This is a genomic window from Hungatella sp. L36, from assembly GCF_014288035.1.
In genome coordinates, this window is record NZ_JACOPC010000006.1 from 1 (window position 1) to 57,671 (window position 57,671).

Annotated in this window: 56 protein-coding genes (1 of these 56 running past the window's edge); 1 reads left to right on the top strand and 55 read right to left on the bottom strand. The window is 51.7% G+C overall.

Annotated features, from left to right (window positions below; translation table 11 throughout):
• Positions 1 to 645 precede the first annotated feature (645 nt).
• The 48 genes from H8S80_RS15585 to H8S80_RS15820 all read right to left on the bottom strand — a co-directional run bounded on the left by H8S80_RS15585 (position 646) and on the right by H8S80_RS15820 (position 51,437).
• Positions 646 to 1,065 carry a hypothetical protein gene (locus tag H8S80_RS15585; RefSeq protein ID WP_002604020.1) on the bottom strand — a complete coding sequence of 140 codons (420 nt, stop codon included), beginning with the start codon at positions 1,063 to 1,065 and terminating at the stop codon, positions 646 to 648.
• 89 nt (positions 1,066 to 1,154) lie between these two features.
• Positions 1,155 to 2,105 (bottom strand): D-alanyl-D-alanine carboxypeptidase family protein, encoded by a 951-nt coding sequence (locus H8S80_RS15590; RefSeq protein WP_117633339.1) that lies wholly within the window; start codon positions 2,103 to 2,105, stop codon positions 1,155 to 1,157.
• A gap of 28 nt (positions 2,106 to 2,133) precedes the next feature.
• Positions 2,134 to 2,529, bottom strand: a complete 396-nt coding sequence (gene mgsA / locus H8S80_RS15595; RefSeq protein ID WP_002604018.1) for a methylglyoxal synthase — start codon at positions 2,527 to 2,529, stop codon at positions 2,134 to 2,136.
• Between the two features lie 14 nt (positions 2,530 to 2,543).
• A complete protein-coding gene (locus H8S80_RS15600; protein WP_002604017.1) occupies positions 2,544 to 3,674 on the bottom strand; it encodes an FtsW/RodA/SpoVE family cell cycle protein in 1,131 nt (376 codons plus the stop codon).
• A 2-nt stretch (positions 3,675 to 3,676) separates the two neighbouring features.
• Positions 3,677 to 3,955 carry a cell division topological specificity factor MinE gene (minE, locus tag H8S80_RS15605; RefSeq protein ID WP_002604016.1) on the bottom strand — a complete coding sequence of 93 codons (279 nt, stop codon included), beginning with the start codon at positions 3,953 to 3,955 and terminating at the stop codon, positions 3,677 to 3,679.
• 10 nt (positions 3,956 to 3,965) lie between these two features.
• Entirely contained in the window at positions 3,966 to 4,757 is a 792-nt protein-coding gene (gene minD / locus H8S80_RS15610) for a septum site-determining protein MinD (RefSeq protein ID WP_117633334.1), read from the bottom strand.
• 33 nt (positions 4,758 to 4,790) lie between these two features.
• The gene (locus tag H8S80_RS15615) at positions 4,791 to 5,456 is read right to left on the bottom strand and encodes a septum site-determining protein MinC (RefSeq protein WP_002604014.1); all 666 of its coding nucleotides are present in this window, start codon (positions 5,454 to 5,456) and stop codon (positions 4,791 to 4,793) included.
• Positions 5,457 to 5,487: 31 nt separating this feature from the next.
• Entirely contained in the window at positions 5,488 to 8,352 is a 2,865-nt protein-coding gene (locus H8S80_RS15620; protein ID WP_002604013.1) for a penicillin-binding transpeptidase domain-containing protein, read from the bottom strand.
• Entirely contained in the window at positions 8,345 to 8,863 is a 519-nt protein-coding gene (mreD, locus tag H8S80_RS15625) for a rod shape-determining protein MreD (protein WP_002604012.1), read from the bottom strand. The genes H8S80_RS15620 and mreD overlap by 8 nt, the downstream gene beginning before the upstream one ends.
• A gap of 45 nt (positions 8,864 to 8,908) precedes the next feature.
• Positions 8,909 to 9,856 carry a rod shape-determining protein MreC gene (gene mreC, locus H8S80_RS15630; RefSeq protein WP_117633333.1) on the bottom strand — a complete coding sequence of 316 codons (948 nt, stop codon included), beginning with the start codon at positions 9,854 to 9,856 and terminating at the stop codon, positions 8,909 to 8,911.
• Complete coding sequence (gene radC, locus H8S80_RS15635; protein WP_002604010.1) at positions 9,857 to 10,552, bottom strand: RadC family protein; 696 nt, start codon at positions 10,550 to 10,552, stop codon at positions 9,857 to 9,859.
• Positions 10,553 to 10,600: 48 nt separating this feature from the next.
• Positions 10,601 to 10,852, bottom strand: a complete 252-nt coding sequence (locus H8S80_RS15640; RefSeq protein ID WP_002604009.1) for a DUF4321 domain-containing protein — start codon at positions 10,850 to 10,852, stop codon at positions 10,601 to 10,603.
• Between the two features lie 102 nt (positions 10,853 to 10,954).
• Entirely contained in the window at positions 10,955 to 12,235 is a 1,281-nt protein-coding gene (locus H8S80_RS15645) for a methionine gamma-lyase family protein (RefSeq protein ID WP_117633332.1), read from the bottom strand.
• Positions 12,213 to 13,190: a tRNA (adenosine(37)-N6)-dimethylallyltransferase MiaA gene (gene miaA, locus H8S80_RS15650; protein WP_181988041.1), complete on the bottom strand. Its 978-nt coding sequence runs from the start codon at positions 13,188 to 13,190 to the stop codon at positions 12,213 to 12,215. The genes H8S80_RS15645 and miaA overlap by 23 nt, the downstream gene beginning before the upstream one ends.
• Positions 13,187 to 15,331, bottom strand: coding sequence for a DNA mismatch repair endonuclease MutL (gene mutL, locus H8S80_RS15655; RefSeq protein ID WP_117633330.1), 2,145 nt, complete (start codon positions 15,329 to 15,331; stop codon positions 13,187 to 13,189). The genes miaA and mutL overlap by 4 nt, the downstream gene beginning before the upstream one ends.
• 23 nt (positions 15,332 to 15,354) lie before the next feature.
• Positions 15,355 to 18,000, bottom strand: a complete 2,646-nt coding sequence (gene mutS, locus H8S80_RS15660; protein WP_034533951.1) for a DNA mismatch repair protein MutS — start codon at positions 17,998 to 18,000, stop codon at positions 15,355 to 15,357.
• Between the two features lie 35 nt (positions 18,001 to 18,035).
• Entirely contained in the window at positions 18,036 to 19,481 is a 1,446-nt protein-coding gene (miaB, locus tag H8S80_RS15665; RefSeq protein ID WP_117633338.1) for a tRNA (N6-isopentenyl adenosine(37)-C2)-methylthiotransferase MiaB, read from the bottom strand.
• Between the two features lie 256 nt (positions 19,482 to 19,737).
• Entirely contained in the window at positions 19,738 to 20,991 is a 1,254-nt protein-coding gene (locus tag H8S80_RS15670) for a glutamate-5-semialdehyde dehydrogenase (protein ID WP_117633329.1), read from the bottom strand.
• Between the two features lie 52 nt (positions 20,992 to 21,043).
• Complete coding sequence (locus H8S80_RS15675) at positions 21,044 to 21,586, bottom strand: 5-formyltetrahydrofolate cyclo-ligase (RefSeq protein ID WP_002604002.1); 543 nt, start codon at positions 21,584 to 21,586, stop codon at positions 21,044 to 21,046.
• Complete coding sequence (locus H8S80_RS15680) at positions 21,564 to 21,785, bottom strand: DUF896 domain-containing protein (protein WP_002604001.1); 222 nt, start codon at positions 21,783 to 21,785, stop codon at positions 21,564 to 21,566. Before H8S80_RS15680 ends, H8S80_RS15675 begins: the two co-directional genes overlap by 23 nt.
• A gap of 11 nt (positions 21,786 to 21,796) precedes the next feature.
• Positions 21,797 to 22,660, bottom strand: a complete 864-nt coding sequence (gene proB / locus H8S80_RS15685; protein WP_002604000.1) for a glutamate 5-kinase — start codon at positions 22,658 to 22,660, stop codon at positions 21,797 to 21,799.
• 100 nt (positions 22,661 to 22,760) lie between these two features.
• On the bottom strand, positions 22,761 to 24,356 hold the full coding sequence (locus H8S80_RS15690) for an NAD(P)/FAD-dependent oxidoreductase (protein ID WP_117633328.1): 1,596 nt from the start codon (positions 24,354 to 24,356) through the stop codon (positions 22,761 to 22,763).
• On the bottom strand, positions 24,353 to 25,573 hold the full coding sequence (locus tag H8S80_RS15695) for a BaiN/RdsA family NAD(P)/FAD-dependent oxidoreductase (protein ID WP_117633327.1): 1,221 nt from the start codon (positions 25,571 to 25,573) through the stop codon (positions 24,353 to 24,355). Before H8S80_RS15695 ends, H8S80_RS15690 begins: the two co-directional genes overlap by 4 nt.
• A 131-nt stretch (positions 25,574 to 25,704) precedes the next feature.
• Positions 25,705 to 26,091 carry a hypothetical protein gene (locus H8S80_RS15700; RefSeq protein ID WP_002603997.1) on the bottom strand — a complete coding sequence of 129 codons (387 nt, stop codon included), beginning with the start codon at positions 26,089 to 26,091 and terminating at the stop codon, positions 25,705 to 25,707.
• Positions 26,092 to 26,142: 51 nt separating this feature from the next.
• On the bottom strand, positions 26,143 to 27,828 hold the full coding sequence (locus tag H8S80_RS15705) for a putative polysaccharide biosynthesis protein (protein WP_002603996.1): 1,686 nt from the start codon (positions 27,826 to 27,828) through the stop codon (positions 26,143 to 26,145).
• The gene (locus H8S80_RS15710; protein WP_002603995.1) at positions 27,818 to 28,972 is read right to left on the bottom strand and encodes a DUF3048 domain-containing protein; all 1,155 of its coding nucleotides are present in this window, start codon (positions 28,970 to 28,972) and stop codon (positions 27,818 to 27,820) included. Before H8S80_RS15710 ends, H8S80_RS15705 begins: the two co-directional genes overlap by 11 nt.
• Entirely contained in the window at positions 28,969 to 29,466 is a 498-nt protein-coding gene (gene ybeY, locus H8S80_RS15715; protein ID WP_002603994.1) for an rRNA maturation RNase YbeY, read from the bottom strand. The genes H8S80_RS15710 and ybeY overlap by 4 nt, the downstream gene beginning before the upstream one ends.
• A complete protein-coding gene (locus tag H8S80_RS15720; RefSeq protein ID WP_002603993.1) occupies positions 29,450 to 30,481 on the bottom strand; it encodes a PhoH family protein in 1,032 nt (343 codons plus the stop codon). The genes ybeY and H8S80_RS15720 overlap by 17 nt, the downstream gene beginning before the upstream one ends.
• Positions 30,468 to 31,712: a sporulation protein YqfD gene (yqfD, locus tag H8S80_RS15725; RefSeq protein ID WP_181988044.1), complete on the bottom strand. Its 1,245-nt coding sequence runs from the start codon at positions 31,710 to 31,712 to the stop codon at positions 30,468 to 30,470. The genes H8S80_RS15720 and yqfD overlap by 14 nt, the downstream gene beginning before the upstream one ends.
• A 29-nt stretch (positions 31,713 to 31,741) precedes the next feature.
• Positions 31,742 to 32,008, bottom strand: coding sequence for a YabP/YqfC family sporulation protein (locus H8S80_RS15730; protein ID WP_002603991.1), 267 nt, complete (start codon positions 32,006 to 32,008; stop codon positions 31,742 to 31,744).
• Positions 32,009 to 32,153: 145 nt separating this feature from the next.
• Complete coding sequence (gene rpsU, locus H8S80_RS15735; RefSeq protein ID WP_003504099.1) at positions 32,154 to 32,330, bottom strand: 30S ribosomal protein S21; 177 nt, start codon at positions 32,328 to 32,330, stop codon at positions 32,154 to 32,156.
• A gap of 138 nt (positions 32,331 to 32,468) precedes the next feature.
• The gene (alaS, locus tag H8S80_RS15740; RefSeq protein ID WP_207729845.1) at positions 32,469 to 35,075 is read right to left on the bottom strand and encodes an alanine--tRNA ligase; all 2,607 of its coding nucleotides are present in this window, start codon (positions 35,073 to 35,075) and stop codon (positions 32,469 to 32,471) included.
• A gap of 51 nt (positions 35,076 to 35,126) precedes the next feature.
• Positions 35,127 to 35,276, bottom strand: a complete 150-nt coding sequence (locus H8S80_RS15745; protein WP_002603989.1) for a hypothetical protein — start codon at positions 35,274 to 35,276, stop codon at positions 35,127 to 35,129.
• Positions 35,277 to 35,380: 104 nt separating this feature from the next.
• Positions 35,381 to 36,142, bottom strand: a complete 762-nt coding sequence (locus tag H8S80_RS15750; RefSeq protein WP_117633336.1) for an MBL fold metallo-hydrolase — start codon at positions 36,140 to 36,142, stop codon at positions 35,381 to 35,383.
• A 108-nt stretch (positions 36,143 to 36,250) separates the two neighbouring features.
• Positions 36,251 to 37,147 carry a lysozyme inhibitor LprI family protein gene (locus H8S80_RS15755; RefSeq protein WP_117633325.1) on the bottom strand — a complete coding sequence of 299 codons (897 nt, stop codon included), beginning with the start codon at positions 37,145 to 37,147 and terminating at the stop codon, positions 36,251 to 36,253.
• A gap of 104 nt (positions 37,148 to 37,251) precedes the next feature.
• Positions 37,252 to 37,728, bottom strand: coding sequence for a ribonuclease HI (gene rnhA, locus H8S80_RS15760; RefSeq protein ID WP_002603986.1), 477 nt, complete (start codon positions 37,726 to 37,728; stop codon positions 37,252 to 37,254).
• 18 nt (positions 37,729 to 37,746) lie between these two features.
• The gene (locus H8S80_RS15765; protein WP_117633324.1) at positions 37,747 to 39,348 is read right to left on the bottom strand and encodes an MBL fold metallo-hydrolase RNA specificity domain-containing protein; all 1,602 of its coding nucleotides are present in this window, start codon (positions 39,346 to 39,348) and stop codon (positions 37,747 to 37,749) included.
• Between the two features lie 104 nt (positions 39,349 to 39,452).
• Entirely contained in the window at positions 39,453 to 40,928 is a 1,476-nt protein-coding gene (gene spoIVA / locus H8S80_RS15770) for a stage IV sporulation protein A (RefSeq protein ID WP_002603984.1), read from the bottom strand.
• A 147-nt stretch (positions 40,929 to 41,075) separates the two neighbouring features.
• The gene (locus H8S80_RS15775) at positions 41,076 to 42,056 is read right to left on the bottom strand and encodes a CPBP family intramembrane glutamic endopeptidase (RefSeq protein WP_181988043.1); all 981 of its coding nucleotides are present in this window, start codon (positions 42,054 to 42,056) and stop codon (positions 41,076 to 41,078) included.
• Position 42,057: 1 nt separating this feature from the next.
• Positions 42,058 to 42,768: an ABC transporter ATP-binding protein gene (locus H8S80_RS15780; RefSeq protein ID WP_002603982.1), complete on the bottom strand. Its 711-nt coding sequence runs from the start codon at positions 42,766 to 42,768 to the stop codon at positions 42,058 to 42,060.
• Positions 42,769 to 42,780: 12 nt separating this feature from the next.
• Complete coding sequence (locus H8S80_RS15785) at positions 42,781 to 43,539, bottom strand: ABC transporter ATP-binding protein (protein ID WP_117633323.1); 759 nt, start codon at positions 43,537 to 43,539, stop codon at positions 42,781 to 42,783.
• A gap of 2 nt (positions 43,540 to 43,541) precedes the next feature.
• A complete protein-coding gene (locus H8S80_RS15790; RefSeq protein WP_002603980.1) occupies positions 43,542 to 44,636 on the bottom strand; it encodes a branched-chain amino acid ABC transporter permease in 1,095 nt (364 codons plus the stop codon).
• 9 nt (positions 44,637 to 44,645) lie between these two features.
• The gene (locus H8S80_RS15795; RefSeq protein WP_025529313.1) at positions 44,646 to 45,527 is read right to left on the bottom strand and encodes a branched-chain amino acid ABC transporter permease; all 882 of its coding nucleotides are present in this window, start codon (positions 45,525 to 45,527) and stop codon (positions 44,646 to 44,648) included.
• A 193-nt stretch (positions 45,528 to 45,720) separates the two neighbouring features.
• Complete coding sequence (locus tag H8S80_RS15800; RefSeq protein ID WP_025529312.1) at positions 45,721 to 46,944, bottom strand: ABC transporter substrate-binding protein; 1,224 nt, start codon at positions 46,942 to 46,944, stop codon at positions 45,721 to 45,723.
• A gap of 143 nt (positions 46,945 to 47,087) precedes the next feature.
• Positions 47,088 to 48,092: an NAD(P)H-dependent glycerol-3-phosphate dehydrogenase gene (locus H8S80_RS15805; protein WP_002603977.1), complete on the bottom strand. Its 1,005-nt coding sequence runs from the start codon at positions 48,090 to 48,092 to the stop codon at positions 47,088 to 47,090.
• A gap of 17 nt (positions 48,093 to 48,109) precedes the next feature.
• The gene (plsY, locus tag H8S80_RS15810; RefSeq protein WP_002603976.1) at positions 48,110 to 48,745 is read right to left on the bottom strand and encodes a glycerol-3-phosphate 1-O-acyltransferase PlsY; all 636 of its coding nucleotides are present in this window, start codon (positions 48,743 to 48,745) and stop codon (positions 48,110 to 48,112) included.
• Positions 48,746 to 48,748: 3 nt separating this feature from the next.
• Positions 48,749 to 50,077 (bottom strand): ribosome biogenesis GTPase Der, encoded by a 1,329-nt coding sequence (gene der / locus H8S80_RS15815; RefSeq protein ID WP_002603975.1) that lies wholly within the window; start codon positions 50,075 to 50,077, stop codon positions 48,749 to 48,751.
• Complete coding sequence (locus H8S80_RS15820) at positions 50,070 to 51,437, bottom strand: DUF512 domain-containing protein (RefSeq protein ID WP_002603974.1); 1,368 nt, start codon at positions 51,435 to 51,437, stop codon at positions 50,070 to 50,072. The genes der and H8S80_RS15820 overlap by 8 nt, the downstream gene beginning before the upstream one ends.
• Positions 51,438 to 51,644: 207 nt before the next feature.
• On the opposite strand from H8S80_RS15820, the gene H8S80_RS15825 reads away from it, so the two are divergent.
• Positions 51,645 to 52,853, top strand: a complete 1,209-nt coding sequence (locus H8S80_RS15825) for a ribose-phosphate pyrophosphokinase (protein WP_117633322.1) — start codon at positions 51,645 to 51,647, stop codon at positions 52,851 to 52,853.
• Between the two features lie 175 nt (positions 52,854 to 53,028).
• Here the strand turns inward: H8S80_RS15825 and pgeF are convergent, their stop codons facing one another.
• The 7 genes from pgeF to trmD form a co-directional block, all read right to left on the bottom strand.
• Positions 53,029 to 53,886, bottom strand: a complete 858-nt coding sequence (pgeF, locus tag H8S80_RS15830) for a peptidoglycan editing factor PgeF (protein ID WP_002603972.1) — start codon at positions 53,884 to 53,886, stop codon at positions 53,029 to 53,031.
• 58 nt (positions 53,887 to 53,944) lie between these two features.
• Positions 53,945 to 54,286: a YraN family protein gene (locus H8S80_RS15835; RefSeq protein ID WP_117633321.1), complete on the bottom strand. Its 342-nt coding sequence runs from the start codon at positions 54,284 to 54,286 to the stop codon at positions 53,945 to 53,947.
• Between the two features lie 11 nt (positions 54,287 to 54,297).
• Positions 54,298 to 54,939 carry a ribonuclease HII gene (gene rnhB / locus H8S80_RS15840; RefSeq protein ID WP_002603970.1) on the bottom strand — a complete coding sequence of 214 codons (642 nt, stop codon included), beginning with the start codon at positions 54,937 to 54,939 and terminating at the stop codon, positions 54,298 to 54,300.
• An 80-nt stretch (positions 54,940 to 55,019) separates the two neighbouring features.
• A complete protein-coding gene (gene ylqF / locus H8S80_RS15845; RefSeq protein ID WP_117633320.1) occupies positions 55,020 to 55,868 on the bottom strand; it encodes a ribosome biogenesis GTPase YlqF in 849 nt (282 codons plus the stop codon).
• A 9-nt stretch (positions 55,869 to 55,877) separates the two neighbouring features.
• Entirely contained in the window at positions 55,878 to 56,429 is a 552-nt protein-coding gene (lepB, locus tag H8S80_RS15850) for a signal peptidase I (RefSeq protein WP_002603968.1), read from the bottom strand.
• A gap of 231 nt (positions 56,430 to 56,660) precedes the next feature.
• A complete protein-coding gene (gene rplS / locus H8S80_RS15855) occupies positions 56,661 to 57,008 on the bottom strand; it encodes a 50S ribosomal protein L19 (RefSeq protein WP_002603967.1) in 348 nt (115 codons plus the stop codon).
• A gap of 101 nt (positions 57,009 to 57,109) precedes the next feature.
• Positions 57,110 to 57,671, bottom strand: partial view of a tRNA (guanosine(37)-N1)-methyltransferase TrmD gene (gene trmD, locus H8S80_RS15860; protein ID WP_002603966.1) — the 3' portion only. Its footprint extends 233 nt past the window's final position; only the last 562 of its 795 coding nucleotides appear in the window; its start codon lies off the right edge, out of view — the gene reads right to left on this strand; its stop codon occupies positions 57,110 to 57,112.

Here is a 57,671-nt window from a genome sequence, read left to right on the forward strand (position 1 = left end):
TCTTCCGATCTAGGGAGGGAACCGCTCAGGGATTCCCTCCCTGTCGCCCCCGCTTCCGTTTCCGGCTAGGCTGTGAAAAAGTCCGCTGATTACTGGCTCCACAAGGTGAAAAAAAGTTACCCCAAAATCAGTAAGAACCTGTGTTTTCTCGCAAAAGGTGAGTTAAACGTACAACGTGCAGGAGAAATCTGTTTTTTACAGCCAGTTCCATAATGGGTGTCCAATGATGTCTTTTCACTCCTTGTGGAGCCAGTACACAGCGGACTTTTTCACAGCCTGACCGGAAAAGGGAGAGCGGGCGGCAGGGAGGGAAAGGTGAATGATGGAGAGGTCGGTGGGACTTAGGGCGAACAGCCGCCGGAGCAGGGGCAAAATCACGTTTTCAGGACGCGATTTTGCGGGCACTGAGAGCGAACGCATCAGGCGTTCGGTCGAATTGCCCGGGACCCCTGCGGAGGGGGCTGTTCGCCCTTAGTCCCACCCCCTCGGAATCCCTGAACCTTTCCCTCCCTGCCGCCCGCTCTCCCTTTTCCCCGATCCCCTATGCAAAAGTCCGCATCCCTTCCTCCACAAAAAAGGGACGTACCCGCAAATGCCATTCAGTTCAGCATTTGTCAGATACGCCCACAATTCCTTTATGTATGATTATAATGAAACAATCACATCGGCCTGCGCGTTCTCAGGCAGATTCTCTGCGTCCATGGATACGCTGAGAACGAAGGTCACGTGATACTTTTCACCGATTCTTTCCAAAGTCGTGATGGTGTCTGTAATATCTTCACCTTCTAAACAGGACAGTTTTAAAAAGCTGTCTAAAAACATCATTTCCAAATCGTGATCCTGTGAAATGATTCCACAGATAAAACCAATAAATCCTTCGCTCGATTCAATCGGGTACTCTTTGACATTAATGAGACGAATCTTGTTGCTTAACTCATACATGTGTTTGGAACTCTTGTCTAAATAGACGATGGATCCCTTGGAATCCCTGATGGCGGAATTGGCCCTATCCAACAGATGTTTTGTCTTCCCCTTACCCTTTTTTCCTGCTATTATCTGCACCATAGCGATCTCCTCCTTGAGTTATATGATTTGTATAAAAAGTCTATTAATATTAAAGTAATTATAGTACAAATCCCCATAAAACGCAACGACTAATCTACAATTTTATTCAATATATTTGACATATTATCGTAAAGGCCCGTTCTATCAGGGGCTTTTAAGACAACGGAAATATATTCCATCCCTGAAGAGCCGCTGCTGCCCATGATCAGACAGCTTCCCGCAGCCTTTGTCGTGCCTGTTTTGCCGCCCAGCGCAGTCAGTCCTTCCGGCATATCCCGTTCACCGGTCATATACCAGTTGCTCTGCTTCCAGGTCTTTGTCAGCGTATCTCCCGAGGCCGTCGCGTAGACAGCGTCATAGGATGACGTACCGATCACCTTCCTGAAATCAGGATATTTCATGGCCTCATTGAAAATCAGATACAGATCGTATGCGGTCGTATAGTGGTTTTCATCGTTTAAGCCATGGGGATTGACGAAATGTGTCCCTGTCGCTCCCAGCTTTCTCGCCTCTTCATTCATACGGTCGGCAAACTTCTCAATACTGCCATCCATGTGGACTGCAATCGCAGCGCCGGCGTCATTGCCGGAAGGCAGCATAAGACCGTAGAGCAACTGCTCCATAGTCAGTTTATCGCCCGGTTTGATGCCGCATAAGGTCGCACCGCTCTCCGTAATCACCGCTTCCTCCGGTACCGTTACCTCGTCGGACAGATTCCCGTATTTGATCGCCAGCAGAGCCGTCATCGTCTTGGTGATGCTGGCCGGATACAGCTTTTCAAAGGGATTCTTTCCGAAAATCACCGTTTTATCCGACAGGTCAAAGACCGCCGCCGCTTCCGCGGTAACCGCCTGATCTGTGGATGGAGTGTCCGCCGTGACGACACAGAGATTATGTGCAAAACTCTCTGCCCTGTCCGATAGCGCAGTTCCTTCATATAGAGCCGTCCTTTGCGCGAAGTCATAGGGATTATCCAGTTTTTTTAAGCTGGAGCAGCCCGACAGCATGGTCACGCATAAAAACGCGCAGCCGGCTTTCATCGTAATTTTCTTTTTCACTTACAGACTCCTACTTATACATCTCACGCCACTCTAAGTCACCGCGGTCCAGAGACTTGATTAAGAGTTCTGCGGTCGCCAGGTTTGTTGCCAGCGGGATATTGTGCATGTCGCAGGTTTTCATGATATTAACGAGGTCCGGCTCATGAGCCTTTGATGAGAGCGGGTCTCTCAAAAAGATCACCAGATCGATCTCGTTGTGCTCAATCTGGGCTCCCAGCTGCTGCTCACCGCCTAAATGACCAGCCAGGTACTTGTGGATATTTAAATTCGTGACCTCTTCAATCAGACGGCCAGTGGTCCCTGTCGCGTACAGGGTGTGCTTGCTTAAAATCCCCCGGTAGGCGATGCAGAAGTTCTGCATCAGTTTTTTCTTTGAATCATGTGCAACTAATCCTATATTCATAACGATATACCTCCTTAATAATTACCAATTTTGCGTTGCAATCCAACATTCAGAACAAGGCCCATCCCGATAAAGATGCTGATCAGGGAACTGACTCCCGAGCTGATAAACGGAAGCGGCAGGCCGGTATTGGGGAAAATCTGTGTCGCTACGGCGATGTTGGCAAAAGCCTGAAATCCGATAAGCGCCGCCATGCCGGTGCAGATCAGCCGCCCCGCCATGTCTCTGGATTTGTACGCCAAGCGCAGACATTCAAATACGATGAGACCGAAGAGCACAATGACGGTTACCCCGCCGATAAAGCCCAGCTCCTCTCCGATAATTGCAAAGATGAAATCTGTCTCTCCGGTGGTGCCCAGCCAGTTTCCATCCTTTACGGATGCGATAGTCGTATTAAAAAGTCCCTTCCCCTGAAGCTGTCCGGAACTGATTGCCATGATAGAATTCTTCTGCTGATACATATTCTCCGCGTACTGTTCCGCATGCGGATAGATCCACGCCAGAATACGTCTCGCCTGGTAATCGTGGATAAAGGGGATCAACCCCTGCGTCAGCAGATAGATAAATAATGCGCCTGCAGGTATGGCAACCGCAAGCACGCCGCCGATCCAGCGGTAACTGATGCCAGCTGTATACACCATACAGAGTATGATGACAATGACAACCAGACTGGTGGATAAGTTCGGCTCCGCGAAAATAAGACCGATGGGTATTACGGCCAGTATGGCCGCGATCCCCACCATAACAGGCATATTCATCTTTTCCTGATATTTATTCCAATACCAGGAAAAGAATACAATAAGCCCAATCTTCACGAATTCGGAAGGCTGTATCCGGCCGATACCCGGAACGTCGATCCACCTTGTGGCTCCGCCTGCCGTGTGACCCATCACCAGCACCGCACCTAAAAGAAGGATGCATACTGCGTAATCCAGCGCATATAAATTAATAATTCTATGATAATCGATGATGGAAAGCCCTATGGCCAGGGCAAATCCCACCAGGATACCGATTATCTGTTTTGTAACCGTCGAGGAATCCTGTCCGGATGCACTTGCAACCACGAGAATCCCAATGACGGATAACGCCACCATGTAAAGAACCAAACGGTAATTATAGTATTTAAAATTGTAGTCAAAAAACATAGTCAGTATATCCCCTTGTCAGGTATATCGCGAATAGGGATGTTCGCATAAAGCACCGGCATATAGCTGTCACAGTCCGGCTGCTTCATCTTCGTCATCTGTATCTCTATTCTGTCGGAATCAACATCCATGTATCTCGATATCACATGGATCATGTCGTCTTTTATCATCTGCATCACTTCAGGAGAACAGTCCGCCTTGTCCGCAACCAGCAAAAGTTTCAGACGATTTCTTGCAATCTCTCCTGAATTCTTCTTACGGAATACAGGAAACAGGCTCATCTCATCCCTCCTACGCTCTCTTCAAGAGGTTGGAAAGCTTAAAGAAAAACCCTCCACGCGCCGCCATATTCAAAAGCGGCACCGTTTCGCCGGTTATACGTTTGCAAATGTCCATATAAGCCTGTCCGGCCGGTGTTCCTATGCCAACCAGAGGCTCTCCCTGATTGGTGGATATGACGATGTCCTCGTCATCCGGGACTGCACCGATGATATCAATGGCCAGAATGTCCATCACGTCATCGAGGGACATCATATCCCCGCGTCTCACCATATCCATACGGATCCGGTTCACCACCAGATCGATGGTTTTCATGCCGGAGGCTTCCAGGAGCCCGATAATGCGGTCCGCATCACGGATCGCCGATACTTCGGGTGTCGTTACCACAAGCGCCCTGTCGGCGCCGGCGATGGCGTTCTGAAACCCCTGTTCGATGCCAGCCGGGCAGTCCAGAAGTACATAGTCGAACTCTTCCCGCAGATCATCAACAAGTTTCACCATCTGGCCCGGATTCACCGAGGTCTTGTCCCTGGTCTGAGCCGATGGAAGCAAAAACAGATTTGGATATCTTTTGTCTTTTATCAGGGCCTGCTTCATACGGCAGTTGCCTTCTACCACATCTACAAGATTGTAGACAATGCGGTTTTCCAGTCCCATGACCACATCTAAGTTCCTGAGTCCTATATCTGTATCGATAAGAACTACCTTTTTCCCCAGAATGGCCAGGCCGGTACCAACATTGGCAGAGGTTGTTGTCTTGCCTACCCCGCCTTTTCCGGAAGTAATGACAATGATTTCACTCATCTCATATCCTCCTGATTCAATCCATATTCTATTCTACATTAATTTTCGGAATATTTCCACACTTTTTTTCATTGGTTTGATAGAGACTTTATTTCCATCCAGTGAAGCGGTCATCGGTCCGCGGCCCAGCTTCTTCCCACGGCCGTCAAGCCGTGAGGTGCAGTCTGCGATGCGAAGCTGCGTCGGCGCCATGGTCAACGCCACAATCACAGCGCCCTCATTGCCCGCAACACCCGCGCATACGGTGCCGTACAGCGCGCCGAGAACGATCACGTTCCCCTTCGCCATAACCTTGGAGCCTCGTTCCACATCTCCGATGATAATGATGCTGGCTTCCGATTCCAGCGTCTCTCCGTCCTGTAAATTTCCTTTAAAGAATTGTCCCGTCTGGCAGGACAGTTCCATCAGTTTCTCATTCAGTGCTTTTTCGCAGCGTTCGATGCGGTTAGCGTCCGTATCAACGAGGCAGACGATCTCTAAATTGGAGTTCTCCATAATCTGGTTTACAACCGCAAATTCCTCTTCCGCCGTCAGTTTTCTTCCCTCCAGCGTCAGCGTCATCTGGGCCGAGCCCCAGAACTTCGTGTTGTCCCCGAACTTCCTGCCGATATCGGCAAGAAGCGTCTGAAACGGGACCTCCGGTTCCAGATATACGGTCATACCCGCCTTGTTGCTTTTAATCACTACGGTATTATGCATCATATCCACCTGACCTTTTCTCTCACCCTTCTTAATCGCGAATCGTGACATTCGCCGCATCACGCGCACCGGCACTCAGGATCGATTCCAAATCAATCTCTCCATAATAGTACTGATACACGCTCTTTGCTATATTCGCGGCATTGGAAGCCGAATATCCGAACGGAATGTTCACGGTAACACAGATCTCCGGATTGTTATATGGCGCATAGGAAATAAAGAACGCGTGGTTAGGCTTATTTTTTGCCTCCTGGGCCGTACCGGTCTTGCCGGCGATCGGAACCTCCAAATCGGCAAACAGCTTCTTCGCCGTACCACTGGCGATAACTTCCCTCATTCCCTGCTGTACAGTATCCCACGTTGAATCCGCCGCGTCAATATGAGAAGAAATCTCAGGGGTATAATCTTTAATCAGATTACCTTCAGAATCGGTTGTCTTATCCAGTAAGCTGAGTTCGAATACATTACCCCTGCTGGCGATCGCCGCCACATATCTCGATAACTGTACATTGGTATAGGCGTGGTTACCCTGTCCCATGGCGGAACGCTCCGGGTCGATGTCTGAAATCTGAGGCTCCAGCTCGTCGATTTCCACGCCGGATTTATGATCCAGTCCGAACAGGGCTGCGTATTTATGCAGCTTATCCAGTCCGAGAGACGGAACGTAGTTGCCGTCGGCATCCATGGACAGCCTGTGTCCAAGGTCCGCAAAGAAGAAGTTGCAGGAATTCTGAAGACCGCCAACCATGTTAAGCGGACCGTGACGGCCCGGATAGATCCAGCACTTGATCGGTGTGTCGATCTCTTCATATCGTCCGGTACAGTCGATCGTATCCTCGATTCCGATTGCATTTTCCTCCAGTGCGGCAACGGCTGTAAGCGGTTTAAAAGTAGATCCGGGCGCCTTCTTGGCCTGTGTCGCATTGTTATACAACGGCAGTGACAAATCATTCTGAAGCTGGCTGAAATAGGCGCTGTCGCCGATCCGGTTATTATCGTAACCAGGATACGACACGAGGGCCAGAACCTCTCCGGTCTTGATATCCGTTACCACCACACCTGCATTGCACGGAGCCAGCGCCAGCTGGGCCGGTGTGATCTCCAGCGTCGATATCTTTTTCATCAGGAACGCATAGGCGTCGCCTGTCGCCTTTAACTGGTTGATATCTTCCTCGTTATATTCCAGAATTCCCTGATCGAACAGGGCCAGACAGAGCTCCTGTCCGGTGATGACATCGTCATTGATCAGATAGCGGTAGATTTTCTTCGTAAAATTCCGGTCTTCCTTCAGTTGGGCAAACACATAATCCACCAGCACTTTAAAGGTATCATCGGCATTGGAATACTTGGAATCCGTCTCCAGCTTTGTGGTATCCACCCAGCCGTTTGCGATTCCATAATACAGGTAGTCACGCAGACTGATCTCATCCGCTTTCCATGCCAGATACTCAGCGCTCGTCTTGTCGATTAAATCTTCCTTTATGATGCCCACGGTCGGACTCGCCAGATACGTGTAAATATAGTACATATAGGCAGCAAGATCCTGATCCAGATCCTTCAATGAAGCCGGATGGCTGCTCATAAGTTCATTCTGCAGTTCTGAAAAAATCTGTTCCCTGGATGATAAGAATTTGCTGTTAATATTCTTTTCCACATCTGAGGCCTCCTCGGATTCGAGATGCTTCAGAGAAAGAATATTATTGTTAATCAGCTGGAAATACGCATCCTTAACAGGGATCGTCATGTTCGATCCATCTGTGCTGCTGGTAATCTCCACATCGCCGGGCTCAATTTTCTTTAACAGAACACCGGCCAAGGACTGTTCGACCAGATGGTAAATACCGGTCTGCAGCCCTGCGATCTGCGTAAGGTAAATGTCGTTGCCGGCTCTCGACTCGGTCTCGTCGAGCGTCTCTCTGACCCGGCCCCGGCTGTCCTTATAGATGGTCTTGCTGCCCTTCGTCCCCTGGAGCTCCTGCTCCATCGTATACTCGATTCCCGTGGTTCCCACGATGTCATTCACATCGTAGTCGGGACGGTTCTTTTTCAGTTCCTCCAGCTGGTCTTCCTGCACCTTGCCGGTATAGCCGATAATCGGGGCAAATGCGATACTGTCGTTGTAGGCCCGGATGGTGGTTTCCTCCACGTTGACGCCTGCCAGATCTGCGGTATGCTCCAGCACATCCGCGACAGTCTCATCCGATACCTGTGTCGCTACCGTCGTTGCCTCGTATTTACGGAACGACATGAGACGGAGTGCGTATTTGATATTGATGATATCCAGTGCCTCCTGATCCGTCATGGTGACCGGATTGCCGTCGGAATCCTTCATCTCAGTTAATTTGCCGGTGGCACACGCCTTTTCAAACAATTCTCTCGCCGTGATCGCGGAAGGGTACTTATTCTCTTCATCATCCAGCTCATCTACACTCTTCAAGCCGTAATAATCCCGCAGGAAGCGTTTCCTGCCGGCCTCTGAGGAAGAAGTATAGATCATATCTCCGTTGCTGTCGATGGCTACCTCAAACTTTCCCTGTACCGTCTCCCCATGCTTCTCCAGGATTCGGACCAGCCTTAGATACATGGCGTTCTGATCTGCCGTGGTCTTATATTCCCCGGTGTCCTGAACGGTCACGGAATAAGCCAGCTTGTTGTAAGCCAGCACCTTGCCGTTCCTGTCATAGATGTTGCCGCGTGTTCCCGCTGTGGTAAGGGTCTGCTCCGTCAGCTGCATGTAATCGTTTAACGCCTGTTCTCCGTTTACGATCTGTAAATTAAACAGCTTATGGACGAGTCCTGCGTACATGGCTATACAGATGACTCCCAGTACAAGGAGTCTTGACGATGCGATTTTCTTCAAAAAGTCTTTTAAGATGTCTAATAAATCTCTAAACAATCGATGAATCTCCTCTTTTTTCTATCTCTTCCAGATGACGGTTGAACATCAGGAAAATACGGTAAATAAGCAGTGTTGTCACCACCGTGAAAATGATCTCCGGCAGCATTAAGTTCATGAAGTAGTATCCGATTCCGAGACGTTTCCGGATCAGGAACCGGAACACATAAATATAAAGATTGTACGCCAGGTCATTGAGCACGCTTAAAATAAGCGGCAGCGTAATGTAATCCTCATAGTAGTATTTGGTGCAGATGCCGTTTACATATCCCACGTAGATGAAAATAAGCGTGTAAAAACCGAACGGGCCGCTGTAGAATAAATCCATCAGAAGACCGGAAAGAAGGCCGTAGTACATACCGGCCTCCTTTCCGTGGATAAATCCGAAGGAAAAGGTCAGAATCAGCAGCAGATTCGGAGATGCAGAGAGAAACGGGAGCAGCGGGAAGATACAGTTCTGAACCGTAAACGCCAGAATAATCATAAGAATATTAAAGATGATTCGTTTCATCGCCGCCGCTCCTTTCGTTATCGTTTTTTCGATTCTTCATGGCTTCTACTGTGCCGCAGCAGTCTCTTCTTCCGAAGAAGCCGCCGTCTCCCCGGCCTCGTTCGTCTCACTCTCTCCCGCCTGCGTCTCGGCAGAGGCGCCGTCTTCCGCGGCTGTCTCCTCTGTCATCTTCACTTTGAGATCGGTGATGACCAGAACCTCCTGCAGGCTGTCAAATTCAGCTGCAGGAATTAAGTAACCCGATTTGGTCACATTGTTTGTGTCATTGGTAATCTCCGCGGCATAGCCCACCAGTATTCCCGGCACAAAGACGGAGCTGGTGTTGGAGGTGACGATCTTGTCGCCATCCTTTAAGTCGCTGTCCTTCAGCACGTTGGTGATGCGGAGCCGCCCCTCTTTAAACAGCGTCAAGTCACCGCCCACGATACAGCCGTCTCCGGACTGGATGGCCATGGCGCTGACACGGCTGGAATCATCGATGATGGACCGGACCGTGGCGTAATTGGCGCCAACGTCCGTGACGATTCCCACCAGACCTCCGCCTGCAACCACGTTCATATCCACGGCGATTCCGTCCTTTGATCCCTTGTCGATCCGGAACACCTGGAACCAGTTGCTGGAGTCGTTGGCGATGACTCTGGCCCCGACCTTATTGTACTGGCCGTATTCCTGGTCCAGCTCATACAGCTGTCTCAGCCGCTTCAGTTCGAATTCCTCCGCCTGAAGCCTGGTATTTTCCTCCGTCAGCTGGGTGATGATGTCCTTCATCTCCTTGTTATCTTCCAGAGCGTCTTTCAGTTTTGTATAATCCACGATTTCATCGTAAATGGCGGAGCCCACCTTATTGACTCCTGACTGCACCGGGATCAGAAAGTACCCGACTCCGGTCCTCAAAGGCGTCAGCCACTCGTCATGGATTGATGTAAGGCCGATTAAAAGCACACAGATCACCGTTAAGGCAATCAGGACGTATTTACTGCGTTTCGATTCCATCTATATGATTCCCCGTTCTTTAAAACTGGTATAGGAATTGTCTCCTATGATAATATGATCCAACATACGGATTCCGATCAATTCTCCGGCTTCCATGATTCTTCTGGTTAATGTGATATCTTCCCGGCTGGGTGCCGGATCGCCGCTGGGATGGTTGTGAACCACAATGACATTCACGGCGTGGTACTTCAGCGCCTCAATAAAAATCTCCCTGGGTGAAACGACGGAAGCGTTCACCGTCCCCTGGGAAATCAGCACATCTCTTATGAGCACGCCCTTTGTGTTCAGCAGCATGATGCGGATCTGCTCCTGCTCCATGTGCCGCATGTCTTCCACATAGTAGTTCACGATGTCTTCCGGGTTGGAAAAGGTGGCCACGTCTTCCAGCACGGCCTTCTTCCAGATCCGCTTCGACAGCTCTCCAATACAGAGGAGCTGCGCCCCCTTCACTCTTCCTATTCCTTTAATCTGAGTCAGTTCGGGGAGTGAAAGATGCAAAAGCCCTAAAATACCCTCGCTGGGGTAATTTAAGGCCAGTATCTTTTGTGCAAGTGCCAGGGAACTGTCTTCCCTGGATCCCGTCCGGATGATAATGGAGAGAAGTTCTCCGTCGCTTAACCCCTCAGGGCCTGTCCGAAGGCACTTCTCATAAGGCCGGTCATCCGCCGGTATGTCTTTCATCGTAATTCTGTTCATATGTCTCCTGTCCGTTACTCTCCAGGTACGTGTCAAAGACATATGTATTTAAATGAACCGATAGGTAATGAGAGCCAATGCCACTCCGATGATGCTTGCCATGGTGATCTTGATACTCAGGCCAAAGGTAATGACCAGAATACCGAAGTTAATAATGAGCGGTGAATCGAATCCGAAGGACTGTCCGAAATTCAGCCAGGACAGCCAGGATACATCCTGAGCCATCGTCCCGATAAATCCGCCCAGCACAATCCCCGTCAGCACCAGAAGAAGCAGTACCCAGCAGTTTTTACGTTTCATCTGTTACTACCCCTCATTCGTTTTTGGCAGGAAAATCCATGCCTGCTTTGTTATTCTATCATAGAAACGCAGTCGTGTATACACTTTTTTTGCCGTTTGGCTCTATAACGTGATCAGTCCCGCGTCCTTTAATTTCTGCATGGACATGAGAATTCCAAGCTTCGCATGGTACCAGGTAAGCCCTCCCTGGAAATAAACGGCGTACGGAGGTTTGATCGGTCCGTCGGCGGAAAGCTCGATGGATGCACCCTGTACGAAGGCTCCTGCGGCCATGATAACCGGCGCGTCGTAGCCCGGCATCGCCCACGGCTCCGGAGTGACAAAACTGTCCACCGGCGCGGCCGCCTGAATTCCCTGGCAGAACGCGATAACCCCCTCCGGCTTTCCGAAGGTCACTGCCTGAATGATATCGTGGCGCGACTCCGTGCTGTTCGGAACCACGGAAAATCCCAGTTTTTCATAGACATTGGCTGCGAATACGGCTCCCTTCAAGGCCCCTGCCACCACCGTTGGCGCGAGGAACAGTCCCTGATAGAAGGACTGGTTAAGCCCCAGGCTGGCTCCTACCTCACGTCCCAGACCAGGGGCGGTCAGGCGGTAGGAGGCGCGGTCGATGCAGTCCTTTCTTCCGGCGATATATCCGCCGATCGGCGCCAGTCCGCCGCCCGGATTCTTGATGAGAGACCCCACCATCATATCCGCTCCCACGTCGGCCGGCTCCATCCTCTCCACAAACTCGCCGTAGCAGTTATCCACCATACAGATGACATCCGGCTTCCGTTCCTTGATAAAGGCGATCAGCTGACCGATCCGCTCTACCGACAGGGTCGGCCGGGTGGCGTACCCCTTGGAACGCTGGATTGTCACCAGTTTCGTCTTCTCATTGACTGCCGCTGCAATTCCATCAAAATCAAAGCTTCCATCCGGAAGCAGATCCACCTGGCGGTAGATGACCCCGTACTCTTTTAAAGAGCCTGCGCTCTCCCGGATTCCGATTACCTCCTCCAGTGTGTCATACGGTTTCCCCACCGGTGAAAGAAGCTCGTCTCCCGGCCGCAGATTGCCCGACAGCGCCACGTGAAGCGCGTGGGTTCCGCTGATTAAGTTCGGCCTCACCAGGGCACTTTCCGTGTGGAACACGCTGGCGTATACATCTTCCAGTGTATCCCGTCCCAGGTCGTTGTAACCGTATCCGGTGGTTGCGGCAAAATGAATGTCGCTGACGCGGTTGTCCTGCATGGCTTTTATAACCTTCAGCTGATTATACTCCGCCGTCTCATCGATCGCCGCGAAGCGCTCAGAAAGCAGCCCTTCTATCTCCTTTCCGAACTCCAGAACCTTTCTTTCGATTCCCAGCTGCTCATACATCGCATCCATTTCCATGATTTTCTGTCTCCAATCCATACGTTTCTCTGATATCCTGAAGCATTTTCTCCAGGACCTTTTCTCTGTCGCGGCCGAAGTCTTCCAGATTCAGCCACCGCACATCCCGCTCCCGCTTAAACCAGGTGATCTGGCGCTTCGCGAAATGTCTCGTATCTCTCTTTAAAATGGTAACCGCCTCGTCAAGGGAGGTGTTCCCCTGAAGGTAATCCAGGATTTCCTTGTATCCCAGTCCCTGCATGGAGACCATTTCCTTCGTGCAGCCCATTTCCATTAATTTTTCCACTTCACCGACCAGACCGGCCTCTACCATGGCGTCTACCCGCTGGTCGATCCGCTCATAGAGCGTCTTTCTGTCATCCGTAAGGACGTAATACAGGAAGTCATAGGGAGAGCGCTTCTGCCGCTCCCGTTTGTTGTGCTCGGAGATTCTTTCTCCCGTCTGCCGGTAAAACTCGATGGCGCGGATCACGCGTTTCCGGTTGTTGGCATGGATTTCCATGGCAGCCTCCGGATCGATCTCCGCCAGCATATCATGCAGAAAAACGGCGCCGCGTTCCTCTCCCAGCCGTTCCAGCTCCTCCCTGATCTCCCGTTCCTCTCCCTGCTCTGTAAAATCGATGTCATACAGTAGGGCCTGAATGTAAAAACCGGTTCCCCCCACAACGATGGGGAGATGTCCGTGAGCGTATATCTCCTCTACCGCCTCCGACGCCAGTTTTTTAAACGCGGCAACGTTAAACTCCCCGGCAGGCTCCAGAATATCAATAAGATAATGAGGTACCCCATCCATCTCCTCCCGGGTCACCTTGGCAGAACCGATATCCATGTGGCGGTAAACCTGCATGGAATCGGCGCTTATGATCTCTCCGCCCACGGCCTTCGCCAGCCGGACAGACAGGGCCGTCTTTCCCACAGCCGTGGGACCCGTCAAGATAATCAGTGGTTTCATCATACTATCCTCTTGAATTTTTTCTCCAGCTCGTACCTGCTCATGGAGATGATCGTCGGCCGTCCATGGGGACACGCATACGGATTCTCCAGATTCAGGAGCTGGTCTATCAGTTCGTTGGCCTCTTCCGTCGACAGCCGGCTGCCGCCTTTGACCGCAGCCTTGCAGGACATGGTCGCTACCCGCTCATAGATGATATCCGGATTATGAGTCGAAACATCGTCGGAAAGCCCGTCGATCATCTCGATCAGCAAATCCTTCTTGGCGATAGACAGCAAGTTAGCCGGTACGCCTCTCACCGCATACTCCCTGCCGCCAAACGGTTCGATCTCGAAGCCCATGTCCGAGAAATACTTCATGTGCTCTTTTAACAGCACCTCCTCGTTCATGTTCAGGGTCAGAATGATCGGCGGATTAAGCATCTGCGATGAGTATTCCCTGTTTTTAAGTGTTGCCATAGTTTTCTCATATAAAACCTTTTCATGGGCCGCATGCTGGTCAATAATGTAAAGCTGTTCGTTAAACTCCACCAGCCAGTAGGTGTCGAACACCTGGCCGATCAGCTTATGCATCAGCCTTGATTTCGGTTCCAGCAGCTTTCCGTCAAAGAGATCCAGCTGTTCCGGCTTCCCGGAAAATGCGGCTGCACCTGCCTGAGCTTCACCCGCTGCAGCCTCTCTTGCTGCTGCATCTCTCGCTGCTGCCTCTTCCGCTGCCGCATCTCTCGCTGCTGCCTCTTCCACTGCTGCATCTCTCGCTGCTGCCTCTTCCGCTGCCGCATCTCTCGCTGCTGCCTCTCCCTCTCCGGGCTGCACTCCACGGTCCGTCATTCCGTTTAATTGTCCATGTTCCCTTGCACCATCTGCCTGATTTTGTACCGTTTCTTCATTTTTCGCAGCCGATTCCGGTAACCCGTGTAAAAAGTCTGCGCCAGCCGGCTTCTTCAGCCAGTTTTCAGCCAGAAAATCAGGATCTCTCATGAGAGACGGTTCTGCCGGCTTAAGCCGTTTGGAGCCAGGCGCGCAGGCGGCCTGCTGCCGGCTCATGGCCTCCAGCCTGCGAAGCTCAAAGGGCTCCGGTGACGGCTCGTGCTTCCTCGCCTCTTTTGCCTCCTGCTCCGCCTTTTCCTTATTCAGTTCCACCTCCGGAATCAGCTCCTTGTGAGCGAGTGCCCCCGATACGGCGTCGTAGACCATACGGTACACCATCTCCCCGTCGCGGAAGCGAAGCTCCATCTTGGTGGGATGGACGTTGACATCCAGAAGCTCCGGCTCAATGGTGAAATGGAGCATGGTAAACGGATACTTGTGCTGCATCATAAACGGCTTGTAGGCCTCTTCTATGGCCTTCGATATGATGCTGCTTCTGATATACCGCCCATTGATGAAATAATTTTCGTAGTTTCTGTTGCCCCTGGCGATCACAGGCTTCCCGATAAAGCCGCTGATGGCGATATCCTGCTTCTTCGCCTCAACTGCCAGCAGATTCGCCGCAATCTCCCTGCCGAAGACCGTATAGATGATGTCCTTTAAGTTGTGGTTGCCGGAGGTATGCAGCTTGTTCTGGTTATTCTGGATAAAACGGATCGAAATCTCCGGATGGGAGAGCGCGATCTTTTCCACCAGCTCGGCCACATGGGAGCCCTCTGTCATGGGAGTCTTTAAAAATTTCCTTCTGGCCGGCGTGTTAAAGAATAAGTTTCTGGCGATAAATGTGGTGCCCTCCGGGGCGCCGATCTCCTCCAGCGGCCGTTCAATGCCGCCTTCGATGCTGTAGCGGCTTCCCGTCAGGGCTTCGCTGGTCTTCGTGATCAGCTCCACCTGGCAGACGGAAGCGATACTTGCGAGGGCCTCACCGCGAAAGCCCAGAGATGAGATCGTAAAGAGATCTTCCACGGACTTGATCTTGCTGGTGGAGTGGCGCAGAAACGCCAGCGGAACCTCTTCCCTCGGAATTCCGCAGCCGTTGTCGGTCACGCGGATGAAGGTGGTGCCCCCCTCCTTTATTTCAACCGTCACAGCCGTAGCCCTGGCGTCGATGGCGTTCTCTAAAAGCTCCTTCACAACAGAGGCCGGCCTCTCGATCACCTCGCCCGCTGCAATCTTATTTATGGTATTTTGATCCAGTAGCGTAATGTTTGGCATATGGCTATCGCTCCTTTATCTCTTTACTGCCAGCGGTTCTTAAGTTTCGTCTGAAGGCGGTACAGCGTGTTCAAGGCGTCGATCGGCGTCATATTTCCCAGCTCCAGTTCTCCCAGCTCCCGGACGATGTCGTCGTCCTTCACCGTGTCAAACAGGGACATCTGCTGCAAATCCACCTCATCCGGCCTGGGGATGCTGGCATGCTTCGGCGCACCTGCGCCCGCTTCCGCGATCTCCTTTGCCCTCGCCGTGATATCCGCGTCGCTTAACTCCACCAGAAGCTCCTTTGCCCGTACAATCACGGAATCGGGAACACCGGCAAGCTTGGCGACCTGAACGCCGTAGCTCTTATCCGCTCCGCCCTTCACAATCTTTCGAAGAAATACGATATCATCGCCCTGTTCCTTTACGGCGATGCAGTAGTTGTTGACGCCGTTTATGGTTCCTTCCAGCTCTGTCAGCTCATGGTAATGGGTGGCAAACAGCGTCTTGGCTCCTAAAAGCTTCGGGTTGCTGATGTGCTCCACCACCGCCCAGGCGATGGATAAGCCGTCGAAGGTGCTGGTGCCCCGGCCGATCTCGTCGAGAACGATCAGGCTGTTTTTCGTAGCGTTTCTCAGGATGTTGGCAACCTCGGTCATCTCTACCATGAAGGTACTCTGGCCGGATGCCAGATCATCGGAAGCGCCCACACGGGTAAAGATTCTGTCGCAGATGCCGATATTGGCGTCATCCGCGGGCACAAAGCTTCCCAGCTGAGCCATCAGTACGATTAAGGCCGTCTGGCGCATATACGTCGATTTACCGGCCATGTTGGGGCCGGTGATGATGGAGAGCCTGTTCTTCGAATTGTCCAGATACGTATCGTTGGCGACGAATAAATCGTCCCGCATCATCTTTTCCACCACCGGATGGCGGCCGTTTTTGATATCGATCACACCTTTTTCATTGATGCGCGGCTTCACATAATTATTCTTCGTAGCCACAACGGAAAGGGAAGTCATCACGTCGATACCCGCGATCGCCCGGGCCGTCTGCTGGATCCGCAGGACCTCGGCGGCGATGGCGTCTCTCACCTCGCAGAACAGACCGTATTCCAGGGTATAGAGCTTGTCCTCCGCTCCCAGGATCATGTCCTCCAGCTCCTTCAGTTCATCCGTTGTGTACCGCTCGGCGTTGGCCAGCGTCTGCTTGCGGACAAAGTAATCGGGAACCATCCCTTTAAAGGAGTTTGTCACTTCGAAGTAATATCCAAATACCTTGTTGTACTTGACTTTCAGGTTCTTGATTCCGGTCTTGTCGCGCTCTCTCGATTCCAGTTCGGCGAGCCACGTCTTTCCTTCCGTCTTCGCGTGGCGCAGCTTATCCGTCTCCTCGTGATAGCCGTCCTTTATGATGCCGCCGTCACGCAGGGATATGGGCGGGTCCTCCACGATGGCGCGGGAGACAAGATCGTGGACATCCTCTAAGGCATCCAGCTCTTCCCAGAGCTCTTTCAGCAGAGGAGTCGTGAATTCTCCCATGAGATCTTTTATGTAAGGAAGCATTTCCAGAGAATTCCTGAAGGAGATTAAATCCCTGGGATTCGCCGTCTTATAGCTGATGCGGCCGATGAGACGTTCCAGATCGTAGATGGGATTCAAGTATTCACAGATTTCCTCCCTGGAAATGTAATTCATATTCAGCTCTTCGATGGCATTCTGGCGGGCAATGATATCATCCTTGTGGATCAGCGGCTGTTCGATATAGGTTCTCAAAAGCCTGGCGCCCATGGCCGTCTTCGTCTTATCCAGCACCCACAGAAGGGTTCCCCTCTTCTGCTTCTCCCGCATGGTCTCCAGGAGCTCCAGATTCCTTCTTGTCGAGGTGTCAATGATCATGAACTGCCCTGTGGAATAGGGAACGATGGTCGTAATATGGGACAGTGTGCTCTTCTGGGTCTCGTACATGTACTCCATGACAGCCCCCGCCGCGATCACTCCCGTATCGTAATCCTGCAGGCCCAGACCGTCCAGAGAGCCCACTTTAAAGTGTTCTTTTAAAATTCTCCTGCAGCCCTCGTCGGAAAAGAAATGGTTGTCAAGTGCGGCGATCACGGTCTGGTAGCGGTTCTTGACCTCCTCCGTGTCCACACCGGACACAAAGAACGCATCGTTGCAGATAATCTCGGAGGGGCTGAACTTGTTGATCTCATCCGCCAGCTCCCGCTCCGTCTCCACCTCGGTCACCAAAAAATCGCCTGTGCTGATATCGGAAACGGCAATGCCGAACCGCTCGTCGATATAGACGATGCCCATCAGGTAGTTGTTCTTCGTCTCATCCAGTGCCTGGGCGCTGGTAATGGTTCCGGGGGTAACGACACGGATGACCTCTCTCTTAACCAGCCCCTTGGCCAGCTTCGGGTCCTCCATCTGCTCTGCGATCGCTACTTTATAGCCCTTCTGGACCAGCCTGTACAGATAATTTTCAAGCGCATGGTAAGGAATGCCGCACATTGGCGCCCGTTCCTCCAGCCCGCATTCTTTTCCCGTCAGGGTAATCTCCAGTTCCTTGGAGACGGTCAGCGCGTCTTCAAAAAACATCTCATAAAAATCTCCCAGCCTGTAAAACAGGATACAGTCCGGGTACTGTTTCTTGGTTTCCAAATAATGGACCATCATTGGTGACATTCCGGCCACGTTTTTTCCTCTTTTCTTCTGTCGTACTATTTTAATGTTCCCATATAATAAAAGCCTTTCGACTCATCCAGATACACATCCACGATCTGACCGATCAGGGACGCATCTCCCTTGAAATGAACGGTGGTGTTGTTATCGAGCCGGCCCGTAACGAAGCCTTCCACATGGTCATCCAAGTCCTCCACCAGTACATCCTTAACGGTGTGGGCGTCACGTCCGCATACCTCGGCCGATATCCTCTGCACCTCTGAGAGCAGGCGGTCAAACCGGTCCTTCACCACAGCCTCCGGAATCTGCTCTTCCATGGCCGCCGCCGGAGTGCCCGTGCGCTTCGAATAAATGAACGTAAATGCGCTGTCAAAACGGACCTTTCTCACTACATCCATGGTCTCCAGGAAGTCCTCCTCCGTCTCTCCCGGGAAGCCGACGATGATATCCGTGGTCAGAGAGATATCGGGAACCGCGGCCCTGATCTTCTCCACCAGTTCCAAATACTGTTCCTTCGTGTATCTCCGGTTCATGGCCTTTAAGACCCTGCTGCTTCCGGACTGGAGCGGCAGATGGAGATGATGGCAGATCTTCCCGGAATTCTTCATGACCTCGATTAAGTCATCCGATAAGTCCTTCGGATGGGAGGTCATAAAACGGATCCGCCGAAGACCATCGATGGCCTCCACCTCTTTTAACAGCTGTGCAAAGGTCATCGGCTCTTCCAGATTCTTTCCATAGGAGTTGACATTCTGTCCCAGGAGCATGACCTCCACCACACCGTCTGCGACGAGGCGTCTGATCTCTCCCACGATATCCTGTGGATTCCGGCTTCTCTCGCGGCCGCGCACGTAAGGAACGATACAGTAGCTGCAGAAATTATTGCAGCCAAACATAATATTAACGCCGGACTTGAACGGGTACTTCCGGTCGGTGGGAAGTTCTTCCACGATCCGGTCAGTCCCCTTCCAGATGTCAACTACCATCTTTTTCTCATCCATGCGTTCAGAAATCAGTTCTGCCAGTTTGAAAATATTATGGGTTCCGAATATAATGTCGACAAAGCGGTAGCTCTTCTTAATCTTGGTCACCACGGTTTCCTCCTGCATCATACATCCGCAGAGAGCGATCATCATATTGGGATTCTTCTGTTTGATGCGGTTTAAGTAGCCGAGTCTGCCGTAAACGCGCTGATTGGCGTTGTCCCTGACCGTACAGGTATTATAGAGGACGAAATCCGCCTCCTCCGTGTCCGTCTCCGTAAATCCGGAAGCCTCTAAAATTCCGGTCAGTTTCTCCGAATCCCTGGCGTTCATCTGGCACCCGAACGTCTCGATGTGAAAGGTTCCGCGGTACGTTTCGTCCCTTCTCTTCTTCTCATCGATCAACTGGCGGCAGCGTTCCATAAAGAACTGCTGTCTGCCCGGTTCCTCCGCCGGCGCGGCCTTTAAAGCTTCCTCATGTGTCATATGTAAATGATCCATCCAGCTGTTTCCTCCATTTATCTCACTCCGCATTCCGTCATAATCTGTAAACCCGGAATGACTTTGAATATTATAGCATAAATACATTCTATTGCAAACACCAAAAATACAACGGCCGTCCACCTGAAAAAAAGTTACAATTAGCGGCCCCACGGAAAAACTCCGCCGGGCGTTCCGGTGCGTGGGGCCGCGAATTGTAACAAAAGAATCAAGTCCGCCCTGTGGCAAGGCGGACTTTGATATGGAAACAGCTATTTTACAAAGCCGGCGGCCTGCACTGTCCGTTTCCATAGATAATGTACTTTGTCGTGGTAAGCTCCTTTAGCCCCATAGGGCCTCTCGCGTGAAGCTTTTGGGTGCTGATGCCGATCTCTGCGCCAAAACCGAACTCGAATCCATCCGTGAATCTGGTGGACGCGTTGACGTAGACGGCGGCGGCATCGATCTCATTTAAGAACTTCTGAGCGTTTGCGTAATCCGATGTGATGATGGCCTCGGAGTGCTTCGTATTATAGCGGTTAATATGGGCGATGGCCTCGTCTATGGAGTCCACCAGCTTCAGGGACAGAATATAGTCTAAATACTCCGTTCCCCAATCCTCCGCAGCAGCCAGGACAAACGCAGGCACGATACGGCAGGCTTCTTCATCCGCCCGCACCTCAACCTGCTTTTCGTCGAGCCTGGCCTTTAACAGCGGCAGGAACTCTTCCGCGATTTTTCTATGTATAACCAGCGATTCACAGGCGTTGCAGACGCCGATCCGCTGGGTCTTGGCATTGAATATGATGTCCAGAGCCATCGTGAAATCCGCAGTCTCATCCACGAAGATATGGCAGTTCCCGGTTCCCGTCTCGATGACAGGCACCGTACTGTTCTCCACCACGGAACGGATCAGTCCGGCTCCGCCGCGCGGAATCAGCACATCCACGTAGTCGTGCAGGCGCATGAATTCCTTCGTCACCTCCCTGTCGGTATCGGTGATGAGCTGTACACTGTTCTCCGGAAGTCCCGCGTTCTTAAGTCCTGCACGGAGGCATTTGACGATAGCCTTGTTGGACTCTAAGGCGTCGCTTCCGCCTTTCAAGATCACGCAGTTGCCGGATTTGAAGCAGAGTCCGAAGGCGTCCGCGGTCACATTGGGTCTGGCTTCATAAATGATGCCGATCACGCCCATGGGAACGCGTTTCTGTCCGATGGTGAGTCCGTTTGGCCGGGCCTTCATGGAGATCACCTCTCCCACCGGGTCGTCTAACCTGGCCACGCTGATCAGTCCGTCGGCCATGGCCTCGATCCTGGAAGGTGTCAGCTCCAGGCGGTCGATCATCCCGGCGCTCATGCCATTTATCGTCGCCTGAATCACATCGTCCTGATTGGCCGTCAAAATATCTTCCTCGCCCTCAAGCAAAGCGGCGGCCGCCGCCCTTAAACCTTCGTTCTTCTTATCAGAGCCGAGAATCCCCAGAACACCGGCCGTCTCTTTCGCTCTTTTTCCTGTCTCAGTTAGTGTCATATCGCGTTCCTCCCTGTTATCCTGCTATTTCACTCCACATTTTGAGTTTGAATTATGGAGTGATTACCATATCCATTCCCTTGTCATGGGCCTCTGCCGGCAGAGAATCGAAAAGCTGGAAAGGATAGGCGATTCCGAATCTGGGATGTTCCGGCTCTTCGTCGAAGAAGCGGTCGTAATAGCCGCCGCCGTAGCCGATCCGGTGTCCTTCCCTGTCAAATGCGATTCCCGGCACGATGACTGGTGCGAATTCGTCGCGGATGCGCAGACAGCTGGCTTTCGGTTCCATGATCCCCATGACGCCGCTCTCTAAATCCTTTTTTCCCTGAATTGCATAGAATACCAGTTTTTTTCCTTCTACCTTCGGTACTGCCACGTATTTTCCCATCTCCAGCAGCCCCTGAATCAGCTTCTCAGTCCCCGCTTCATGACGAAAGGATACGTAGCAGTAGACACAGAACGCCTGCCGGATGGACCGGAGGCTTAAAATCTTCCTGCAGATGGCGTCATTCCACTCCATCTCCTGTTTCTGTGTGAGAGCCTGCCGGTTCTCCTTCACCCATTCCCTGATTTCATTCTTGCTTGACATTTCCATACTTTTTCCCCAGATCCGTAATGGTTCCGTCCTCTTCCTTAACCGAAATGCTGTTTAAGTTTCCTCTTAAGCTCATGCGGATCGCTTCAATGTATTCCTTTCTCAGGGCGGCCTGTTCTGCCTTTTCCTCATCAGAAAGTCCTACCGCCTGCGCCTTGTGGTAGAGCGTGTTGATTCTGTCTATTTTTTCCTGCTGCATCGATGTGCCTCCTAATATTCATTATTTATGTAGTGCATCAGATCGAAATCAAAGTTGGGATGGGCCAGGAAAAGCGTCCCCTTACTGTCACCCATCATGATCTGTGAGACGACCTCCACGTCATCCCCGTTGGCAATGACCATATCGGAACCGCTGTCTGTGGCGATCCTGGCCGCCGCCAGCTTCGCCGCCATGCCTCCGGTGCCCACGTCGCTGCCCGAGGTGGCCTTTCCCATCTCCATCAGCTCCGGCGTAATCTCATCCACCTGGCTGATAAAACGCGCCTTTGGATTCTGTCTCGGATCGTCAGAGTACAGGCCGTCGATATCCGACAAAAGAATCAGTAAGTCGGCTCCGATCAGAGCCGCTACAATGGCGGACAGCCGGTCGTTGTCACCGAAATTATCGACGTAAGGGATCTCTGAGGTGGATACCGTATCGTTCTCATTCACAATCGGTATGGCGCCCAGCTTCAGCAGCTCGTCGAAGGTATTCTGCGCGTTATAGCGGGAGCTTTCATTGATCATGGTATCCTTCGTCAGCAGAACCTGCGCCGCCACCTGATTATACTCCGCAAACAGTTTCTGATACACCATCATCAGGCGCGCCTGGCCTACCGCTGCAAACGCCTGTTTCTCCGAGATGGTAACCGGCCTCGTGTGGTGGCCAAGCGCCTGGCGTCCCACCGCGATGGCCCCGGACGAAACCAGAACCACGGATTTCCCTTCTCCCTTCAAATCGCTGATGACACGCACCAGCTTCTCGATCTTCATCAGGTTCAAGTCCCCCGTATACGTATGGGTCAGGGAAGACGAACCGATTTTTATGACAATCCTCTGTTTATCCTTCAGCTTTTCCCGCACTTCAGTTCTCATGGTGTCTCCAATCATGTTCTTTCAGTCTTTTTGTCTCATATCTTACAACATTTTTATCCATTCGTCAAATGAGCAGCGGTTGGAAGCGAGTGCCAAACTGTTACGTTGGGACTGAGAAGCGTGCCGCGACTGCCTCCGCCGTCTTGATCCCATCCATGGCCGCGGACGTGATACCGCCCGCGTAGCCGGCGCCTTCCCCACAGGGATAGATACCTTTGATGCTGCTCTCAAACCGTTCATCTCTCGGTATGCGCACCGGGGACGAGGTTCTGCTCTCCACGCCTGCCAGGATGGCGTCGCCTCTGGAAAATCCTGCGATCCGCCCGTTAAACGCCTCTACGCCCTCGATCAGCGATTCCGACAGCGTATCCGGAAAGAAATCCCGCAGATTTGCCATGGCGTACCGCCCTTCAAAGGCCGGCGCCACATCTCCAAAGGCCGTTGTCGCCCTTTTCTTCTTAAAATCACGGTACAGCTGCACCGGAATTTTCCCTCCGCCGCACCGGTAGGCCGCTTCCTCCAGGCGCCGCTGGTAGGCGATGCCCGCAAGAGGGCTGTCTTCCGGGAAATCCTGCGGCGTGACGGTGACGATCAGTGCGCTGTTCGCATTCACACCGTCCCTCGCATGATAGCTCATGCCATTGACAGCCAGACGCCCCGGTTCAGAGGACGCATCGACGACGTAGCCGCCCGGGCACATGCAGAAGGAGTATACGCCCCTTCCATTGGCACACTGATGGGTCACCTTATAATCGGCCGCCCCCAGCGCTTCGATCTCTGCAGCGCCGTACTGTGCGGCATTGATGTCTCTCTGCGGATGCTGAATGCGCAGTCCGACGGCGAACGCTTTCTTCTCTATGGGCACGCTTCTCTCCAGCAGCCGCTCAAAGGTATCACGCGCGCTGTGTCCCACGGCCAGAACGGTGACATCCGTCTCAAATTCTTCCGACCCGTTTACCGTGATGGCCTTCAGCGCTCCGTCCTTAATCCGAAAATCGGTGACGCAGCTCTGGAAGTAAAAGGTTCCTCCCAGACGGATGATCTCTTCCCTCATATTTTTCACGATGACACTGAGCACATCGGTTCCGATATGGGGCTTATTCTTATAAAGAATGGATGGATCCGCTCCGAACTCCACGAACACCTCCAGCACTTTTCGGTTCCGCATCAGCGGGTCTTTCACCAGCGTGTTGAGTTTCCCATCGGAAAATGTTCCCGCGCCGCCTTCTCCAAACTGTACGTTGGAGTTGCTCTTCAGCTCTCCGCCCTGCCAGAACTGAAGCACCGACCGTTTTCTCTCTTCCACCCGCTCTCCCCGCTCGAATACGATGGGGCCAAAGCCGGCTCTTGCCAGCATCAGTGCACAGAAAAGGCCGGCCGGTCCGCTTCCTATGATGACGGGGCGGTGCTCTAAACGCTCCGTTCCCGGTTCCGGAAATTGATATTCCTTCTTCTCGGCCTTCGCAATGTTTGGACTGTTCACTCTATGTAATACCTTGTCCTCCTTCGCCACCTCGACGTCGACCGTATAGATAAACAGCACTTCACTGCTCTTTTTTCTCGCATCCACGGACTGCTTCACAACCGTTACGCGGCGAATGTCCGCCGGCTGAAGCTTCAGCGTCTTTGCCGCCTTCTTCTTTAAATCTTCCTCGCTGTGGTTTACAGACAGCTTTAACTGGCTGATTCTTATCATATAGGACCTCTTCCTGCGTTTCTGCCCGCCAGAATTCCCGATGACCACGCCCACTGCAGGTTATAACCTCCGCAGATGCCGTCTACATCCAGAATTTCTCCCGCCAGAAACAGCTGACTGACTAATTTTGATTCCATAGTACACGGATTTACCTCTCTCGTATCGACACCGCCGCAGCAGATCTGCGCCTGCTCAAAGGGATTCACCGCTGCCACGGTGGTTTCGAGCCCTTTGATCCGGTCTGTCAGAACCCCCAGCTGCTTTTCCGTGATCTCCCGGGTCCGGCGGCCAGCCGGTATCCCGGATTCCTTAAGAAGCACCTGATGCAGCTTCTTATTCAGGACGCCGTTTAAAAATTCTTCCCCCGGCCGGTATCCCAGCCGTTTTACCCGTTTCGTTAAGAATTGAAAGAGCTCCTGCTTTTCCATAACCGGCAGAAGATCCAGCCGGGCAGTCACCTTCTTCCCATCCCTTAAGGCGCGCGCTGCAAACCGACTGATCTGAAAAACAGGAATTCCGGAGATTCCATAATCCGTAAACTGCAGTTCTCCCCGGTCGGAAGCGACCGCTTTTCCATCGGAATACAGTGTCACAGAAGCCTCTGTCCTTACGCCTGCAAACTGTTTATACCACGTCTCCCTGCATTTTAACTGCACCAGGGCTGGAAGCGGTTCTATCACGCTGTGTCCCAGACTCTCCGCCAGCTTATAGCCGCTGCCATCCGATCCCGTTCCGGGCGCCGCTTTGGACCCTGCCGCGAGTATGACCGAATCCGCCTTCATGGCTCCCTGGGATGTGGCGAGTTCCAGCTTCTTTGACACGCTTAAGACCTCACATTCACAGAGAACCGGAATGTTTAAGCGTTCCAGCTCGAAGCGCAGCGCATCCAGCACAGAAGACGCCTGCCCCGTGGCGGGGTAAACGTATCCGTTCCGGTCTGTCAGCACCAGACCCAGATCCTCAAAAAAGGAAAGTGTCTCTTTTACCGGCACCTCCCCGACCACCTTCCATGCGAATCCTGGATTCTCCCCGCGGAAGGCTTCCTTTCTCATATCCAGGTTTGTTAAATTGCATTTCCCATTCCCGGTAGACAGGATCTTCTTCCCGGGTCTCTTTGTATGTTCCAGAATCACGGCATCGGCTCCCTCCCTGGCAGCCGCAATCGCAGCCGTCATACCGGAGGCGCCTCCGCCTATGATCATCACTCTTCTCTTCATGGATTCCTCCTTGCTGTAAGCACTTGGCGACCGTACTGTCACCAGCCCTATTGTATCCGGTTCCTCCATTCAATTCAAGCATTATTTTTCCTGACGAGTCCTGTGTTTTGGTCCATTCGGTCAGACACACTCTAGCTCGTATACGACTCCAGATAGTTAAACACCTCAATCATGGAGGAGAACCAGATGCCATCCATAAGACGGCCCCGCTCCTCCTCCGGGAAATCGGTGACCGGCATATGGGTATACAGGCAGATCGTCGTCTTATCCTGATACAGGACAAGCAGATAACCGTCTTCCGATACGAGATAAAATTTCTCCTTTTCCTTCTCCGGCGCAGGCGACACCTTCTCCTGATTGATGACGATCTGGTCCTCCGTCACGGTCTCCGTCTCCAGAGTCGCTCCGGGTATGGCCTCCTCCGGCTGCACGCTGTCCTTGGTAATGACAAAACCAATTCCGAGGCAGAGAAGCGAAGTGGCTGCAAATAAAAGAAAGCAGAACATATACTTCTTCATAGGATAATACCTCCTTCGAAGTATAGTATCTGCTTTCTTCTCTCATTTTAATCACATCAAATGGCATTTCTGTGCGATTCTTACCAGTTTCGTACCGCCGGGCATACCGGCAAGCTCTGTCTCGTCCACGCAGCGCAGCTTCAAAAGCAGGACGCCGTAGACCATAACCGCCACCACAATCGCCAGAAGCACGCCGATGGTGTTGCTCTTGACCGTCATATGAACCAGCTTGTAAACGCCGTAAGCCGCCCCGCCCATGATACCGGAGGCGATGGTCGGAAGAATGAACGTCTTCTTCATCTCCTGCCTGTAATTTAAGAACCGTCTGATGGAAATTCCATTCAGGATGCACATGAAGAGCGCAAACAGAATGTTGGAATATACCACACTGTAGATCCCCATCTTAAATCCGAACAGCATAACGCAGAGCACAAGGATATGGAGCACAAGCGAGATCACTGCGTTCTTAAGCGGTGTCTGCATATGGTTGATTCCCTGCAGAACGGCGTTGGTAACCGTAGACAGGGAGAAGAATACGACAGCCAGCGAACCGTACATCATCATGCGGATCAGGTTGGTGTTATCGTAACGGCTGAACAGCAGATTACACACGGGGCCTGCGAGCACGGTAAGTCCTACCGTGGCCGGAATCGCGATCACCATGGAAAAGCGAATGACCATGGATACCTTGCTCACGATCTGTCCGCGGTTTTTGCCTGCCACCGCCCGCGACAGGGACGGAATCAGGGAGGAGGCCAGCGAATTGGCTATCGCCACCGGAATATTAAACAGCAGGTGGTACTTTCCGGCATAGACGCCCCAGGTTGAGACGGCCTCCGACGCTCCCATTCCGAGAAACGCCATTCCTTTCCCATAGATGCTGTTATCGATGACCGTACTGATGTTGTAAGCCACGCTGCTCATCACAATGGGAAGAACGGTCATCAGCAGAACGGAAGAGATCTCTCCGTAGCTGTCTCTCCGTCTGGTCCGGTCACGCTTTGCCTGCCTCATCATGACAGGCCGGTAACTGGCCATCAGAAAAAGCAGGAACAGAAGCCCTGCCACCGCGCCCGCGCCTGTACCGATGGTGCCGCCGGCAGCTCCGAAGGCAAAGGAAAATTCCGTGGTTTCATGCACCAGGTTTGCCTTTAATCCTGCATTGAACAGCCGTTCCGCCGCCACAATACTGATAACGGCATTGATAATCTGCTCAAAAATCTGCGAAAGGGCCGTGGGAATCATCGTCCCCAAGCCCTGAAAATATCCGCGGAACACGCCGAGATACGCGATGACCCATATGGTAGGAGCCAGCGTCTTAAGCGCGTATCTGGTATACGGCATGTTTAAGAAACGGGTAGCAAAGAAATCAGCGCCGAACCATAAAACCGCGGCTCCGATCCCTCCGACTACCGTGCCATAAAACAGAGCTGCCTTTAAAATACGGACCGAATTCTTATACTCTTTCCTGGCATTCTTCGTCGCGATCATCTTCGAAACAGCCGTTGGAAGGCTGTAGGAGGAGACGATCAGCAAGATAGAATAGATGGTAAAAGCCGAACTGTAGTATCCGTTTCCCTCATCCCCCAGAATGTTGGCAAGGGGAATCCGGTACAGCATCCCGATCAGACGCACAATGATTCCCGCCGCCGCAAGAATCGTTCCCTGTATGATAAAATTTGACGCGCCCTTTTTCTCAGGCTTTTTTCTGCTTCTGCTTGTCCTGTTATTTTCCATAAACCTCTACATTTGAGGAATCCTGTGCGGAAATAACGCATATCCACGTCTTTCCCTGATTCAGAATCACCTCGTTATTCTCCATGTCGTAATAATGTGTCAGGCCGAACTCCCCGTCCTTCGTCCACTTCACCGGAATCGCCTTCCCCTCCGTGGCATAGAGCCCGTAGGAGTCGTCGTGGACGTTGATATCCAGATAATCCGTGGTGGCGTAGTGCCCTGACGGGCAGTACTGGAAAAGAATATTCTTCACGGCGATCGGGCCTTCATTGCCCTTATGGGCCGCTCCGTACTGATACCGGTAGTATAAGCCGTCGCTCTCGTTATATTCAAACCACGGCTTATTCATCACGTAGCCCGGATAGACCCTGGCTGCTTCCATCACACTGGGCGCTCCGTCCAGCGTCACCTCATGGCCCGTTTTCGCAAAGCGGTAATGGCCCTTGTAATCCGCGCTGTAGCTCTCTGAGTATCCCAGCTGGGCGATCGCCTTGTTCAGCCGTTCTCCGCTGGAATACGCGTTGTGAGGTGATTTACGGTCCTTCGTCCTGTAATACGCCACGGTGCCGATTCCATCCAGCCCGTTGATGTTGTCCACATTGGCCAGATACGGCTTGGCAAAGGTGCTCTGCCCGTAGTGAGCGTAAATGGCGTCAAACTCGCGGGCAAAGTATGTATAATACGTCCGGCAGCTTCTCACGGAACCGATTCTGTCCAGATCGTCGTAATTCTCGATAATGGCCATGTAACGGTTCATGCCGCCCTCCACAGGGGCCTCATACACAATATCCGCACGGTTGATGCCGTACTGCGGCAGCGACGCCTTGTCGTTGCTCATCATGATGGCGATGGGCCTGCGGTTTCCGATAGCCGCATCGACCATCTCGCCGGTTAAGTAGCTGCGGATCTTTCCATCCTGCTCGGTGCGCTCCTCGAAGGTATACCAGTCGCCGGATTCCACAGCCTCCTCCGCAGGCGCCTCCGTGGTAGTCTCAATCTTAATCTCTTTCGTAGGGGCGGGCGTGGTGTCCGTCTCTGCCGAGGCGTCCGTCACAGCCACCTCCTGATATTTTCCCTGGCATCCGGTCACCGCTCCCATCAAAAGGAGCAGTCCGGCCGCACAGAACCATGCCCGTTTCTTCATCGTTCGTATCCCCCTCGTTTCAGAATCTCTTCCTGCTTTTTCTCCATGACGAGACGTTCCTCATCCACCATGTGATCGTAGCCGCACAGATGCAGCATGCTGTGCGCCACTAAGAAGGCCAGCTCCCGCGTCTCGGAATGGCCGTATTTTTCCGCCTGTTCTTTCACCTTGTCCACGGAAATGACGATGTCTCCCAGCAGCAGCTCCCCTGTCTCCGGATTGAAGTAATCGCTTGCCATGTCTTCCAGACGGTCAAAATCCGACGGGCTGTCGTAGTCGGCCATTGGAAACGACAGCACATCGGTCGCACGATCGATCTCCCGGTATTCTTTATTGATCTGACGGATGTCCTCGTCATCCGTAAGGAGCACATTCACCTCCGCCTCATAAGGGCAGTTCTCATAATCCAGTGCCTCGTTCACCACAGCGGTGATGATCTCCTCGTACGGAAGCTTTAACTCCTCTTCCGTCTCATACTCAATATGAATCGTCATAACGTGCCTTTCTGCCTCCGGGGGCTTTTGTTGTCTTTCGTTCTTTCTCTGCAGGTTTTTTCTTCGTCTCGTATTCGTCGTAAGCCTGTACTATTTTCTGAACCAGCGGATGGCGCACCACGTCGCTGCTGTTTAAGTAACAGAAGCCGATGTCATCGATGCGTTTCAGCACGCGGACCGCGGTATCCAGACCGGATACAGCTCCGGCCGGCAGATCCTTCTGCGTCTGGTCACCGGTGACGATGACCTTGGAACCGAATCCGATTCTCGTCAGGAACATCTTCATCTGCGCCGGCGTGGTGTTCTGCGCCTCATCCAGAATTATATAGGCGTTGTCGAGTGTACGGCCCCGCATGTAAGCGAGGGGCGCCACCTCGATCAGCCCTTTCTCCGCATTGTGTAAGTAGCTCTCCGCACCCATGATCTGATACAGCGCATCGTAGAGCGGCCGTAAATACGGATCGATCTTGCTCTGTAAATCGCCGGGCAGAAAGCCCAGCTTCTCTCCCGCCTCAATGGCCGGACGTGTCAGGATAATCCGGCTTACCTCGCCGTTTTTAAAGGCCTGAATCGCCATGGCCATGGCAAGGTACGTCTTGCCGGTACCGGCCGGGCCGATTCCGAATACGATCATCTTTTTCCGGATCTGGTCCACATACTGCTTCTGCCCCATGGTCTTCGGCTTCACCGGCTTGCCTGTAATGGTCCTGCAGATGATGTCCTTGTCAATCTCCAGAATCTGTCCGTCGCTCTCCGAGAAGGACAGGGACAGGGCATAATCCACATTCTGCTCCGTGATCGCATTTCCACGCTTCGACAGCTCGATCAGATTATTAAAGACGCTCTTCGCCTTCTGCACCATCTGTTCCGGGCCGATAATCTTCAGCGCGCCGTCGCGTTCGATCATGGTAACATGAAGAGTCCTCTCTATTTTCTTCAAATAGCTGTCAAATTGTCCGCAGACATTCTTCTCGTGTTCAGCCGGTATATCTATGATTGTCTCAATTACGCTCATTGGACTCTTTCGTCTCCTCTTGTTCCTGATTAATTGGTATCTCTACGCTCGTCCGTTCCACCACGGGTTCCTCCGCCACAATATCGATGGCAATTTGGCATAAAGATTCATTATCTAGTATTTTAACATGATTTTCCAGAATTTGTACCCCTTTTTCCAATAAATTTTTTTTCAAATTCTCGTTGATGGTTTCAGCCGCCTGATTTTTCTCCTCCTCCGTGTAGGGGCGCTCGTAGGAAATGTACTCTTTGGCCGTGATATCGCCGAGATAGACGGGCAGATAAAAATTCTGAAACAGGTGAAGCTGATCCTCTTCCATGGTCACCTTCCAGGTGGTTCCCTCCTGCTTCGGGCGTATCAGCATCAGGGAATACTGAAATACCTTCGCATACTTCCCGCGGCGTATTCTCCCGGTTTCCACGTCCACACGCTTAAACAGCGGCATCTGCCTCGTGATATGGTATTCCGTCCGCGCCGTGATATCCGCGTCGGAATGGACATAGTGCGTGTTCATGATCTCCTCGCCGTCGCCGATGACGTGGAGCGTGCCGCTCACAAGCACATCGCCCTTCTTTACCTCATCGCCCACGGAAACCGCCGGAACGCCCTGGCGCACGATCATGGAGGTAATCACGCCGTCCTTTGACGCCACGATGTCGCAGGGTGACTCATCCTTTGCGGGTATTTCAGAGAGGACCTCGTTCTCCTTTATCTTAACCAGAAGACGTGTTCCCGATACCCTGGCCGACACCCAGGTAATTTCCGGAAATGCGCTTCGCAGCGATTCTTCCAGGGCGTCGCAGTCGATCTTCGATTTTATCATGCCATAGCGGATATCCTCTGTTTCACAGTATTTCAAAAGGGTGTCATACGTATACATGTGATTTCCGTCAAACTCGATATCCCAGATAAAGATGGAGAGTATGTAAAGCAGGGCAAAAAAGGACACCATCCCGGCCGCGTAGAGCTTTCGCTTCCTGTTTCTGTATAAAAAAAAAGGAAGTCCAAACTTTCCCAGTACCTTAAGTCTGACCTTCGATTTCCGGACAATGGGTTTTATCTTCCTAAACCCTTTCACGGTCATATAAAAGCGATAGGAATGGCCTGTATCGGACACTCCCCAGATTTCTATCTCATGAACGCTGCACATATTAAAGAACCGTTCCGGAGAAAATCCCGTCATCTCCACAAACAGATAACCGGACATCCGGTGGTTAAGCCATGTTACAATCACGCTGGTACCTCCTTGTTTTTCTATCCTTATTCAAACTCCATGGATTTGATGAGTCCGTTAATCTTCATCTCCTCATTCGTATAATATTCAATCACAAGGCGGCTTCCCGATACCGCCACGCGGCACGTCTTTGCCTGGAGCTTGATCAGGGTATCTGTATAGAGAATGATGCCGCGGTAATTTTCAATCACAACACTGTGGCGCCCCAGAAAAGATACCAGCACTTCGCCCAGGACCACATCCTTCGGAAGCTTTAAGTTCTCAGCTGCACTAAACTTCATCTCTTCGAACATATCGTTTCTGCCTTTCAGCCAATGATATTATACTATATGCAAAAACGGCGTCCGATTATGCAGGGTAACGTGAAAGTAAACATGAAACAAAGAAATCCCTGATCATAAAATGACCAGGGACTAACCTTGTTTGACTAATCAATTATTAGTTATATTTACGTTTTCTTGCAGCTTCAGACTTTTTCTTACGTCTTACGCTTGGCTTTTCGTAATGCTCTCTCTTACGAATTTCCTGCTGGATACCTGCTTTCGCACAGTTTCTTTTGAATCTGCGTAAAGCGCTATCTAAGCTCTCGTTGTCTTTAACGATTACATTTGACATAGCTCACACCTAACCTCCCTCCAGTTGTGTACTTGTGCATAATACAACTGTTTGGGTATTTTATAGCACTGATATGATTATAGCATAATTTTCCCATTCGTCAAGGAAAATTTCATTTTTTTCCGGGAAAATTCTTACTTATTTCATCTGGCCTTCCACTACTTTATAAACCTCTTCCAGGCATGCGTCAACTCCGGCAGGATTCTTGCCGCCGGCCTGGGCCATATTTGGCCTTCCACCGCCGCCGCCGCCAACAAGTCCTGCGACAGCCTTGATTAAGTTGCCTGCATGGGCACCCTTCTTCTGCGCTTCCTCCGTAGCGGTTGCCATTAAGTTCACTTTTCCGTCCATGACGGAAGCCAGTACGATCACGCCTTCACCCAGCTTATCCTTTAACTGGTCTCCCAGGTTTCTTAAGCCGTTCATGTCTACATCGGCAACCTTCGTAGCCAGAACCTTGACACCGCCGATCTCCTTCACCTGGTCCATAACATCTCCCAGGGAGTCCTTGGCCAGTCTGCTCTTTAGCTTCTCATTTTCAGAATGGAGCGCTTTGATCTCCTCAAGCATGGCTTCAATCTTGGCTGTCAGTGTCTGAGGCGTGGCCTTCGCCGCCTTCGCCGCCTCGTGAAGCTCGGTCTCCGCATCCTGATAATACTTCATCAGGCCGTCGCCCGTCAGGGCTTCGATTCTGCGCACGCCGGCTGCGATTCCCGTCTCAGATAAGATCTTAAAGGAGCCGATCACGCCTGTATTGGAAATATGGGTACCGCCGCACAGCTCCGTGGAGAAATCCCCCATCTTCACCACGCGGACATTATCCCCGTACTTCTCGCCAAACAGAGCCATGGCGCCTGACTTCTTCGCCTCATCAAGGCTCATAACCTCTGTCTTTACATGCAGCGCTTCTTTGATCTTCTCATTGACAAGGCATTCCACCTTTTTAATCTCATCCGGTGTCATGGCGGAGAAATGAGTGAAGTCGAAACGAAGACGGTCTTCATCCACATAGGAACCTGCCTGCTCCACGTGCTCGCCCAAAACGGTGCGGAGCGCCTTCTGAAGCAGATGGGTCGCGCTGTGGTTCTTGCCGGTGCTCATACGGCTCTCTTCACAGACCTTTAAGGTGACTACATCGCCGATCTGGAACATGCCCTTCTTCATCCTGCCCACATGGCCGACTTTGCCGCCCTGTAAATGAATGGTGTCTTCCACCGCAAACTCGCCGTTTACGCTGACAATCACACCCTTATCGCCCTGCTGGCCGCCCATGGTGCCATAGAACGTAGTCTCTTCCGTCACAATCGTACCGGTCTCGCCATCCGTCAGTGCTTCCACCAGATCCGTCTCTGTCGTCAGAGCGGTAATCTTAGAATCGCAGGCAAGCTTGTCGTATCCGACAAATTCCGTGGTGAGCGCAGGATCGATGGACTGGTACACCGTCACATCAGCGCCCATGTAGTTCGTGGTCTTTCTGGCCGCTCTGGCCTTCTCACGCTGTTCCTGCATGGCCTTCTTAAAGCCATCCTCATCGATCTCAAAATGCTTCTCTTCCAGAATTTCTCTCGTTAAATCCAGCGGGAATCCGTAAGTATCATAGAGCTTAAATGCATCCTCACCGTCCAGCACCGTCTTGCCTGAGGCGGACATCTTCTCTTCCATCTCGCCGAGAATGGCAAGTCCCTGGTCGATAGTCCGGTTAAACTTATCCTCTTCCTCAGTCAGAACCTTTAAGATCATGGCTCTCTTCTCTTCCAGCTCCGGATATCCGTCTCTGGAAAGCTCGATTACGGTCTTGGAAAGCTCCGCGAGGAATCTTCCCTCGATGCCGAGCAGCCTTCCGTGGCGGGCCGCTCTCCGAAGCAGACGGCGCAGCACGTATCCGCGTCCTTCGTTGGATGGCATGATGCCGTCGGAAATCATAAAGGTGCAGGAACGGACGTGGTCTGTGATCAGACGAAGGGAAACGTCAACCGATGCATCCTTCTGATACTCCGTGTGGGCAAGCTCTGCAACCTTGTTTAACAGAGCCTTGATGGTGTCCACATCAAAGATGGAATCCACATCCTGAACCACCACGGCCAGACGCTCGAGACCCATGCCGGTATCGATATTCTTCTGGTCCAGTTCCTCGTAATTGCCGTGTCCGTCATTCTCGAACTGGGTAAATACGTTGTTCCATACTTCCATGTAACGGTCACATTCACAGCCCACGGTGCAGCCCGGCTTTCCGCAGCCGTACTTCTCCCCGCGGTCATAATAGATTTCAGAACACGGTCCGCAGGGGCCTGCTCCATGCTCCCAGAAGTTGTCTTCCTTGCCGAAGCGGAAGATACGTTCCGGGGCAATGCCGATTTCCTTATTCCAGATATCGAAAGCCTCGTCGTCGTCTAAGTAGACGGATGGATATAACCTGTCCGGATCCAGTCCTACAACCTCTGTCAAAAACTCCCAGGACCAACGGATCGCTTCCGTCTTAAAATAATCTCCAAAGGAGAAATTGCCCAGCATCTCAAAGAAGGTGCCGTGACGGGCAGTCTTTCCCACATTCTCGATATCTCCGGTTCTGATACACTTCTGGCAGGTGGTCACACGCTTTCTCGGCGGTATCTCCTGTCCTGTAAAATATGGCTTTAAAGGCGCCATACCTGAGTTGATTAACAATAAGCTGTTATCATTATGCGGAACCAGGGAGAAGCTTTTCATCGCCAGATGTCCCTTACTCTCAAAAAATTCAAGGAACATTCTCCTCAGTTCATTCACACCTGTCTTGTTCACGTTACTGTCCTCCGTTAGTTATTTACTTTCTTCTGTCACACTGCCTGCATTCTTCGCATCCTTGTAGTCTCTGTACTTCTTGCCGCACACGATTCCCCCTCCTGCCACTGCAAGGAAAAACAGAAACTTGATTGCTGTCTGCAGAAAACTTGCTAAAATTGCTGTCATAGATTCAACCTCCGTTCTTAATACATTAGCCAAACTCATTGTACTATCCTATCATATCGAATTTTATTTATCAAGATGTTGCCGCCGATTTTCTGTGATATTTCCTAAATCCACACGGCAAAGCCGTCATACTGGTGCATGCCTCCGCCATGGTGCAGTTTTCCTTCCGCATGAAGCGTCAAAAATGCATTTTTTACCTCTTCCAGAAACTCCGGCCGCAAATCGGGATCGTGGTGGCCCGGAAACACCCGTGTTACCGGAAGCGCCGATACGCGTTCCAGGGAGGTTCGATACGCCTGAGGATCGGTTGATGGATAGTATGCGAACAACGTGCCCTTATATACGAGGTCGCCCGCAAAAAGCCAGCCTCTCTCCTTCTCGAAAAAACACATATGGCCCGGCGAATGGCCCGGCGTGTGCAGCACATTCACTGATCTTCCTCCGATGTCAATAATTTCATCATCCTTAAGTACTCTCGCTGGCCTTCCCTGAAAGATTTCATACGCATCGGCCGAGAATCCCTCCGGCAAATCACACCGCTCTGCAACGGATTTTCTTACCTGTTCAACCGGCAGGGGAAATCCTCCGGAAAGCCAGCTCACTTCCTCCTCCTGCACGTAAAAATCCGGAAAATACCGGTGGCCGCCGATATGATCCCAGTGAATGTGGGTGGCCACGGCCGTGACAGGCTTATCCGTCAGCCTGATCACTTCCTCATAAATATTTTCAATTCCAAGACCTGTGTCGATGAGCAGACTCCGTTCACTGCCGTTCAGCAGGTAGGCGTGTGTCTCCTCCCAGTGCCTGTACTCACTGATCATAAAGGTATCTTCACCAATCGTATCGATTGTAAACCAGTTTCCCACGTCATCCTTCCTCCCTTTTCCTTTGTATCGCCGGCGGTTATTTTCCCAAAAAATCGAAGTCCCCATACAGAACCGGTACTCCTGTTCTGTATGGGGATTCTTTTTCTTCTAACCTTCATTCTCCGCAGGCAGCGAGTTAATATACGTTTCCACGAGATCGTACGTCCTTGTTCTCGTGGTCTCGGCCTGGGAGGCCGTGTATTCGACGCCTTCCAGAGAACCGCCGCTGTACTTTCTCGCCGCTTCCTCCGCCTTTGTATCCCGGCTCTTCATCCAGGTCTGCTGCTCACTTTCCAGCTTTCCCTTCGCATCCTCGTCCAGTCCATTCATGATTTCCGCGTAAATGGTGTTCATCTCGATGTTCCAGAGCTTAAACTCCTTCTCGGCCAGCGTCTTCATGGAATACGTAGTGGAATCAGAGGATTCGCTGCGCATCTTCTGTACCTGGGCATCCAGCTCTGCCAGACGCTTTTCGTAGTAGGCCAGCTTTTCCTCCTCGTCGCTCTGAAGCACTGCGCTTCCGCCCGGACCTAACGGTGATATGGATGGGGCTGCCGCCGCTGCCGCATCCGCCTTGTTTCCCGCTCCTGCTGCCGCTGATTCCGGGACCGCTTCATCCGCGGCCTCCTTATCCTCATCCATCAGAATGGATTCCGGAGCAGGCACCGCCGCTCCCTCTGCCGCCATCATCCGGGAGGAAGCAGGTTCCGGTACCGCCGCCCCGGCGGCCGCTTCATCCGTGTTCCCGGATACTGCTCCTTCTTCCCCGGCGGGGACTGTTTCTTCCATACGCTTCCTGGCTGCGGCGGGAAGCTCCGTGCCCGCTCCCTCCGTATAGGCCTGCGGCATGCCGCCGCCCGCTGTCGTCCCGGGCATCTGCGTCACCGCGACGGTATCCAGAGAGCCGCCGTTCTGCCGGATAAATCTGCTGGTCGCAAACGTCACCGCGATTCCGATGATCAGGATGGCAGCGATTACAAGCCAGATTCCTCTATTTTTATTCATGATTATCATCCTAACATACTTTGATAAAATTACCATATCATAAATAAAAAAGAAAGGAAATAGGGTACGTTAATTAGTAAGAGATTGTAAGAGATACGTAAGTTTTACAGGCCTTCATCCACCATTAAGTTGTCCCCATCCGCGGCAGTGGTCGCCAGTGTATCACACCGCTCATTTTCCGGATGGCCGGCATGTCCCTTTACCCAGCAGAAGGTGACGCGGTGGGGTTCGATGGCTTTTAAAAGCCTCTCCCACAGGTCGATATTCTTGACCGGGCCGCTCTTGCCGCGCTTCCAGTTGTTCTTCACCCAGTTATCGATCCAGTGCTGGTTAAATGCATCCGTCAGATACTTGGAATCCGAATACAGCTCCACCTCGCAGGGCCGGTTTAACGCCTCCAGTCCCGCGATCGCAGCCATCAGCTCCATACGGTTGTTGGTCGTCCTCACATATCCGGCCGACAGCGTCTTCTCATGGAGCTGCCCTTTGGAATCCGTGAACTGAAGCACAGCTCCGTAACCACCGGGTCCGTCCGGATTTCCTCTTGCAGCTCCATCTGTAAACAATAGTACTTTTCCCATCTTATGTCACTCTCCTAGCTATCTGTCCCATTTATCGCATAATGAATTGATCTGGTCTGCGAATTTTGCCAGATCCTTGTTGGCTCCGCCCTCGTTGTGACGGATCACCGACAGCAGGCGCTCTCCGGCAGCCAGCAGACGCGCATAGACGCCTACCGCCCGCTTCGCCGTCTCCACCGTCTTCGTCACGACGACTCCGGCCCTCTGCTCCAGCCATCTGCCGGAGGCCAGGTCGTAAACGGAGCCGGAAAACGGCGCCTCCGCCTGATATCCATACTCTTCCTTTAACACCTGCCTGAAAGAATCGCACACGTCGTCATTCCCGTGTACCAGAAATACTTCCCCTGGCTTCTCCTCAAATGCATTCAGCCACTGAATCAGCCCTTCCATATCTGCGTGGGCGCTCATTCCATCCATCTTTTCAATGTGGGCCTCCACATGAATGGTTTCACCGAACAGTCTCACCTCCCGGCCGCCTTCCAGCAGGCTTCTGCCCAACGTCCCGATAGACTGATATCCCGTAAAGACGATGGTACACTCAGGCCGCCATAAATTATGCTTTAGATGGTGCCTGATCCGGCCCGCGTCGCACATGCCCGCCGCGGAGATGATGACCTTCGGTTTTGTGTCGAAATTGATATCTCTCGATTCTGCGCTGGTAATGGAGAGCTTCAGTCCCGCAAATGAGATCGGGTTGATCCCCTGCGTGACGAGCGCCTTCGTCTCCTCGTCGTAACAGTCCGCCAGATTATCCTTAAATACATTGGTCGCCTCGACGGCAAGCGGACTGTCGACATAGACCTCGAATCCGTCGTGGCCCTTCACCATGTGCTCCGCCTTGATGATGCGGAACATGTAGAGAAGCTCCTGCGTCCTGCCCACAGCAAATGCGGGAATCACCACATTGCCGCCCCGGTCCAGCGTCCTCTGGACAATATCCGCGAGAATGGAAACGTGGTCCGGTATCCGGCCGTGAAGCCGGTCGCCATAGGTACATTCCATTACCACGTAATCCGCGTTTTGGATATACTGCGGATCCCGGATCAGCGGCTTGTTCTTGTTGCCGATATCACCGGAAAATACGATCTTCTTTGAGATATCATTCTCTGTGATCCACACCTCAATGGAGGCAGACCCCAGTAAATGTCCGACATCGGTAAACCGAATGGTAAGGCCCTCCTCCAGTTTTATTATTTCATCATAATTACAGGGGCTAAACTGCTTTAACACCCCTACCGCATCATTCATTTCATACAGCGGCACTTCTTCCTGCCGCCCGGCTCGTCTGGCCTTCCTGTTCTTCCACTCTGCCTCTGATTCCTGGATATGCGCGCTGTCCTTCAGCATGATGTTGCACAAATCCGCTGTGGCTTCGGTGGTGATGATTTCTCCGCGGAACCCTCTCGCATAGATAAACGGAAGCATCCCGGCATGGTCGATATGGGCATGAGTCAGGAGCACGTAATTGATCTCCGAATAGCTCACCGGAAGCTCTGCATTCTCAAAATAGTCCACACCCTGCTTCATACCGCAGTCCACCAGAATCTTAAGTCCTGCGGCTTCTAAATAGTGGCAGCTGCCGGTAACCTCATGGTCCGCACCGATGAACATTAATTTCATTGAAAGCCCTCCTTATTTTTCTTCTGTCGGTCATTTTTCTATTATAGCATAAATTGAAACCTCGTGAAAGACCTCATCCTCCTCTTCTGCCATTCATGCTCATTTTATATGATAATGCAGATCATTCCTCCGTTGCTGTCGTTGATAATCTTCTGAAGCGTATCCTGAAGCTTTAACTGACAGTCCTCTGTAAGCTGGGAGACTTTTGCGGAGATTCCGTCCTCCACGATCTGTTCGATGGACTTTCCAAAAATATTGGTGTTCCAGATGCCTTCCTCGCTCTCTCTGGCATTTTCCTTGATGTAGGCGATCAGATCCTCCGCCTGCTGTTCGCTGCCGACAATCGGGGCGATCTCCGTCTGGATATGGGCCTTGATCAAATTGATGGAAGGCGCCTCCGCCCGCATCTTAACGCCGTATTTGTTGCCGTGCTTGATCACTTCCGGCTCATCCAGGATAATTTCCGAGCGTTCCGGCGTCACGACGCCATACCCTTTTAAGCGCACCTGGCTCATGGCCTGGTTCACCTTTTCGTACTCCGCCCGCATCTTTGCAAGATCGCTTAAGGTCTGCATCAGCTGGTATTCGCCTTCAATGGGGATTCCCACGTAGTCGCTTAAGATCTGGTAATAATAGCTGTCATCCACGTCCATGCCCATGGAAACGCTTCCGTCCGCCATATTCATATTCTGTACCTTTACGGCCCGGATACTCTCGGCCGCACCGTCAAACAGATCCGACGTGATATCCTTCATGTGGGTAACCTTTTTCACCATGTCCTTGGCGGCCTGAATAATCTGGGATTTCAGCCAGTGGCTTGCAGGCAGGATCTCCAGCCATTTGGGGATATAGAAATCCATCTCCGTAACCGGGAATTCCTTCAGCACGCGTTCCAGGATATGATAGACGTCATCCTTTTTCAGCTGTTCACAGTTCACCGGCATAACGGTCACGCCGTATTTCTCCCTCATATCCTTGGCCAGGGCCGTGGTCTCATCGGAATACGGCCTTACGGAGTTTAAAAGGACGATAAACGGTTTTCCAAGCTCCTTTAATTCGGTAATGGTCCGCTCTTCTGCGGCTATGTAGTTGGGGCGTTTCAGTTCCCCGATGGTGCCATCCGTCGTGATCACGACACCGATGGTGGAATGGTCGTTGATGACCTTTCTCGTTCCGATCTCCGCGGCCTTCGTAAAGGGAATCTCGTATTCAAACCACGGAGTCTTTACCAGGCGCTCCTCATCGTTTTCGATGTGTCCGGCAGCTCCCTCGACCATAAATCCAACGCAGTCGATAAGCCGCACCTTTGCCTCAATCTCATCGCCCAGCCGGATCTCAGCCGCTTCCTTCGGTATGAATTTGGGTTCCGTCGTCATGATCGTCTTCCCGGCCGCACTCTGCGGAAGTTCATCTCTCGTCTGTGTTTTCTGATGCTCATCCACCATTTCCGGCAGCACCATCAGTTCCATAAACCGTTTAATAAAGGTGGATTTTCCCGTCCGCACCGGTCCTACAACGCCTATATAAATCTCTCCATTGGTCCGGGCTTTAATATCACTGTATACATCAAAATTGTCCATAAAGATACCCCCTTCTGTGCTGTTATAATATATGCGGGGGATCACTTAATATTCCAGCAAGTCTTTTTAAGATTTTTTGATGTTTCGTTCTTCCCTCCATGAGGAAAGCCCCAGGTTCTTTCGTCCCTGGGGCTTACTTCTCATGAATCAGCGAAGCGTTTCCGGCTTTTCTTTATCGCTTAAGAAATCATAGTTTGAATTCCGGTAATAATACCAGACAAACAGAAAGCTGAGCAGGGTCATTATGGTGGTCAGTATGCCTCCCTCGATCCCAAAGGCTCCTCCATTCAGAAGATTGCTTTCCATATACTGTGTTGTGATGATGCCGGGGGTCTGGAGGCCGCTGACAGGCATTCCGTAGACCAGCCCCTCAAAGACATTCCAGGTAATGTGATATCCGATACACATCCATATGGAACCCGACCTAAAAAACATATAGGAAAAGAGTATCCCGGCAAGCACGATATTTGAAAAGGAAAAAAACGTTACTCCCGGATTACTCAGATGAATCAGTCCAAAAATCACGGAGGGGACGAACATAATAACAGGTACATTGCGGCACCTCCGAAGAACAGCCATTAAAAATCCTCGGTTCAGCGCTTCCTCCGCGATCCCCACCAAAACAAAAGTGACCAGCCACCAGAAGGTCAGCCCCGAGACCGTAATTCCGTCTGATACGATACGGCCCTTTCCTATTGTAAGAACCAAAAGAAAGATGACAGAGCAGTTTACAATTCCCAGCAGCATACCTGCAGCTCCGTCTTTTCTCCTCTGCTTACAGTGTAAGGAATCCAGTCCCATCTCCCGGACCGAATGCTTCATCACCAGGTGCCATATGACGATCGGTACTGCCAGCATAAGAACCTCTGTAAATATCTGAAACGCAACAGGCAGTGAGACGTCATTGAACCAGTCCACCAGGCTGGAAACCTCTCCGGTTGCCGGATTGATATCGCCTGTGGCAATCAAAATCTTTCTCAGTACCTCTATGATCACAATGTTGGAGACAAAAGACAGAAGATAGTAAGCCGCCATTGCGATCAGGATAATCCACCCGGACCGGACCTGTCCGAATCTGTTTTTTACCAGTCTGTTGTCCCATAATCGGCTCAATAGCCGCTCCTTCATCCTATTCACTTAAATATGCCTTCTTCACGGAATCATCATTCATCAGTTCCTTCGCATCGCCGCTTAAAACGATGTCACCCGTCTCTAAAACGTAGGCCCTGTTAGCGATGGAGAGCGCCTTCTTCGCGTTCTGCTCCACCAATAGCACCGTGGTTCCGGACTTGTTGATCTCCTGAATAATGTCGAAAATCTCGTTTACATAGATCGGAGACAGACCCATGGACGGTTCATCCATGACGATCAGCTTCGGGTGAGACATCAGCGCGCGCCCCATGGCCAGCATCTGCTGTTCACCGCCGCTTAAGGTACCGGACGGCTGGTTCTTACGCTCCAGCAGTCTCGGAAAGCGCTTGTAGATCATCTGCAGCGTCTCTTCGATCTCCGTCTTGTCTTTTCTCGTATAAGCGCCCAGCTTCAGATTCTCGAACACGGTCAGATCCGCGAATACGCGTCTGCCCTCGGGAACGTGAGCCATTCCCATGCCGACGATTTTGTCCCCGCGGACCTTCGTTATATCGCGTCCGTCAAAGCCGATCGAGCCGCCTGCCGCTTTCAAAAGACCAGTGATCGTGTGCAGCGTCGTCGTCTTTCCCGCGCCGTTGGCTCCGATCAAGGCCACGATCTCCCCTTCATTTACTTCAAAGGATATACCTTTTAACGCCTTGATGACGCCGTAATATACTTCCAGATTTTTAACTTCCAGTATTGCCATGCCTGTCTCCTCCTATTCTCCGAGATATGCCTTGATGACCTCCGGGTCATTTAACACATCCGCCGTATTGCCCTGGGCGAGCACCTGACCAAAATTTAACACCGTCAGCTTCTCGCAGATACCGGAGACAAGCTTCATATCGTGTTCGATCAGAAGGATGGTCATGTCAAAATTATCGCGGACAAACCGGATGGTATCCATCAGTTCCTTCGTCTCGTTAGGGTTCATGCCGGCCGCCGGCTCGTCGAGAAGCAGAAGCTTCGGGTTCGTCGCCAGCGCACGGGCTATCTCCAGCTTCCGCTGTTTGCCGTAGGGCAGATTGGAAGCCAGGTAATCCTTTTCCTTATCCAGATCAAACACCTTCAGCAGCTCCACCGCTTTCTCATCCATGGTCTTCTCCACCTTAAAATACTTGGGAAGGCGCAGAATTCCGGCTACAGTTGAGTAGGAGTACTGGTTGTGAAGGCCTGCTTTTACGTTGTCGAGAACGGTCAGTTCCTTAAACAGACGGATATTCTGGAAGGTTCTGGCCACACCCGCGCGGTTGATCTCCATGGTCTTCTTTCCCGTGATGTTCATGCCGTCCAGCTGGATCGTTCCCATATTGGGCTTATACACACCGGTCAGCAAGTTGAATATCGTCGTCTTACCGGCGCCGTTGGGGCCGATCAGGCCATAGAGCTGGCCTTTCTCGATGGTTATGCTGAAATCATCCACGGCGCGCAGTCCGCCGAAAGAGATGCCGAGGTTTTTAATTTCAAGTAATGCCATGCTTATGAAACCTCCTTATCTGCCGTGTTTTTATGGAAATACCGTCTCAGGGAATGACGTTTTCTGAAATCGATGAATTTCGGACTCCAGTTGAAAATCATCATGACGATCAGGACGATGGCGTAGATCAGCATACGGTACGTATTGAGTCCGCGGAGCAGCTCCGGAAGCAGCGTCAGGATCACCGCCGCAATCATGGAACCGCGTATATTGCCGATTCCGCCCAGCACAACGAATACAAGAATCATGATGGACTGGTTGTATCCGAAGTTCTTCTGTGTCGCCGTCAGTGCCGATAAGTTGTGGGAATAAAGGACTCCCGCAACACCGGCCAGAGAAGCCGATATCGTAAACGCCATCAGCTTGTACTTCGTGATGTTGATTCCGATGGATTCCGCCGCAATCCGGTTGTCGCGCACCGACATGATGGCGCGGCCCGATCTGGAATGAATCAGATTCAGGACGATAAACAGCGTGATCAGGATCAGGATAATTCCCACCGTAAACGTGGCGTTCTTCGGCGTTCCGTTGATACCCTGGGCGCCGTTCATGATAATCTGGCCGTCTTCCGCCATATTAAGCGCCATGGCGTTCTTGATGGAGACATGGATGCCATTCGCATCCTTTCCCAGATAGATGACATTGACCACATTCTTGATAATCTCACCGAATGCCAGCGTAACAATGGCCAGATAGTCGCCTCTCAGCCTTAATACCGGGATTCCCACGATGATGCCGGCTACAGCCGCGGCCGCAGCGCCCACCAGAATCGCCAGTGTAAAGCGGACTCCCACACTGGGAATCGCATCCAGCATACAGATGGAAAACAGAGAACTGGAAAATGCGCCCACGCACATGAAACCGGCGTGTCCCAGGCTCAGCTCCCCCAGTATGCCTACCGTCAGGTTTAAAGAAATCGCCATAATCGTATAGATACAGAGCGGCACCAGAAGGCCCTTCATCAGGCTGCTTAAGTGCCCCCCATTTATCAGGATCTCTACAATAATATAGGCTGCTATCACAATCCCATAGGTCACTAAATTATTTCTTGTTGTTTTATTTATCTGCAGACTCTTCGTCTTTCCACTTTTTCCCATGGCCCCCACCTACACTTTCTCGTTAATCTTCTTGCCCAGAATACCGGTAGGCTTTACAAGAAGTACAATGATCAGGACTGCGAAAACGATGGCGTCGGAAAGCTGGGACGAGATATATGCCTTGCTCAGGTTCTCGATCACGCCCAGAAGCAGGCCGCCGATAAAAGCGCCCGGAATGGAGCCGATTCCGCCGAATACGGCGGCGACGAAGGCCTTGATTCCCGGCATGGAACCGGTGTAAGGCGTCAGGGTCGGATATGCGGAACAGAGTAAGGTACCCGCGATGGCGGCTAATGCGGAACCGATGGCAAACGTCAGCGCGATCGTTCCGTCCACGTTGATTCCCATCAGCTGAGCGGCCCCTTTATCTTCGGAGACAGCCAGCATGGCCTGTCCCGCCCTCGTCTTCTTGATAAACGTGGTCAGTACAATCATAATAACGATACAGGAGACGATGGTTACCAGCGTTTCTCCTGAGATCGTCAGTCTTCCGCCGGCAAGCTTCAAAGCCGGAATCGTTACAACGGATGTAAAGGATTTCGGATTGGAGCCAAAAACGAGCAGCGCGATGTTCTGAAGTAAGTAGCTGACACCGATTGCCGTAATTAAGACAGCCAGAGGTGAAGCCATGCGGAGAGGTCTGTATGCGACCTTTTCAATGGTTACGCCGAGAACCGTACATATAATGACAGCAAGAAGAATGCCAACAGCCGGTGGAAGCCCCATCGTGCTGACAACGGTGAATACCACGTATCCTCCGATCATGATGACATCGCCGTGAGCGAAATTCAGCATCTTGGCGATACCATATACCATGGTGTATCCCAGAGCAATTATTGCATACACACTGCCCAGGCTTAAACCATTAATAAAATAGGATATGAAACTCATCATATCATCGCACCTCATTCGTTGTTTATTCCCGCGAGCAGCGAACCAAACGGATACGCTGCCGCGTCCATTTGACGGCTGCCGCAGGGGTCAAAAACCCCGCTGCCGCGGGTATTGGATTTGAAAAGAAGAGGGTCGTCCTCTGGACGACCCTCCATTGGGTCATATACCAAGCAGTATTTACTTGATAAACTTACATTGCATTGTATACGCCGTCTACGATCTTTACAGCCTTCGGAGCCTTCTCCGGCTCGCCGTCAGCAGTCCACTTCATGCCTAAGCCGGTTAATCCGTCAACAGAAACCTCTGTCATGGCTGTCTTTAACTTGTCACAGATTGTGGAAGCGTCCATATCCGGAGTAATGCCCGCTTTTTCTCCGGCAGCCTTGATCGCATATACTGCATCATAGGCATCGGCAGCAAACTGGTTCGGTATGTCGCCGTATTTCTCTTTATATGTAGTAACGAAATTCTTTGTCAAGTCATCCTGTGCATCGGCAGCGAATGGTGTCAGCAGCATAATGCCCTCTGCCAGGGAGGTATCGAAGTTCTCCACGGTTAAAAGACCATCCAGGCCGTCACAGCCGAAGAAATCCGGTTCGTATCCCATCTGCTTTGCCTGCACCAGAATTAAGGATGCCTGCTGATAGTAGATCGGAAGGAATACCAGTTCTGCGCTGGCGTCCTGTGCCTTCTGAATCTGTACGGAGAAGTTCGTATTGTTGTCAGCGGTAAACGCTTCATCGGCTACCACTTCAAAGCCCTGGTTAGCAGCTTCTGCGATGAACTTGTCATGAATACCGGATGAATAAACATCGGAGCTGTCATAGATAATTGCCACTTTGGTAGCCAGCTTGTTCTCGCCGATATACTGGGCCGAAGCAGCACCCTGGTTCGGATCGGAGAAGCAGATACGGAACTGGTTGTCAAACTTTGCACAGTCCACAGCAGAACCTGACGGTGTCAGCTGGAACAGGTTGTCATTGCTGGACTCTGCGCCTACAGCGATACACGGTGCGGAAGTAACCGTACCGACTAACATCTGCATACCCCAGTCCTTTAATGTGTTGTAAGCGTTGACCGCTTTTTCTGTGTCGCTCTCGTCATCCTGGAAATTGTACTCGATCTGTGCTCCGCCGATACCGCCGGCCGCGTTGATCTCATTGATTGCCAGTTCAGCGCCGTTCATAACGGCCTGTCCGTAAATAGCAGTTCCTCCGGTAATCGGTCCGATTCCGCCAATCTTAAAGGAACCTCCTGCAGTCTGGTCAGCTGCTCCGGCATCCGCTGCAGCTGTCGTTTCCGCTGTGGCTGCCGTTGTCGCGCCATTGTCACTCTTGCCGCCGCATGCCGTTAAGGATGCAGCCATAACAGCAGCCAGGCCAAGGCTTACCAGCTTCTTTGTTGTTTTTTTCATAATTCATTCCTCCTCTTGAATTTTGAAATTCATATATACAGTTCCTATGACTATATATACATAGTCTCTATAATAAGATGGCTTTTTTAAAATGTCAACTAATTTCCATATATTCTTTCAAAATTCAATCATCCATCCATATTTTACCATGGAAGGTCGGAGCTCTCGATGGTTTTGTCCCGCAGCATCAGGCCTTTTACTGCCTCGGAGGCTGGTTTATCATCGAATAATATTGCATTAACCTGTTCCACGATCGGCATATCGATCTCATATTTTTCTGAAAGCTTCAGCGCCGCCTTCGCGGAGTAGACGCCTTCCACCACCATCTTTACTTCCTTCATGGCCTCTTCCATGGTATACCCTTTACCAATCAGGATTCCGGCGCGGCGGTTCCGGCTGTGCATGCTGGCGCAGGTAACGATCAGATCACCGATTCCCGACAGTCCGCAAAAGGTCTGGAACTTACCGCCCATAGCGGTTCCCAGCCTGGCAATCTCGGCAATTCCCCTCGTGATCAGCGCGGCCTTCGTGTTGTCTCCGTATCCCAGTCCATCCGCAATACCGGCGGCCAGGGCGATGACATTCTTAAGCGATCCGCCCAGTTCGATTCCCTGCATATCCGGGCTGGTGTAGACGCGGAACGCCTCACTCATGAAGACGGACTGGACGTACTCCGCAGTCTTTTTGCTGTGGGCGCCTGCGACGCAGGTGGTGGGAAGCCCCTTGCTCACCTCTTCCGCGTGGCTGGGTCCCGACAGAACCGCGACATCCGCCATGGGAAGCTCCTCCTCCAGAATCTCGGAAAGCGTTTTAAGCGTCGATTCCTCAATTCCCTTTGCCACATTTACAATAATCTGTCCTTCTCTGCAGTAAGGCTTCATCTTCTGTGCCGTGGAGCGGACATAGACGGAAGGAACGGCGGTAACCAGCACGTCCTTATCCTTCATGACCTCCTCCAGGCTTTCCGTAAACATCATCCCATCCGGAAGAACCAGATCCGGCAGAGTGTGATGGCGCCCAGTCGTCTTCATCTCCGTAATTTCCTCCGGCAGCGCCGACCATACGGATACGTGATGACCGTTGTTATACAGGAGAACAGCCAAAGCGATTCCCCAGCTTCCTGAACCGACAATCCCAATCTTTGCCATGATACTTCACCTCGTTTTTATTTTTTACCAAAACTTATTTTGTTTTCATTTCCATGAACCAGTCTTACAATATTGGCCCTGTGGCGCCAGAATGCCTGGGCGCTGATCACAGCCGCAACTATGTAAAACTCAGGGAGATATCCCGCCTGTACAGAAAAGCTGCCGTTGCTTCCCATAACAATCATCCACACGAGAAAAATCGTGGCTACCACCAGCGATCCCAGTGAGACGAACCTCGTCACAGCCACAATCAGGACAAAGGCCAGGAGAGTCACTACCATCAGCCGTAAGTCCAGGGCTACGATGAGACCGGCGGTGGCCGCGATTCCCTTTCCGCCCTTAAAATTCAGATAGAACGGATAGTTGTGTCCCAGAATGACGCCAAGACCGGTATAGAGTACCAGCAGACAGGCGATCTCCGGCCGGTCCCTAAAAAGGATCCGGACAAGAATACAGGGGATAAACGCCTTCAAAAAGTCTCCGAAGAAGACAACCGCTCCCGCTTTCTTTCCCAGCACGCGAAGCGCATTGGTCGTCCCTGAGTTGCCGCTTCCGTAATTACGGATGTCAATCTTATTCAGTCTGCCGTAAATATAGCCGGTCTGAAGCAGGCCAAATAAATAGCCCGCTGCCAGACAAATGATTCTTTCCATACCCTACTGTTCCTTTCCGCTGCGCTCTCTGGCAATAAACTTGAGAGAGGTTCCCTTGAACCCGAAGGCTTCCCTGATCTTATTCTCGATATACCGCGTGTAGGAGAAATGCATCAGATTCTTGTCATTGACGAAGATGACGAACGTCGGCGGCTTCACCGCTACCTGTGTAATATAGTAGAGTCTCAGGCGTTTTCCCTTATCCGACGGCGGCTGCTGTAAGGCTACCGCTTCCGTCATGATCTCGTTTAACACACCCGTGGCGACGCGAAGCGTCTGGTTCTGTCTCACCATGTCAATCAGCTCAAACAGGCGGTTCGTCCTCTGTCCCGTCTTCGCCGAGATGAACACGTATTCCGCATACGGCATGAAGGCCAGCGTATCCTTAATCTTATTGGTGTATTCGTAAATAGTCTTATCATTCTTTTCGATGGCATCCCATTTATTCACGGCAACGATGATTCCCTTTCCGCGCTCATGGGCGATGCCGGCGATCTTGGCATCCTGTTCTGTCACACCCTCTGTGGCGTCAATCACCACCACCACCACATCTGCGCGTTCTACCGCGGTTACTGTACGGATGATGCTGTAGCGTTCCAGTTCTTCCTTAATCCTGCTCTTCCGGCGAAGTCCGGCCGTGTCGATAAAGACGTACTCCGTCCCGTTATACACGATCTCCGTATCCACCGCATCCCTCGTGGTTCCAGCGATATCGGATACGATCACGCGGTTTTCTCCCACCAGCTGGTTGATAATGGAGGATTTGCCGACGTTGGGCTTACCGACGATGGCAATTCTCGGTCTGTCATCCTCCTCTTCCTCTTCTGTGCTCTCGCCAAAGTATTTGACCACCTCATCGAGCAGCTCGCCCAGGCCGAGTCTGGAAGCGGCCGAAACCGGAACCGGATCGCCGATGCCGAGATTATAAAACTCGTATACATCGTTGCCGAACTTTTCGAAGCTGTCCACCTTATTGACAGCCAGAACGACCGGCTTCTTGGACTTGCGCAGCATGTCGGCAACCTTGGAATCCGCGTCCACCAGGCCCTGGCGCACATCCACGATGAAGACGATGACGTCCGCAGTCGCGATGGCGATCTCCGCCTGTTCTCTCATCTGGGACAGGATGATGTCGCTGCTGTCCGGCTCGATTCCGCCCGTATCAATCAGGGTGAAATTCTTATCCAGCCACGTACAGTCGGCATAGATTCTGTCTCTTGTGACACCGGGAGTATCCTTAACAATGGATATCGTATCTCCGGCTAATACATTAAACAACGTAGACTTCCCGACGTTGGGACGGCCTACGATGGCAACAACTGGTTTACTCATATGAAATCTCCTTTAACTCATATCCTTCATAGGAAGGGCTTCCCTCTTCCACAGGATGAAGTACGGCCTGTACAAAATCCTGACCGCTTGATTTTACAATATCTACCTTTACTTGTAAAGCTTTTTGTAATTCGCCGCGGGTAATATCGTCCAGAAACACCTCTTCGCCGCTGCGGAACATGCACTCCGGAAGCAGCAGTCTCGACCCCAGACGCTTATCCTTAAGCTGGCCGATCAGGTCCTGCCCGGTGACCAGTCCGGCCACTGTGATCTGCTCCCCGAAGAAGTAATTCCTGATCGGATACACGTGAATCGTGCAGTTCGGGTATTTCCTGCGGACGGAATTCACGTGGCGCTCAATAAACGGGGCCGCCAGCTGTCCGGTGGCGATGGAAATCTCCTCCTCCAAGCCGTCTCCCTGCAGTTCCTGAAGCGCGGACTCAACCTCCTCTTCCAGGAGCCTCAGCATCCCGACGCCATTCTCCAGCTGAATGTATCCGTCATACCGTTCTTCCTCCGGCAGCGGACGTCCCGCCAGAATGTAAAACTCGTCGCTGGCGTGAATAAAATGGGTTCCGTGTTCCTCATAGAGCTTCTTCTGCCACCGCTCGATTAAGTCGATGGTTTTAGCAGCATCTTCCCTTTCGATGGGCTTTAGCGGGTAGAGTCCGTCGCGGAACTTGGAAAGTCCGACGGGAACCACGGAAACGCTCTCCATATAAGGCAGATATTTCGATAAGTCTCTTATGGTCCGTTCCAGCTCCTCCCCGTCATTTAAGCCCTTGCATAAAACGATCTGGCCGTTCATGGGGACTCCGGCTTCGTAAAGCTCATCGATCCGCTTTAATGCCTGTCCGGCAAAGCGGTTGTGAAGCATCTCACAGCGAAGCTCGGGATTGGTCGTCTGCACCGAGATGTTGATGGGAGCCAGCTTGAACTTAATGATGCGCTCCACATCGTAATCGCTTAAGTTGGTCAGCGTCACGTAATTTCCCTGCAAGAAGGACAGCCTGGTATCGTCGTCCTTAAAATACAGCGTCTCACGCATCCCCGGCGGCATCTGGTCGATGAAGCAGAACACGCATTTATTCCGGCAGGAGCGGTACTCACTCATCAGGCCGTTCTCAAAGGTGATTCCCAGGTCCTCATATCCGTTTTCTATCTCCAGCTCCCACTCCTCGCCGTCGGCCTTTCTGACCTCCATGACGATGGCTTCGCTGTTAATATAATATTCATAATCGAAAATGTCTTCCAGCTCATGGCCGTCTATCGACAACACGCAGTCGCCAGGCTCCAGTTCCAGCGCCTCCGCGATGGACCCGGGATCCACAGCCCCTATTTTATGTCCTTTTCTGCTCATATTTTCTGTTGTTTCCCTTCTGTTTTATCTTCTCTATCATAACAATATTATCAATCTTTGTAAAGAAAGCCTTTTTTGTTTTTTTCCATGAAATGTAAGAATTGCTATTGACGCATTGTGTCGAAGAATGGTATAAATGGATGTAAGATTAGAACTGGGCAGTCTTACGGGACTGCCTGTTATTAATTTATGGAGGATTTCATTATCATGGCAAATGATTATGTATTTAATGACCAGCTGCCGGTTGCACCGCTAAAGATCGCGGCACTGGAGAGCTGCCGGGTACTGGCAGGAAAAGTCAACGACCATATCGTAGATTTCCGTCGAAACGATATCGAGGAATTAAAGCGGCGCGAGGCCGATCTCCACTACCGTGGATACGATGTCGATTCTTATCTTCTTAGCTGCGACTGTCCCCGTTTCGGAAGCGGTGAAGCCAAAGGCATCATCAAAGAGTCCGTCAGAGGTACCGATATTTTTGCAATGGTGGACATCACTAATTACAGCATATCCTATACCGTCAATGGTTATACCAATCATATGTCTCCGGACGACCATTTCCAGGATTTAAAGCGAATTATAGGCGCCTGCTCGGCTACGGCACACCGTGTCAATGTCATCATGCCGTTTCTCTATGAGAGCCGCCAGCACAAGAGAAGCAAGCGTGAATCCCTCGACTGCGCCATGGCGCTGGAAGAGCTGACCGCCATGGGTGTCAGCAACATCATCACCTTTGACGCTCATGATCCGCGTGTGCAGAATGCGATACCGCTTCACGGATTCGATAATTTTATGCCGACCTACCAGTTTGTAAAGGCATTTTTACGCCATTATCCGAATCTGCCCATCGACAAGGATCATCTCATGGTCATCAGCCCGGACGAGGGTGCCATGGACCGCGCCGTCTATCTGGCCAACAACTTAAGCGTGGACATGGGTATGTTCTATAAGAGAAGGGACTACTCCAGAGTCGTAGGCGGACGCAATCCCATCGTAGCTCATGAGTTCCTGGGCGCTTCCGTGGAAGGCAAGACCGTTCTCATCGTGGATGACATGATCTCCTCCGGCGAGAGCATGCTGGACACTGCCAAGGAGTTAAAGGAACGCAAAGCGGAAAAGGTTATCGTCTGCTGTACCTTCGGACTCTTTACAAACGGCCTGGACAAGTTCGACGAATACTATGCAAAGGAATACATCGATCTGGTCGTGACGACCAACTTAAGCTACCGCCCGAAGGAGCTGCTGAGCCGCGAATGGTATGTGGAGGCCGATATCAGCAAGTATATCGCCGCCATCATCAATTCCTTGAACCACGACGTATCGATCAGCACTGCGCTTTCCCCTACGGAAAAGATTCAGAATCTGCTCAAAAAACGCCACAGCGACGGATACGATTACTATCAGACGATCCTGTAGCTGCAGTCTCCCGAAAGGCTGCTCAGGCGGCATATGCAAGAACCCCTCAGACGGTATCACGACCGTTTCGGAGGGGTTCTTTTATTTCAAAGAAGAGTCCAGGCTGTGAAATAAAAATCCTCCGGCGCGAGAGTCCGGCTTGCCAAACTCCTTCTTCTGTTTCGGCAAATGCTCCTTACGATTCTTTTATAGAAAGAAATGCCGCTAAATTTCCTCTCTCATTTCCCATCGTCCTGTGGGAAAATAAGTAGTCCGGATTGCAGTGGGTACAGATATCGGTAATCTGGATATTATCCGCCTTTACTCCCGCTTCCAGAAGGACAATCTCATTGGCACGCCAGAGGTTCAGCAGAAGCTTTCCGTTTGGCTTCTCCCGAAGCAGTTCCGGCCAGTATTCTTCCGAAAATGCCCGGCGAAATTCTGCAGCCACTTCCTCTCCCACTTCGTAGCAGTCCTGACAGATACTGGGGCCGATGCAGGCGATAATGTCCTCCGGCTTCGAGCCGTACTCCCGGCCCATGGCTTCCATCGTCACCTGGCCCATACGGGCCACCGTTCCTCTCCAGCCGGAGTGGCTTAAGCCTATGGCCCGATGGACCGGATCGAGAAAGTAAAGCGGCACACAGTCCGCGTAAAACGTCACCAGCGTCATACCCGGCACATCCGTGATCAGGCCGTCGATGTCCTGATAGTCCCGTTCCCTGGTGATCCCCTTGCCCGCATCGTCTTCCGTCACCCTGCGGATGTTGGTCGTGTGAGTCTGCCAGGACAGTACCATTCTCTCCTCATCCACGCCGATCGCCTTCGCCATCCTGCGGTAATTCTCCCGCACATGGTCCGGATCGTCCCCCTTTAAAAATGCGAAATTCATGGTAGCATACACGCCGGTGCTCACGCCTCCCATGCGGGTGGAAAACCCGTGGCGCACGATGCCGGTCTTCTCCAGCATCGGAAAAGACAGATAGGGAACGCCATCCGCCATCCGGCATTCAAGCACCGGCAGTTCCTGTTTTCGCTTCCATATATTGTTCATAAAATAAAACCTCCTGTATAGTCAGAGCGGCTATTCACAGCCAGTATCCTGCGAGGCGTCAAAATGCGTCACGGATCAGCGTGATCCGGTCTCCGAGGATGGCGACCACATCAAAGCGGCACGGCATGGCCTCGCTGACCCGGTTTTTGTATAAATAGTATTCCGCTGCGCGGCGGATGTGCTGCTGTTTTCTGTAGTCCACCGCCTCCGCGGGGCTGCCCTGTCTCTCATCCCGCCGGTATTTCACCTCGACGAAGACCAGGTACTCCCCGTCCCGCGCGATGATGTCGATCTCCCCGCGCCGGCCCGAAAAATTCCGGACAACGATTTTATAGCCCTGTTCTATCAAATAGGCAGCCGCCATCTCTTCATAGCCGCTGCCAATCTCACGCTTATTCATTCAGTTCCCCATCAGTCCACGAAATTCCTGATAAAACTCCTCCGGTGAATAGCACACGGACCGATCTCCTTAAGCGCCGCGATGTGCGCCGCCGTTCCGTAGCCTTTATGCTTTGCAAAGCCGTACTCCGGGAACAGCTTGTCGTACTCTGCCATCATATGGTCCCTCGTAACCTTTGCCATGATGCTGCCCGCCGCGATGGAAACGCTCTTCGCATCGCCCTTGATGATCGGGACCTGCGGGATATCCAGTCCCGGAATCGTCACCGCGTCGTTTAAAAGCACCTGCGGGACAGAGGTAAGCTGGCTGACTGCCAGCCGCATGGCCTCATACGTGGCCTGAAGAATATTGATCTCATCGATCCGCTCCGGTCCGACCACTCCGACGGCAAAGCTCACCGCCTTCTCCTGGATCTCCAGAAACAGTTCCTCGCGCCGCTTCTCCGACAGCTTCTTCGAATCATTCAAAAACAGGATCTCACAGTCCCGCGGAAGGATCACCGCGCCGGCCACAACCGGCCCTGCAAGAGGTCCTCTGCCGGCCTCATCGATTCCACAGACGAGGACACTATCCTCATACTGCCTTTCGTAGCTTTTCATAAGCTCTAAGCGTTCCCGCTCAGCAGCCAGTTTTTCTTCGCTTAACTTTCTCATCGTAGGTTCACTCCGCTTTCGTAATCTCTGAAGGTAATTGTCAGCAGTTCAGACGACTCATCTTCCCGCCGTCTGAACTGTTACGGCAATTCCGGAGGCAGCTCCAGAGTGATCTTCCCCAGCTTTCCACTTCGGAAATCATCGATCAGAAGACGGGAAGCCTTTGCAAGATCCAGCTCTCCGCCTTTTGAAAGGCACGCTCTGGCCTTTGCGATCTGGTTTAGAATTCCCACTGCATCGGAAGCATCCGTCTGGTATTTGTCTTCCAGCACGTTTGGATACTTCTTCTGAAGGAAGCGGATCAGCTCCAGCGCCAGTTCATCTTTATTTAAAATCTCGTCGTTAATCGACCCGATCAGCGCAAGGCGGATTCCCACCACCTGATCCTCAAACTTAGGCCATAAAATTCCAGGGGTATCGAGAAGCTCCAGGCTCTTATTAAGCCGGATCCACTGATTGCCCTTCGTCACGCCCGGCTTGTTTCCGGTCTTCGCGCATGCCTTGCCGGCAAAGGAATTGATAAACGTGGACTTGCCCACGTTGGGGATTCCCACCACCATGGCACGAACCGGACGGTTTAAGATTCCCCGTCTCCGGTCGCGCTCGATCTTTTCCTTACACGCTTCCTGCACGACTCCGTTAATCGCCTTTAGACCGGCTCCGCTCTTGGAGTTCACCTTTACCACGAAGTACCCCTTCTCCTGGAAGTAAGCGGCCCACTTAAGGTTACAGCGCTCATCGGCAAGGTCGGACTTGTTAAGCAGGATCAGCCGCGCCTTTCCCGCTCCAAGATCATCAATATCCGGGTTCCGGCTGGAAAGCGGAACTCTGGCGTCTACCAGCTCTATAATTAAATCGATTAATTTGATATCTTCCTTCATGGCCCTTTTGGCCTTGGTCATATGACCCGGATACCACTGTATATTCATCATCTACCTCTATTTCGAACGAATCAGCTCCAGATTCGCCAATGGTGCAATCCGGATCCAGACTCTTCCCTGAATCTGCTTTCCGCTCACGTTGCCCACATTGGAAAAACGGCTGTCTTCGCTGCTGTCTCTGTTATCGCCTAAAAGGAAATACTCGTCTTCCCCCAGCTTTACCGGGTTCTCCGCGATACCTGCCAGCGAAATGCTGCCAGCTCCTTCCGGCTGTTCAATTAACTCATCATCGATATAAATCTGACCGCCCTTAATCTGCACGGTCTCACCGGGCAGACCGATCACGCGCTTTACGTTCATCTTCTGGTCTTCCCGTTCAAACACCACCACGTCAAAACGGTCCGGCTTCCCGAAATCGTAAGACAGACGGTCCATCAGTACTACATCCTCCGACTGCAGAAGCGGAGTCATGGAATGTCCTGCAATCGGAATCTGGGTCCCATATGCATAAACAATAAACCATGCAAACGCGATCACAACGGTAATGTCTACAATCCAGTTAACCACATGGCGGATCCGGTTGTTCTCTTCACTGTTATAAAACTCCACTCTTTATGCACATCCCATCTATTAAGAAAGGGACAATTTTCATTGTCCCCCTCACATCTTCCAGAATCCTGATTTGCCCATTAGTCCGCAGTGCACCTCGATTCCGCTGCCGCTCCATCTCGGTCACGGGCTTCGCCCTATAAAAAAGGACAAAACCAAATCTGCTTATGTGCAAGCACAACACAAATTTGGTTTTATCCTTTTTTGCACTGCTCATTGCTTACGCACAAATTATTTCACTAACTCTTTAACCTTAGCAGCTTTACCTACTCTGTCTCTTAAGTAATTCAGTTTCGCTCTTCTTACTTTACCTCTTCTGATCACTTCGATGTTATCTACAGAAGGAGAATGTAATGGCCATGTCTTCTCAACGCCGATGCCGTTGGAGTTCTTTCTTACTGTGAAAGTCTCTCTTGCGCCGCCGTTCTGTCTCTTAATAACAGTTCCCTCGAAAATCTGGATTCTTTCGCGGGTTCCCTCTTTGATCTTGTTGTATACCTTAACGGTATCGCCAACGTGGAACTCCGGTACTGTCTGCTTTAACTGTGCTGCTTCAATATTCTTGATAATGTCGTTCATCGTGTGAACCTCCTTGATTATATTTGATGTTCTTAATACTTCATACTGACGTAATCCGTAACAGAGGACCATCTCCTTGCGTCACAACGTCTAATATTTTATCATAAAGAATTGTCGATTGCAAGTCCCTTTTTGCAATTTTCTTCCTGAATATCCTGATTTTCCGGCTTCTTCGCCAGACTCTCCAGATATTCCTGTTCCTTTTTCGACAGCACCGCATCCTTTAACAGATCAGGCCGCCTCTCATACGTCCGTTTGATGGACTGTTCCCTCCGCCAGGTGTCGATATTCTTATGGTGGCCGGAAAGCAGAACCTCCGGTACCCGCAGGCCTTTATACTCTTCCGGCCTGGTGTACTGCGGATATTCCAGAAGATTGTCGTGAAAGGACTCGAACTCCGCTGAGACATCGTTATTCAGCACGCCGGGAACGAGGCGGGAAATGCAGTCGATCATAACCATGGCCGGCAGCTCTCCGCCGGTCAGAACGTAGTCACCGATGGACAGGTAATCCGTGGCCACCAGCTCCAGGGCGCGCTCATCCACGCCCTCGTAATGGCCGCACAGAAATACCAGTTCCTCCTCGGCTGCCAGCTCTTCTGCGATCTTCTGGCTGAAGACAGTGCCCTGCGGGGTCAGATAAATCACCCGGGGCTTCTTTCCG

Excerpts from the sequence above, each read along its gene's own strand:
- H8S80_RS15585 (WP_002604020.1), bottom strand. The coding sequence starts at position 1,065 with ATGGTGCAGATAATAGCAGGAAAAAAGGGTAAGGGGAAGACAAAACAT.
- H8S80_RS15590 (WP_117633339.1), bottom strand. The coding sequence starts at position 2,105 with ATGAAAGCCGGCTGCGCGTTTTTATGCGTGACCATGCTGTCGGGCTGC.
- mgsA (WP_002604018.1), bottom strand. The coding sequence starts at position 2,529 with ATGAATATAGGATTAGTTGCACATGATTCAAAGAAAAAACTGATGCAG.
- H8S80_RS15600 (WP_002604017.1), bottom strand. The coding sequence starts at position 3,674 with ATGTTTTTTGACTACAATTTTAAATACTATAATTACCGTTTGGTTCTT.
- minE (WP_002604016.1), bottom strand. The coding sequence starts at position 3,955 with ATGAGCCTGTTTCCTGTATTCCGTAAGAAGAATTCAGGAGAGATTGCA.
- minD (WP_117633334.1), bottom strand. The coding sequence starts at position 4,757 with ATGAGTGAAATCATTGTCATTACTTCCGGAAAAGGCGGGGTAGGCAAG.
- H8S80_RS15615 (WP_002604014.1), bottom strand. The coding sequence starts at position 5,456 with ATGCATAATACCGTAGTGATTAAAAGCAACAAGGCGGGTATGACCGTA.
- mreD (WP_002604012.1), bottom strand. The coding sequence starts at position 8,863 with ATGAAACGAATCATCTTTAATATTCTTATGATTATTCTGGCGTTTACG.
- mreC (WP_117633333.1), bottom strand. The coding sequence starts at position 9,856 with ATGGAATCGAAACGCAGTAAATACGTCCTGATTGCCTTAACGGTGATC.
- radC (WP_002604010.1), bottom strand. The coding sequence starts at position 10,552 with ATGAACAGAATTACGATGAAAGACATACCGGCGGATGACCGGCCTTAT.
- H8S80_RS15640 (WP_002604009.1), bottom strand. The coding sequence starts at position 10,852 with ATGAAACGTAAAAACTGCTGGGTACTGCTTCTTCTGGTGCTGACGGGG.
- H8S80_RS15645 (WP_117633332.1), bottom strand. The coding sequence starts at position 12,235 with ATGGAAATGGATGCGATGTATGAGCAGCTGGGAATCGAAAGAAAGGTT.
- miaA (WP_181988041.1), bottom strand. The coding sequence starts at position 13,190 with ATGATGAAACCACTGATTATCTTGACGGGTCCCACGGCTGTGGGAAAG.
- mutL (WP_117633330.1), bottom strand. The coding sequence starts at position 15,331 with ATGCCAAACATTACGCTACTGGATCAAAATACCATAAATAAGATTGCA.
- mutS (WP_034533951.1), bottom strand. The coding sequence starts at position 18,000 with ATGTCACCAATGATGGTCCATTATTTGGAAACCAAGAAACAGTACCCG.
- miaB (WP_117633338.1), bottom strand. The coding sequence starts at position 19,481 with ATGGATCATTTACATATGACACATGAGGAAGCTTTAAAGGCCGCGCCG.
- H8S80_RS15670 (WP_117633329.1), bottom strand. The coding sequence starts at position 20,991 with ATGACACTAACTGAGACAGGAAAAAGAGCGAAAGAGACGGCCGGTGTT.
- H8S80_RS15675 (WP_002604002.1), bottom strand. The coding sequence starts at position 21,586 with ATGGAAATGTCAAGCAAGAATGAAATCAGGGAATGGGTGAAGGAGAAC.
- H8S80_RS15680 (WP_002604001.1), bottom strand. The coding sequence starts at position 21,785 with ATGCAGCAGGAAAAAATAGACAGAATCAACACGCTCTACCACAAGGCG.
- proB (WP_002604000.1), bottom strand. The coding sequence starts at position 22,660 with ATGAGAACTGAAGTGCGGGAAAAGCTGAAGGATAAACAGAGGATTGTC.
- H8S80_RS15690 (WP_117633328.1), bottom strand. The coding sequence starts at position 24,356 with ATGATAAGAATCAGCCAGTTAAAGCTGTCTGTAAACCACAGCGAGGAA.
- H8S80_RS15695 (WP_117633327.1), bottom strand. The coding sequence starts at position 25,573 with ATGAAGAGAAGAGTGATGATCATAGGCGGAGGCGCCTCCGGTATGACG.
- H8S80_RS15700 (WP_002603997.1), bottom strand. The coding sequence starts at position 26,091 with ATGAAGAAGTATATGTTCTGCTTTCTTTTATTTGCAGCCACTTCGCTT.
- H8S80_RS15705 (WP_002603996.1), bottom strand. The coding sequence starts at position 27,828 with ATGGAAAATAACAGGACAAGCAGAAGCAGAAAAAAGCCTGAGAAAAAG.
- H8S80_RS15710 (WP_002603995.1), bottom strand. The coding sequence starts at position 28,972 with ATGAAGAAACGGGCATGGTTCTGTGCGGCCGGACTGCTCCTTTTGATG.
- ybeY (WP_002603994.1), bottom strand. The coding sequence starts at position 29,466 with ATGACGATTCATATTGAGTATGAGACGGAAGAGGAGTTAAAGCTTCCG.
- H8S80_RS15720 (WP_002603993.1), bottom strand. The coding sequence starts at position 30,481 with ATGAGCGTAATTGAGACAATCATAGATATACCGGCTGAACACGAGAAG.
- H8S80_RS15730 (WP_002603991.1), bottom strand. The coding sequence starts at position 32,008 with ATGTTCGAAGAGATGAAGTTTAGTGCAGCTGAGAACTTAAAGCTTCCG.
- rpsU (WP_003504099.1), bottom strand. The coding sequence starts at position 32,330 with ATGTCAAATGTAATCGTTAAAGACAACGAGAGCTTAGATAGCGCTTTA.
- alaS (WP_207729845.1), bottom strand. The coding sequence starts at position 35,075 with ATGTTCCTTGAATTTTTTGAGAGTAAGGGACATCTGGCGATGAAAAGC.
- H8S80_RS15745 (WP_002603989.1), bottom strand. The coding sequence starts at position 35,276 with ATGACAGCAATTTTAGCAAGTTTTCTGCAGACAGCAATCAAGTTTCTG.
- H8S80_RS15755 (WP_117633325.1), bottom strand. The coding sequence starts at position 37,147 with ATGAATAAAAATAGAGGAATCTGGCTTGTAATCGCTGCCATCCTGATC.
- rnhA (WP_002603986.1), bottom strand. The coding sequence starts at position 37,728 with ATGGGAAAAGTACTATTGTTTACAGATGGAGCTGCAAGAGGAAATCCG.
- H8S80_RS15765 (WP_117633324.1), bottom strand. The coding sequence starts at position 39,348 with ATGAAATTAATGTTCATCGGTGCGGACCATGAGGTTACCGGCAGCTGC.
- spoIVA (WP_002603984.1), bottom strand. The coding sequence starts at position 40,928 with ATGGACAATTTTGATGTATACAGTGATATTAAAGCCCGGACCAATGGA.
- H8S80_RS15775 (WP_181988043.1), bottom strand. The coding sequence starts at position 42,056 with ATGAAGGAGCGGCTATTGAGCCGATTATGGGACAACAGACTGGTAAAA.
- H8S80_RS15780 (WP_002603982.1), bottom strand. The coding sequence starts at position 42,768 with ATGGCAATACTGGAAGTTAAAAATCTGGAAGTATATTACGGCGTCATC.
- H8S80_RS15785 (WP_117633323.1), bottom strand. The coding sequence starts at position 43,539 with ATGGCATTACTTGAAATTAAAAACCTCGGCATCTCTTTCGGCGGACTG.
- H8S80_RS15790 (WP_002603980.1), bottom strand. The coding sequence starts at position 44,636 with ATGGGAAAAAGTGGAAAGACGAAGAGTCTGCAGATAAATAAAACAACA.
- H8S80_RS15795 (WP_025529313.1), bottom strand. The coding sequence starts at position 45,527 with ATGAGTTTCATATCCTATTTTATTAATGGTTTAAGCCTGGGCAGTGTG.
- H8S80_RS15800 (WP_025529312.1), bottom strand. The coding sequence starts at position 46,944 with ATGAAAAAAACAACAAAGAAGCTGGTAAGCCTTGGCCTGGCTGCTGTT.
- H8S80_RS15805 (WP_002603977.1), bottom strand. The coding sequence starts at position 48,092 with ATGGCAAAGATTGGGATTGTCGGTTCAGGAAGCTGGGGAATCGCTTTG.
- plsY (WP_002603976.1), bottom strand. The coding sequence starts at position 48,745 with ATGGAAAGAATCATTTGTCTGGCAGCGGGCTATTTATTTGGCCTGCTT.
- der (WP_002603975.1), bottom strand. The coding sequence starts at position 50,077 with ATGAGTAAACCAGTTGTTGCCATCGTAGGCCGTCCCAACGTCGGGAAG.
- H8S80_RS15820 (WP_002603974.1), bottom strand. The coding sequence starts at position 51,437 with ATGAGCAGAAAAGGACATAAAATAGGGGCTGTGGATCCCGGGTCCATC.
- H8S80_RS15825 (WP_117633322.1), top strand. The coding sequence starts at position 51,645 with ATGGCAAATGATTATGTATTTAATGACCAGCTGCCGGTTGCACCGCTA.
- pgeF (WP_002603972.1), bottom strand. The coding sequence starts at position 53,886 with ATGAACAATATATGGAAGCGAAAACAGGAACTGCCGGTGCTTGAATGC.
- H8S80_RS15835 (WP_117633321.1), bottom strand. The coding sequence starts at position 54,286 with ATGAATAAGCGTGAGATTGGCAGCGGCTATGAAGAGATGGCGGCTGCC.
- rnhB (WP_002603970.1), bottom strand. The coding sequence starts at position 54,939 with ATGAGAAAGTTAAGCGAAGAAAAACTGGCTGCTGAGCGGGAACGCTTA.
- ylqF (WP_117633320.1), bottom strand. The coding sequence starts at position 55,868 with ATGAATATACAGTGGTATCCGGGTCATATGACCAAGGCCAAAAGGGCC.
- rplS (WP_002603967.1), bottom strand. The coding sequence starts at position 57,008 with ATGAACGACATTATCAAGAATATTGAAGCAGCACAGTTAAAGCAGACA.